50 protein-coding genes and 1 pseudogene are annotated in these 57,671 nt (G+C 59.2%); 30 read left to right on the top strand and 21 right to left on the bottom strand.

Annotated features, from left to right (window positions below; genetic code table 11):
- Positions 1 to 121: 121 nt before the first annotated feature.
- Genes FPT12_RS20295 through FPT12_RS20285 form a run of 3 tightly spaced genes read right to left on the bottom strand, consistent with a single transcriptional unit; the run spans position 122 to position 2,537 of the window.
- Entirely contained in the window at positions 122 to 550 is a 429-nt protein-coding gene (locus FPT12_RS20295; RefSeq protein ID WP_145019141.1) for a DNA polymerase III subunit chi, read from the bottom strand.
- 7 nt (positions 551 to 557) lie between these two features.
- On the bottom strand, positions 558 to 986 hold the full coding sequence (locus tag FPT12_RS20290; RefSeq protein ID WP_123585119.1) for a DNA polymerase III subunit chi: 429 nt from the start codon (positions 984 to 986) through the stop codon (positions 558 to 560).
- A 60-nt stretch (positions 987 to 1,046) separates the two neighbouring features.
- On the bottom strand, positions 1,047 to 2,537 hold the full coding sequence (locus FPT12_RS20285; protein WP_145019138.1) for a leucyl aminopeptidase: 1,491 nt from the start codon (positions 2,535 to 2,537) through the stop codon (positions 1,047 to 1,049).
- A gap of 311 nt (positions 2,538 to 2,848) precedes the next feature.
- Between FPT12_RS20285 and lptF the strand changes: the two genes are divergently transcribed.
- The 8 genes from lptF (at position 2,849) to pdxJ (ending at position 11,273) form a co-directional block, all read left to right on the top strand.
- Entirely contained in the window at positions 2,849 to 3,967 is a 1,119-nt protein-coding gene (lptF, locus tag FPT12_RS20280; protein WP_145019135.1) for an LPS export ABC transporter permease LptF, read from the top strand.
- Positions 3,960 to 5,021, top strand: a complete 1,062-nt coding sequence (gene lptG / locus FPT12_RS20275) for an LPS export ABC transporter permease LptG (protein WP_145019132.1) — start codon at positions 3,960 to 3,962, stop codon at positions 5,019 to 5,021. The genes lptF and lptG overlap by 8 nt, the downstream gene beginning before the upstream one ends.
- A gap of 171 nt (positions 5,022 to 5,192) precedes the next feature.
- Entirely contained in the window at positions 5,193 to 6,992 is a 1,800-nt protein-coding gene (gene lepA, locus FPT12_RS20270) for a translation elongation factor 4 (RefSeq protein ID WP_145019129.1), read from the top strand.
- 5 nt (positions 6,993 to 6,997) lie between these two features.
- Positions 6,998 to 7,852, top strand: a complete 855-nt coding sequence (gene lepB, locus FPT12_RS20265) for a signal peptidase I (RefSeq protein ID WP_145019126.1) — start codon at positions 6,998 to 7,000, stop codon at positions 7,850 to 7,852.
- A gap of 179 nt (positions 7,853 to 8,031) precedes the next feature.
- Positions 8,032 to 8,721: a ribonuclease III gene (gene rnc, locus FPT12_RS20260; protein ID WP_019691997.1), complete on the top strand. Its 690-nt coding sequence runs from the start codon at positions 8,032 to 8,034 to the stop codon at positions 8,719 to 8,721.
- Positions 8,714 to 9,616, top strand: a complete 903-nt coding sequence (gene era, locus FPT12_RS20255) for a GTPase Era (RefSeq protein ID WP_054593873.1) — start codon at positions 8,714 to 8,716, stop codon at positions 9,614 to 9,616. The genes rnc and era overlap by 8 nt, the downstream gene beginning before the upstream one ends.
- Positions 9,617 to 9,791: 175 nt before the next feature.
- Positions 9,792 to 10,478 (top strand): DNA repair protein RecO, encoded by a 687-nt coding sequence (recO, locus tag FPT12_RS20250; RefSeq protein ID WP_145019123.1) that lies wholly within the window; start codon positions 9,792 to 9,794, stop codon positions 10,476 to 10,478.
- 51 nt (positions 10,479 to 10,529) lie between these two features.
- The gene (gene pdxJ / locus FPT12_RS20245) at positions 10,530 to 11,273 is read left to right on the top strand and encodes a pyridoxine 5'-phosphate synthase (RefSeq protein WP_054593871.1); all 744 of its coding nucleotides are present in this window, start codon (positions 10,530 to 10,532) and stop codon (positions 11,271 to 11,273) included.
- A gap of 127 nt (positions 11,274 to 11,400) precedes the next feature.
- Here pdxJ and mltF read toward each other — a convergent pair whose 3' ends face one another.
- Complete coding sequence (gene mltF, locus FPT12_RS20240; RefSeq protein WP_145019119.1) at positions 11,401 to 12,861, bottom strand: membrane-bound lytic murein transglycosylase MltF; 1,461 nt, start codon at positions 12,859 to 12,861, stop codon at positions 11,401 to 11,403.
- Positions 12,862 to 13,147: 286 nt separating this feature from the next.
- On the opposite strand from mltF, the gene purL reads away from it, so the two are divergent.
- Positions 13,148 to 17,044 carry a phosphoribosylformylglycinamidine synthase gene (purL, locus tag FPT12_RS20235; RefSeq protein WP_145019115.1) on the top strand — a complete coding sequence of 1,299 codons (3,897 nt, stop codon included), beginning with the start codon at positions 13,148 to 13,150 and terminating at the stop codon, positions 17,042 to 17,044.
- A gap of 5 nt (positions 17,045 to 17,049) precedes the next feature.
- A complete protein-coding gene (locus FPT12_RS20230; protein WP_145019112.1) occupies positions 17,050 to 17,361 on the top strand; it encodes a YqfO family protein in 312 nt (103 codons plus the stop codon).
- Between the two features lie 264 nt (positions 17,362 to 17,625).
- On the opposite strand, the gene FPT12_RS20225 is transcribed toward FPT12_RS20230, so the two are convergent.
- The 4 genes and pseudogenes from FPT12_RS20225 to FPT12_RS28410 form a co-directional block, all read right to left on the bottom strand.
- Positions 17,626 to 18,279: an RraA family protein gene (locus tag FPT12_RS20225; RefSeq protein ID WP_145019108.1), complete on the bottom strand. Its 654-nt coding sequence runs from the start codon at positions 18,277 to 18,279 to the stop codon at positions 17,626 to 17,628.
- A 25-nt stretch (positions 18,280 to 18,304) separates the two neighbouring features.
- Positions 18,305 to 19,360, bottom strand: coding sequence for a D-isomer specific 2-hydroxyacid dehydrogenase family protein (locus tag FPT12_RS20220; RefSeq protein ID WP_145019105.1), 1,056 nt, complete (start codon positions 19,358 to 19,360; stop codon positions 18,305 to 18,307).
- A gap of 78 nt (positions 19,361 to 19,438) precedes the next feature.
- Entirely contained in the window at positions 19,439 to 22,123 is a 2,685-nt protein-coding gene (locus tag FPT12_RS20215; protein ID WP_145019102.1) for a phosphoenolpyruvate carboxylase, read from the bottom strand.
- A gap of 536 nt (positions 22,124 to 22,659) precedes the next feature.
- Positions 22,660 to 22,796 (bottom strand): annotated as a pseudogene (locus FPT12_RS28410) (transposase); the annotation flags it as partial.
- 718 nt (positions 22,797 to 23,514) lie between these two features.
- Between FPT12_RS28410 and FPT12_RS20205 the strand changes: the two are divergent.
- Both FPT12_RS20205 and FPT12_RS20200 read left to right on the top strand, forming a co-directional pair.
- Positions 23,515 to 23,904 (top strand): DUF6124 family protein, encoded by a 390-nt coding sequence (locus tag FPT12_RS20205; RefSeq protein ID WP_145019095.1) that lies wholly within the window; start codon positions 23,515 to 23,517, stop codon positions 23,902 to 23,904.
- 201 nt (positions 23,905 to 24,105) lie between these two features.
- On the top strand, positions 24,106 to 24,402 hold the full coding sequence (locus FPT12_RS20200) for a hypothetical protein (RefSeq protein ID WP_145019092.1): 297 nt from the start codon (positions 24,106 to 24,108) through the stop codon (positions 24,400 to 24,402).
- A gap of 140 nt (positions 24,403 to 24,542) precedes the next feature.
- On the opposite strand, the gene nagE is transcribed toward FPT12_RS20200, so the two are convergent.
- The 7 genes from nagE to FPT12_RS20160 all read right to left on the bottom strand — a co-directional run bounded on the left by nagE (position 24,543) and on the right by FPT12_RS20160 (position 33,224).
- Positions 24,543 to 26,258: an N-acetylglucosamine-specific PTS transporter subunit IIBC gene (nagE, locus tag FPT12_RS20195; protein WP_145019089.1), complete on the bottom strand. Its 1,716-nt coding sequence runs from the start codon at positions 26,256 to 26,258 to the stop codon at positions 24,543 to 24,545.
- Positions 26,259 to 26,293: 35 nt separating this feature from the next.
- The gene (gene ptsP, locus FPT12_RS20190) at positions 26,294 to 28,810 is read right to left on the bottom strand and encodes a phosphoenolpyruvate--protein phosphotransferase (RefSeq protein ID WP_145019086.1); all 2,517 of its coding nucleotides are present in this window, start codon (positions 28,808 to 28,810) and stop codon (positions 26,294 to 26,296) included.
- 24 nt (positions 28,811 to 28,834) lie between these two features.
- Complete coding sequence (locus FPT12_RS20185; protein WP_371922598.1) at positions 28,835 to 29,845, bottom strand: SIS domain-containing protein; 1,011 nt, start codon at positions 29,843 to 29,845, stop codon at positions 28,835 to 28,837.
- On the bottom strand, positions 29,838 to 30,944 hold the full coding sequence (nagA, locus tag FPT12_RS20180; protein ID WP_145019080.1) for an N-acetylglucosamine-6-phosphate deacetylase: 1,107 nt from the start codon (positions 30,942 to 30,944) through the stop codon (positions 29,838 to 29,840). The genes FPT12_RS20185 and nagA overlap by 8 nt, the downstream gene beginning before the upstream one ends.
- 46 nt (positions 30,945 to 30,990) lie before the next feature.
- Positions 30,991 to 31,722 (bottom strand): GntR family transcriptional regulator, encoded by a 732-nt coding sequence (locus FPT12_RS20175; protein WP_145019077.1) that lies wholly within the window; start codon positions 31,720 to 31,722, stop codon positions 30,991 to 30,993.
- Between the two features lie 407 nt (positions 31,723 to 32,129).
- Positions 32,130 to 32,633 carry a murein L,D-transpeptidase family protein gene (locus FPT12_RS20165; protein WP_145019072.1) on the bottom strand — a complete coding sequence of 168 codons (504 nt, stop codon included), beginning with the start codon at positions 32,631 to 32,633 and terminating at the stop codon, positions 32,130 to 32,132.
- A 39-nt stretch (positions 32,634 to 32,672) separates the two neighbouring features.
- Positions 32,673 to 33,224, bottom strand: a complete 552-nt coding sequence (locus FPT12_RS20160) for an NUDIX hydrolase (protein WP_145019069.1) — start codon at positions 33,222 to 33,224, stop codon at positions 32,673 to 32,675.
- Positions 33,225 to 33,372: 148 nt separating this feature from the next.
- Here FPT12_RS20160 and FPT12_RS20155 point away from each other — a divergent pair, with 148 nt between their 5' ends.
- The 5 genes from FPT12_RS20155 (at position 33,373) to purT (ending at position 36,598) form a co-directional block, all read left to right on the top strand.
- Positions 33,373 to 33,972 (top strand): CoA pyrophosphatase, encoded by a 600-nt coding sequence (locus FPT12_RS20155; RefSeq protein ID WP_054593858.1) that lies wholly within the window; start codon positions 33,373 to 33,375, stop codon positions 33,970 to 33,972.
- 67 nt (positions 33,973 to 34,039) lie between these two features.
- Positions 34,040 to 34,564 (top strand): gamma carbonic anhydrase family protein, encoded by a 525-nt coding sequence (locus tag FPT12_RS20150; RefSeq protein ID WP_145019066.1) that lies wholly within the window; start codon positions 34,040 to 34,042, stop codon positions 34,562 to 34,564.
- Positions 34,561 to 34,776 carry a DUF1289 domain-containing protein gene (locus FPT12_RS20145; protein WP_145019063.1) on the top strand — a complete coding sequence of 72 codons (216 nt, stop codon included), beginning with the start codon at positions 34,561 to 34,563 and terminating at the stop codon, positions 34,774 to 34,776. The genes FPT12_RS20150 and FPT12_RS20145 overlap by 4 nt, the downstream gene beginning before the upstream one ends.
- A gap of 73 nt (positions 34,777 to 34,849) precedes the next feature.
- Entirely contained in the window at positions 34,850 to 35,317 is a 468-nt protein-coding gene (locus FPT12_RS20140) for a VUT family protein (protein ID WP_145019060.1), read from the top strand.
- A gap of 99 nt (positions 35,318 to 35,416) precedes the next feature.
- Positions 35,417 to 36,598 (top strand): formate-dependent phosphoribosylglycinamide formyltransferase, encoded by a 1,182-nt coding sequence (gene purT / locus FPT12_RS20135; protein WP_095146460.1) that lies wholly within the window; start codon positions 35,417 to 35,419, stop codon positions 36,596 to 36,598.
- 40 nt (positions 36,599 to 36,638) lie between these two features.
- Here the strand turns inward: purT and FPT12_RS20130 are convergent, their stop codons facing one another.
- From FPT12_RS20130 to FPT12_RS20120, 3 genes are all read right to left on the bottom strand, one after another.
- Positions 36,639 to 37,955 carry an MFS transporter gene (locus tag FPT12_RS20130; protein WP_145019057.1) on the bottom strand — a complete coding sequence of 439 codons (1,317 nt, stop codon included), beginning with the start codon at positions 37,953 to 37,955 and terminating at the stop codon, positions 36,639 to 36,641.
- 71 nt (positions 37,956 to 38,026) lie between these two features.
- Complete coding sequence (locus FPT12_RS20125; protein ID WP_145019053.1) at positions 38,027 to 39,292, bottom strand: transporter associated domain-containing protein; 1,266 nt, start codon at positions 39,290 to 39,292, stop codon at positions 38,027 to 38,029.
- 12 nt (positions 39,293 to 39,304) lie between these two features.
- Positions 39,305 to 40,117 carry an inner membrane protein YpjD gene (locus tag FPT12_RS20120; RefSeq protein ID WP_145019050.1) on the bottom strand — a complete coding sequence of 271 codons (813 nt, stop codon included), beginning with the start codon at positions 40,115 to 40,117 and terminating at the stop codon, positions 39,305 to 39,307.
- Positions 40,118 to 40,325: 208 nt separating this feature from the next.
- Between FPT12_RS20120 and ffh the strand changes: the two genes are divergently transcribed.
- From ffh to FPT12_RS20070, 10 genes are all read left to right on the top strand, one after another.
- Positions 40,326 to 41,702 carry a signal recognition particle protein gene (gene ffh / locus FPT12_RS20115; RefSeq protein WP_019692014.1) on the top strand — a complete coding sequence of 459 codons (1,377 nt, stop codon included), beginning with the start codon at positions 40,326 to 40,328 and terminating at the stop codon, positions 41,700 to 41,702.
- 249 nt (positions 41,703 to 41,951) lie between these two features.
- Complete coding sequence (gene rpsP / locus FPT12_RS20110) at positions 41,952 to 42,203, top strand: 30S ribosomal protein S16 (RefSeq protein ID WP_145019047.1); 252 nt, start codon at positions 41,952 to 41,954, stop codon at positions 42,201 to 42,203.
- Positions 42,204 to 42,208: 5 nt separating this feature from the next.
- Positions 42,209 to 42,748, top strand: coding sequence for a ribosome maturation factor RimM (gene rimM / locus FPT12_RS20105; protein WP_145019044.1), 540 nt, complete (start codon positions 42,209 to 42,211; stop codon positions 42,746 to 42,748).
- A gap of 2 nt (positions 42,749 to 42,750) precedes the next feature.
- Entirely contained in the window at positions 42,751 to 43,503 is a 753-nt protein-coding gene (trmD, locus tag FPT12_RS20100) for a tRNA (guanosine(37)-N1)-methyltransferase TrmD (RefSeq protein ID WP_019692017.1), read from the top strand.
- A 45-nt stretch (positions 43,504 to 43,548) separates the two neighbouring features.
- Positions 43,549 to 43,899, top strand: a complete 351-nt coding sequence (rplS, locus tag FPT12_RS20095) for a 50S ribosomal protein L19 (protein ID WP_003175895.1) — start codon at positions 43,549 to 43,551, stop codon at positions 43,897 to 43,899.
- Positions 43,900 to 44,056: 157 nt separating this feature from the next.
- Positions 44,057 to 44,953 carry a site-specific tyrosine recombinase XerD gene (gene xerD / locus FPT12_RS20090; protein ID WP_145019039.1) on the top strand — a complete coding sequence of 299 codons (897 nt, stop codon included), beginning with the start codon at positions 44,057 to 44,059 and terminating at the stop codon, positions 44,951 to 44,953.
- 205 nt (positions 44,954 to 45,158) lie between these two features.
- Positions 45,159 to 45,890, top strand: a complete 732-nt coding sequence (locus tag FPT12_RS20085) for a DsbC family protein (protein WP_054593848.1) — start codon at positions 45,159 to 45,161, stop codon at positions 45,888 to 45,890.
- A 136-nt stretch (positions 45,891 to 46,026) separates the two neighbouring features.
- Entirely contained in the window at positions 46,027 to 47,331 is a 1,305-nt protein-coding gene (locus tag FPT12_RS20080; protein ID WP_145019036.1) for a homoserine dehydrogenase, read from the top strand.
- Between the two features lie 66 nt (positions 47,332 to 47,397).
- A complete protein-coding gene (gene thrC, locus FPT12_RS20075) occupies positions 47,398 to 48,807 on the top strand; it encodes a threonine synthase (protein ID WP_145019033.1) in 1,410 nt (469 codons plus the stop codon).
- Between the two features lie 255 nt (positions 48,808 to 49,062).
- A complete protein-coding gene (locus tag FPT12_RS20070) occupies positions 49,063 to 49,350 on the top strand; it encodes a DUF3509 domain-containing protein (RefSeq protein ID WP_145019030.1) in 288 nt (95 codons plus the stop codon).
- Between the two features lie 167 nt (positions 49,351 to 49,517).
- On the opposite strand, the gene FPT12_RS20065 is transcribed toward FPT12_RS20070, so the two are convergent.
- Both FPT12_RS20065 and FPT12_RS20060 read right to left on the bottom strand, forming a co-directional pair.
- Complete coding sequence (locus FPT12_RS20065; RefSeq protein WP_145019027.1) at positions 49,518 to 50,471, bottom strand: TIGR02285 family protein; 954 nt, start codon at positions 50,469 to 50,471, stop codon at positions 49,518 to 49,520.
- Positions 50,425 to 51,624, bottom strand: a complete 1,200-nt coding sequence (locus FPT12_RS20060; protein WP_145019024.1) for a CaiB/BaiF CoA-transferase family protein — start codon at positions 51,622 to 51,624, stop codon at positions 50,425 to 50,427. The genes FPT12_RS20065 and FPT12_RS20060 overlap by 47 nt, the downstream gene beginning before the upstream one ends.
- A 148-nt stretch (positions 51,625 to 51,772) precedes the next feature.
- Between FPT12_RS20060 and FPT12_RS20055 the strand changes: the two genes are divergently transcribed.
- The 3 genes from FPT12_RS20055 (at position 51,773) to FPT12_RS20045 (ending at position 55,447) form a co-directional block, all read left to right on the top strand.
- Complete coding sequence (locus FPT12_RS20055) at positions 51,773 to 52,315, top strand: YaeQ family protein (protein WP_145019021.1); 543 nt, start codon at positions 51,773 to 51,775, stop codon at positions 52,313 to 52,315.
- Positions 52,316 to 52,381: 66 nt separating this feature from the next.
- Positions 52,382 to 54,091, top strand: coding sequence for a single-stranded-DNA-specific exonuclease RecJ (recJ, locus tag FPT12_RS20050; RefSeq protein WP_145019018.1), 1,710 nt, complete (start codon positions 52,382 to 52,384; stop codon positions 54,089 to 54,091).
- A 249-nt stretch (positions 54,092 to 54,340) separates the two neighbouring features.
- A complete protein-coding gene (locus FPT12_RS20045; protein ID WP_145019015.1) occupies positions 54,341 to 55,447 on the top strand; it encodes an NADH:flavin oxidoreductase/NADH oxidase in 1,107 nt (368 codons plus the stop codon).
- Between the two features lie 53 nt (positions 55,448 to 55,500).
- Here FPT12_RS20045 and FPT12_RS20040 read toward each other — a convergent pair whose 3' ends face one another.
- Positions 55,501 to 57,135: a glucan biosynthesis protein D gene (locus FPT12_RS20040; protein WP_145019012.1), complete on the bottom strand. Its 1,635-nt coding sequence runs from the start codon at positions 57,133 to 57,135 to the stop codon at positions 55,501 to 55,503.
- Positions 57,136 to 57,671 lie beyond the last annotated feature (536 nt).

The raw sequence follows: 57,671 nt of genomic DNA, 5'->3' as shown, positions 1-57,671 counted from the left end.
TTTATTCAGGAAAAGCCGGGAAGTATAGCGGGGATGTTCCAATGCGCGTAGAGCGAGGTGATAAGCAGGCGCAGAAATGTGGGGGACAAGCCCCCTTGCCACAGGGAAATGCGCCCAGGTTTCAGGCTTCGTACTGACTCAACAACCGCTCCATTCGCGCATCCAGCCGGCGTTTGATCTCGGTTTCGATGTGCGGCGCGAAGTCGTCGATCACGTCTTGCATGATCATTTGCGCGGCAGCGCGCAGTTCGTCGTTCAAGTGCAGCATGACATCGGCGCCTTGCTGGACTGATGAGGTCGGAGCCGGAGCCGGAGCGGCGACAGGCGCGGGCGCAGGTGTCGGTGGTGGAGCAGGTGGTTCGATGATTTCAGCCTGCGGTTTGCCGCCGACCTGATCGAACAACATCGGAATCTGGCCCTCATCACTGCCTTGCTCGACGGTGTCGGTCAGCAGCGGTGGTTGCAGGTTGTCATCGCCGAGCAACTGGCGGATCGACTCGAGGTCGTCCAGCAGGTGTGCGGACTTTTGCAGCTGGTTTGACGTGTCCATCATGTGCTCAGAGTCGCTGTAAACGGTGATCTTGCAGAGGATAGCCCTGTTCGCGGTAGAAACGGAAACTCTCCCGCGCGGCCTGACGAATAGTCGGGTCTTCAACCACTACTTCGGCCACACGGGCAAAGCGCTGGGCAAAAGACGGGACTTTGAGATCAAGATTGACCAGCAAGTCCTGGTGTTGTCCTGGATCGTCTCCCAGACCGAGCACTACCAAACCGTCCGGTTCGTTTTCGGCGGGGCCGTGAGGCACGAAGCTTTCGCCTTTGAACGCCCACAGGCGTGCATCGAGATCGTCGCGTTGGGCGGCATCGCTGCAATGCAGGTAAATGCGGTGGCCCATGCGCCAGGCTTTTTCGGTGAGCTTGCAGGCAAAATCCAGCCGCGCGGAAGGATCGGCGCTGGGCAGGATATAGAAGTCGACTTTGGTCATTGCGGTTCCTGATGCCTGCGCGGCGTCATCCGTGGATGACGCCGTTCAGGATCTTCAGTTTCAGGCTTTGGCGCGGTCCAGCAGGTATTGGGTCAGCAATGGAACCGGACGGCCAGTGGCGCCCTTGTCCTTGCCGCCGCTGGTCCAGGCCGTGCCGGCGATGTCCAGGTGCGCCCACTTCAGGTTCTTGGTGAAGCGCGACAGGAAGCAGGCCGCCGTGATGGTGCCGGCTTTCGGGCCGCCGATGTTGGCGATGTCGGCGAACGGGCTGTCCAGCTGTTCCTGGTACTCATCGAACAGCGGCAGTTGCCAGGCGCGGTCGTCTGCCTGTTGGCCTGCGCTCAGCAACTGGCCGATCAGTTCGTCGTTGTTGCCCAGCAGACCCGAGGTATGGGCGCCGAGGGCGACGACGCAGGCGCCGGTCAGGGTCGCGATGTCGATCACTGCCTGTGGCTTGAAGCGTTCGGCGTAGGTCAGGGCGTCGCACAGCACCAGACGGCCTTCGGCGTCGGTGTTGAGGATTTCCACGGTCTGGCCGCTCATGGTGGTGACGATATCGCCTGGACGAGTCGCGCCGCCGCTTGGCATGTTTTCGGCACAGGCCAGGATGCACACCAGGTTGATCGGCAGTTTCAATTCGAGCACCGCGTGCAGGGTGCCGAAAACGCTGGCCGAACCGCCCATGTCGTACTTCATTTCATCCATGCCGGCGCCCGGCTTGAGGCTGATGCCGCCGGTGTCGAAGGTGATGCCCTTGCCGACCAGCACGTAAGGCTTCTCGGATTTCTTGCCGCCCTGGTATTGCATGACGATCAGGCGCGGCGGTTGATCGCTGCCCTGGCCCACGGCGTAGAACGCGCCCATGCCCAGTTCCTTGATCTTCTTCTCATCGAGGATCTCGACCTTCAGACCTTTGTTGGCCTTACCCAGGTTCTTGGCCTGTTCGGCGAGGAAGCTAGGGTGGCAGATGTTCGGTGGCAGGTTGCCCAGGTCGCGGGTGAAGGACATGCCGTTGGCGATTGCAGTGGCGTGAGTCACGGCGCGTTCGACTTCAGCCTGTGCAGCCTTGATGGTCAACAGGGTGATTTTCTTCAGAGCACGCGGATCGGACTTCTGGCTCTTGAATTGCTCGAAAGTGTATTTGCCGTCAACCAGGGTTTCGGCCAGCAGACGGGTCTTGCCGTAGCTGTCACGCCCTTTGACCACGACTTCATCCAGCGCCAGTGCGGCATCGCTGCCACCCAGGCCTTTGAGGGTGTTCAGTACGCCGGCGATGATTTTGCGGAACGGACGGTCGCCCAGTTCGGCGTCTTTACCCACGCCAACCAGCAGCACGCGTTCGGCTTTGAGGTTCGGCAGGCTGTGCAGCAACAGGCTCTGACCCACTTTGCCAGCCAGATCGCCACGTTTGAGGACTGCGCTGATCGCGCCGCCACAGAGCTCGTCGAGCTGCTTGGCGACAGTGCCGAGTTTGCGGTCTTCGCCGACGGCGACCACCAGAGTGGCGGTTTTCAACGTTTCTGGGCTAACGCTTTTTACAACCAGTTCCATGTCCGGGTCCCTGAATAAATGGTCAAAGTGCAGCGTGTTACGCAGTGTGCGCACACGTTTGCCTCTCTATAGAAAGACGCTGGTGCAGGCCAGCGACAAAGGCCGCAGTTTGAACCTCGCTCCGTGCGCCTGACAACCCTCGCGCAGGTGATCTTTACGCCATTGCGCGGCTGCTTGAGCGTGCGCAGTGACAGGCGCGTTCAATCACAGGATAATGCGCCATCTTTTTCGGCGGCTCAGCCCTGCGGGCCGCCCGATATGTTTGTTTGCTTGTTTGGCCGCCTTAGCCTGACAGCCCTGGAGTGTCTGGTTTGATCGTCTTCCGTTATCTGTCCCGCGAAGTCCTGTTGACCTTGAGCGCCGTCAGCGCTGTGCTGCTGGTCATCATCATGAGTGGGCGCTTCATCAAGTTCCTGGCCCAGGCCGCCTCGGGCGCCCTGGACCCAGGCTCACTGTTCCTGATCATGGGCTTTCGTCTGCCGGGTTTCCTGCAACTGATTCTGCCCTTGGGGCTGTTTCTCGGGATCCTGCTGGCCTACGGTCGCCTGTACCTTGAAAGCGAAATGACCGTGCTCTCCGCGACCGGCATGAGCCAGGAGCGTCTGCTGGGCATGACCCTGTTTCCGGCTGCGCTGGTTGCCGTGATCGTGGCCTGGCTGAGCCTGAGCCTGGCACCGCAAGGCGCCAATCAGTTCCAGTTGCTGCTGAACAAGCAGGATGCCATGACCGAGTTCGACACGCTGGTGCCGGGCCGTTTTCAGGCGTTGCGCGATGGTTCGCGGGTGACGTACACCGAGCAGCTGTCCGATGACCGGATCAATCTGGGCGGCGTCTTCATCTCGGAAAAGCGTCTTTCCGCCGATCAGAAGGATCGCGGTATTTCCGTACTGGTGGCCGAAAAGGGCCGTCAGGAAATCAAGGAAGACGGCAACCGTTACCTGATTCTCGACAACGGCTACCGTTACGACGGTCAGCCGGGGCTGGCCGACTACCGGGCCATCAAGTACGACACCTATGGCGTGCTGCTGCCTAAACCGGATGTCAGCGACGAGGTGACCGATCGCGATGCGATGCCGACCCGTACCCTGCTGGACAATCCGGATATTAGTGCACGCGCCGAGCTTGAGTGGCGTGTGTCGCTGCCGTTGCTGGTGTTTATCGTGACGTTGATGGCGGTGCCGCTGTCGCGGGTCAATCCGCGTCAGGGACGTTTCCTCAAGTTGCTGCCGGCGATTCTTCTATATATGGCTTATCTGACGATCCTGATCGCCGCACGCGGTGCTCTGGAAAAAGGCAAGATCCCCCCGGCACTGGGCCTGTGGTGGGTTCACGCAATATTCCTGGTCATTGGCCTGGGACTGCTCTACTGGGAGCCGTTGCGCTTGAAAATGGCGAGTCGCCGCAGTGCGCTGGAGGTGGCCCGTGGTTAAGCTCGATCGCTATATTGGTGGCAGTGTTTTCATGGCGATCCTGGCGGTACTGGGGATCATTCTGGGGCTGGCGACCTTGTTTGCCTTCATCGACGAGATGAGTGATGTCACAGATACCTACACCCTCACCGATGTATTGAGCTACGTGGCGCTGACAGCGCCGCGTCGGGTCTATGACATGCTGCCGATGGCGGCACTGATCGGCTGCCTGATCGGCCTGGGCAGCCTGGCCAGCAGCAGTGAGTTGACCATCATGCGCGCCGCTGGCGTGTCCATCGGCCGGATCGTCTGGGCGGTGATGAAGCCGATGCTGGTGTTGATGCTGGCAGGCGTGCTGGTCGGCGAGTACGTTGCGCCTGCGGCGGAAAACGTGGCCCAGGCCAATCGCTCCCTGGCTCAGGGCATTGGTGATGCGCAGAGCGCCAAGCACGGTATGTGGCATCGCCAGGGTGATGAGTTCATTCACATCAACTCGGTGCAGCCGGATGGCATTCTGTACGGCGTGACTCGCTATCGTTTTGACCGCGAGCGTCACATGCTGACCTCGAGCTTCTCCAAGCGTGCGCAGTTCGAAACAGATCATTGGCAGCTCAATGACGTCACCACCACGGTGTTCCATGACGGCAGTACCGAAGTGGTCACGGTCCCGCAAGAACGCTGGGACGTACCGTTGAGCCCGCAACTGCTGAACACCGTGATCATGACGCCGGAGTCGTTGTCGATCAGCGGATTGTGGGGTTATATCCACTATCTGGCGGATCAGGGCCTGAACAATGGCCGTTACTGGCTGGCGTTTTGGGTCAAGGTGTTGCAGCCACTGGTCACTGTTGCCCTGGTGCTGATGGCGATTTCCTTTATTTTCGGCCCGCTGCGCTCGGTGACCCTGGGGCAGCGCGTATTCACCGGTGTACTGGTCGGCTTTACCTTCCGTATCGCTCAGGATTTGCTCGGGCCTTCAAGCCTGGTCTTCGGCTTCTCACCGTTGTTCGCGGTGCTGGTTCCGGCCAGTATCTGCGCGGTAGCCGGTGTCTGGATGCTGCGCCGAGCCGGTTGATCGCAGGTATTTCCTGCCCCGGCTGACACTCAAACGCCCCGTTCGCAAGAGCGGGGCGTTTTTGTATCCAATACCGTTGACCTGTGAACGTGACGCTTGCGTCGTGTATCAGGTACAATTCCCGGCTATTTTTCGGCGGGCTATGCCTGCAGCCTTTTTGAGTGTTGATCCGTGAGTGATTTGAGTCATATCCGCAATTTCTCCATCATCGCCCACATTGACCATGGCAAGTCGACTCTGGCCGATCGCTTCATCCAGATGTGCGGCGGCCTGGCCGAGCGCGAAATGGAGGCCCAGGTACTGGACTCCATGGACCTTGAGCGTGAACGCGGGATCACCATCAAGGCTCACAGCGTTACCCTGTATTACACCGCCCGTGATGGTATCAAGTACCAACTGAACTTCATTGACACCCCCGGTCACGTTGACTTCACCTACGAAGTCAGCCGGTCGCTGGCGGCCTGTGAAGGTGCCTTGTTGGTGGTCGATGCCGGTCAGGGTGTCGAGGCGCAATCTGTTGCCAACTGCTACACGGCAATCGAGCAGGGCCTGGAAGTGATGCCGGTCCTGAACAAGATCGACCTGCCACAGGCTGATCCGGACCGTGTGAAGGAAGAAATCGAAAAAATTATCGGCATCGATGCCACCGATGCGGTCGAGTGCAGTGCCAAGACCGGCCTGGGCGTCGATGAAGTGCTCGAGCGTCTGGTACACACCATTCCTGCGCCGACTGGCAACATCGAAGATCCGCTGCAAGCGTTGATCATCGACTCCTGGTTCGACAATTACCTGGGCGTTGTTTCCCTGGTTCGCGTGCGCCACGGCCGCGTGAAAAAGGGCGACAAGATTCTGGTGAAGTCCACCGGCAAGATCCACCTGGTCGACAGCGTCGGTGTGTTCAATCCGAAGCACACCGCCACCGTTGATCTGAAAGCCGGTGAAGTAGGCTTCATCATCGCCGGCATCAAGGACATTCACGGTGCGCCGGTAGGTGACACCCTGACCTTGAGCTCGACGCCGGACGTCGACGTACTGCCAGGTTTCAAACGCATTCAGCCGCAGGTCTATGCCGGTCTGTTCCCGGTCAGCTCCGACGACTTCGAAGACTTCCGCGAAGCGCTGCAAAAACTCACCCTGAACGACTCGTCGCTGCAATACACCCCGGAAAGCTCCGACGCCCTGGGCTTCGGCTTCCGTTGCGGGTTCCTCGGCATGCTGCACATGGAGATTATCCAGGAGCGCCTGGAGCGCGAGTACGACCTGGATCTGATCACTACGGCGCCGACCGTTATTTTTGAGCTGTTGCTGAAAACCGGTGAAACGATTTACGTCGACAACCCGTCCAAGCTACCGGATCTGTCGTCCATTGAAGACATGCGCGAGCCAATCGTTCGGGCAAACATTCTTGTGCCGCAAGAGCACCTGGGCAACGTCATTACCCTGTGTATCGAGAAGCGTGGCATTCAACACGATATGCTGTTCCTCGGTAGCCAGGTCCAGGTGACCTACGATTTGCCGATGAACGAAGTGGTCCTGGATTTCTTCGATCGTCTGAAATCCACCAGTCGCGGCTATGCTTCGCTGGATTACCATTTCGATCGTTATCAATCAGCTAATCTGGTGAAACTGGATGTGCTGATCAACGGTGACAAGGTCGACGCCTTGGCGCTGATCGTGCACAAGGATAACGCGCACTACAAAGGTCGCCAGTTGACCGAGAAGATGAAAGAACTGATTCCGCGCCAGATGTTCGACGTCGCGATCCAGGCCGCCATTGGCGGGCAGATCATTGCGCGAACCTCCGTCAAGGCACTCAGAAAGAACGTATTGGCCAAATGCTACGGTGGTGACGTTAGCCGTAAGCGCAAGCTGTTGGAAAAGCAGAAGGCCGGTAAAAAACGCATGAAGCAGGTCGGCAACGTGGAAATTCCACAAGAAGCCTTCCTCGCTGTGCTCAGGTTGGATAGTTAGGTCCTATGTCACTAAATTTCCCGCTGTTGCTGGTCATCGCCGTTTTCGTTTGCGGCCTGTTGGGGTTGCTCGATCTGGTTTTCCTGGCGCCGCGTCGGCGTGCCGCCATTGCCTCCTATCAGGGCAGCGTCGGCGAGCCGGATATGATGGTGGTCGAGAAACTGAACAAAGAACCGATGCTGGTTGAATACGGCAAATCGTTCTTTCCGGTGCTGTTCATCGTGCTGGTCTTGCGTTCGTTCCTGGTGGAGCCGTTCCAGATTCCGTCTGGTTCGATGAAGCCGACCCTGGACGTTGGCGACTTCATTCTGGTGAACAAGTTTTCTTACGGGATCCGCTTGCCGGTGCTCGATACGAAAGTCATCCAGGTCGGTGATCCGCAGCGTGGCGATGTGATGGTGTTCCGCTACCCGAGCGACCCGAACGTCAACTACATCAAGCGTGTAGTGGGCCTGCCGGGCGATCAGATTCGTTACACCGCCGACAAGCGCCTGTTCGTCAACGGTGAGTCGATCGCAGAGCAGCTGGTCGGCTCCGAGCCGGGTACGTTGGGCAGTGCCGAGCTCTACAAGGAAAAACTCGGCGCTGCCGAGCACCTGATCCGCAAGGAAATGAGCCGCTACCGCGCAACCCCGGACCATCAATGGACCGTGCCTGCCGGGCACTACTTCATGATGGGCGACAACCGCGACAACTCCAACGACAGTCGCTACTGGGATGATCCAAGTATTCCCAAGGATCTGCTGGGCATGGTTCCCGACAAGAATATCGTCGGCAAGGCCTTCGCAGTCTGGATGAGCTGGCCGGAACCCAAACTCAGTCACCTGCCGAATTTTTCGCGGGTTGGCCTGATCAAGTAATCACCCACGGCGCTGTTGAACACAGCGCCGAATGCATTTCTGGAGCCCGCAGAAGGTTGCCGCAGATGCATGAAGCCAACGATATTCAGGATGTAATTTTTGAACACAGCGTTAATTGTCCAAGAGCCTTGCAGCGTTGCTGTGATGGACGTCGACCACGAACTCAGCGTGGGTAAACCGTGAGCGTCTCTTTAAGCCGTCTCGAGCGTCAGCTCGGTTATACCTTCAAGGACCAGGAACTGATGGTTCTGGCTCTGACGCATCGCAGCTTTGCCGGGCGCAACAACGAACGCCTGGAATTCCTCGGTGATGCCATTCTCAACTTCGTCGCCGGTGAAGCGCTGTTCGACCGCTTTCCGCTGGCTCGCGAAGGCCAGCTGTCGCGTTTGCGCGCACGCCTGGTCAAGGGTGAGACGCTGGCGGTGTTAGCGCGTGGTTTCGACCTGGGCGAGTACCTGCGCCTGGGATCCGGTGAGTTGAAGAGCGGCGGTTTTCGCCGTGAATCGATCCTCGCCGATGCCCTCGAAGCGCTGATCGGTGCGATCTACCTGGATGCAGGCATGGACATGGCGCGCGAACGCGTGCTGGCCTGGCTGACGTCCGAGTTCGACAGCCTGACGCTGGTCGACACCAACAAAGATCCAAAGACCCGCCTGCAAGAGTTCTTGCAGTCGCGTGCCTGTGAACTGCCGCGTTACGAAGTGGTGGATATCCAGGGTGAGCCGCATTGCCGGACGTTCTTCGTCGAATGCGAAATCACCTTACTGAACGAAAAAAGCCGAGGTCAGGGTGTGAGTCGTCGTATTGCCGAACAGGTAGCGGCCGCTGCAGCACTGATTGCCCTGGGCGTGGAGAATGGCCATGACTGATTCAACTGCAACTCGCTGTGGCTATGTCGCCATCGTCGGCCGCCCGAACGTGGGCAAGTCCACGCTGCTGAACCATATTCTGGGTCAGAAGCTGGCAATCACCTCGCGCAAACCGCAAACCACCCGTCACAACATGCTCGGGATCAAGACCGAAGGTGATGTGCAGGCGATCTACGTTGACACCCCCGGCATGCACAAAGGTGGTGAGAAAGCCCTCAATCGCTACATGAACAAGACCGCTTCGGCCGCGTTGAAAGACGTCGACGTGGTGATCTTCGTGGTTGACCGCACCAAGTGGACCGAAGAAGACCAGATGGTTCTCGAACGCGTTCAGTACGTGACCGGCCCGTTGATCGTGGCGCTGAACAAGACCGACCGCATCGAAGACAAAGCCGAGCTGATGCCGCACCTGAGCTGGTTGCAAGAACAGCTGCCGAACGCGCAGATCATTCCGATTTCGGCGCAGCACGGGCACAACCTCGACGCGCTGGAGCGGGTGATCGCCGGTCACCTGCCGGAAAACGATCACTTTTTCCCGGAAGACCAGATTACCGACCGCAGCAGCCGCTTCCTCGCTGCCGAACTGGTGCGCGAGAAAATCATGCGCCAGATGGGCGCCGAGCTGCCGTACCAGATCACCGTGGAAATCGAAGAGTTCAAGCAGCAGGGGAAAACCCTGCACATCCATGCGTTGATCCTCGTCGAACGTGACGGTCAGAAGAAAATCATCATTGGCGACAAAGGCGAGCGGATCAAACGCATCGGCACCGAAGCGCGCAAGGACATGGAGCTGCTGTTCGACTCCAAGATCATGCTCAACCTTTGGGTCAAAGTGAAAGGCGGCTGGTCCGACGATGAACGCGCCCTGCGTTCGCTGGGTTACGGCGACCTGTAATCGCTTAACCCTGGATACACAAAGTTCCAACTGTGGGAGCGAGCTTGCTCGCGATGAGGGCCTGATATTCAACATTGATGTTGACTGACTGGCCGCTATCGCGAGCAAGCTCGCTCCCACAGTGGTTTTGGGTTGTTTGTAAAACTGCGCTCTTTCATTGAGAACCCTGACTTTCATGTCTCAAGCTCCCCTCGGCCAACCCGCCTACGTGCTCCATAGCCGTGCCTACCGCGAAAACAGCGCGTTGGTGGACTTCCTGACGCCGCAAGGTCGGCTGCGGGCGGTGTTGCGCAGTGCGCGGGGCAAGGCCGGAACGCTGGCGCGGCCATTCGTGCCGCTGGAAGTCGAGTTCCGTGGCCGGGGCGAATTGAAGAATGTCGGACGCATGGAAAGCGCCGGCGTCTCCACCTGGCTCAATGGTGAGGCGCTGTTCAGCGGTCTCTACCTCAACGAACTACTGATCCGCCTGCTGCCGTCCGAAGATCCCCATCCTGCGGTATTCGACCATTACGCCGCGACCTTGCTGGCCCTCGCCGAAGGGCGCCCGCTGGAGCCGTTGTTGCGTTCGTTCGAATGGCGGCTGCTCGATGACCTGGGCTACGGCTTTGCGTTGAGCGCGGATATCCATGGCGAACCTATCGCGCCCGACGGCCTGTATCGCTTGCAGGTCGATGCGGGGCTGGAGCGGGTCTACCTGTTGCAACCCGGTCTGTTCAACGGCACCGAACTGTTGGCCATGGCCGACGCCGACTGGAGCGCGCGGGGTGCCTTGTCCGCCGCAAAACGCTTGATGCGCCAGGCGTTGGCCGTTCACCTGGGCGGTCGTCCGCTGGTGAGTCGCGAGTTGTTTCGAAAGCCATAAGCCTGACGTGTATGCTGTGCACCGAACTTTCTCTTCTTCTGGAGCGCTTCCGTGACCACCAGCAATCGCATTCTTCTTGGCGTGAACATCGACCACGTTGCCACCCTGCGTCAGGCCCGGGGTACGCGGTACCCTGATCCTGTGAAAGCAGCGCTGGACGCGGAAGAGGCCGGCGCTGACGGGATCACCGTGCATCTGCGTGAAGACCGCCGGCACATTCAAGAGCGCGACGTGCTGTTGCTCAAGGACGTGCTGCAAACCCGCATGAACTTCGAGATGGGCGTGACCGAAGAGATGATGGCGTTCGCCGAACGTATCCGGCCGGCGCACATTTGCCTGGTCCCGGAAACCCGTCAGGAACTGACCACCGAAGGCGGTCTGGATGTGGCGGGGCAGGAAGCGCGGATCAAGGCGGCGGTGGATCGTCTGGCGAAAATCGGCTGCGAAGTGTCGCTGTTCATCGACGCCGATGAGCGTCAGATCGAAGCCTCGAAACGCGTTGGTGCACCGGCCATCGAATTGCACACCGGCCGGTATGCAGACGCCGAGACGCCGACTGCGGTGGCTGAAGAACTGAAACGGGTGGCGGATGGCGTGGCGTTCGGCCTGACGCAAGGTCTGATCGTCAACGCCGGTCACGGTCTGCACTACCACAACGTCGAAGCCGTCGCGGCGATCAAGGGTATCAACGAACTGAACATCGGCCACGCGCTGGTGGCGCATGCGCTGTTCGTCGGGTTCAAGTCGGCTGTTTCGGAGATGAAAGCGCTGATTCTGGCGGCTGCAAAAGCTTAAAGCCAAACATAAAACACTGTGGGAGCGAGCCTGCTCGCGATGGCGTCTTACCATTCAACGAAAATGTTGGCTGCAAGACTGCTATCGCGAGCAGGCTCGCTCCCACATTTGGTTTGGGGTGGCCCGCTTAGAGCGGTGGGTTTTCTTCGGGCGGTTTGGTTTTGTCGATGCCCGGCACATGCAGGTTGCCTTGGGCGACCTGATCGCCCTCAAGCTGCGGCTGCGTCACCCACGTCAGAATGTCGTAGTAACGCCGGATGTTCGCCACAAAATGCACCGGCTCACCGCCACGGGCGTAGCCATAGCGGGTCTTGCTGTACCACTGTTTCTGCGACAGGCGCGGCAGGATCTTTTTCACGTCCAGCCACTTGTCCGGATTCAGTCCTTCCTTGGCCGCCAGTTTGCGCGCGTCATCCAGGTGACCGCTGCCGACGTTGTAGGCCGCCAGCGCAAACCATGTGCGATCCGGCTCCTGGATCGAGTCGTCCAGTTGATCTTTCATGTAAGCCAGGTACTTCGCACCGCCCATGATGCTTTGCTTGGCGTCCAGGCGATTGGACACGCCCATGGCCTGCGCGGTGTTCTGGGTCAGCATCATCAGGCCGCGAACGCCGGTTTTCGAGGTCACCGCTGGTTGCCACAGCGATTCCTGATAACCGATTGCGGCGAGCAGTCGCCAGTCGACTTTCTCTTCCTTGGCCGAGGCCTTGAAGTGCTTCTCGTATTTGGGTAGTCGTTGCTGCAAGTGCTGGGCGAAGGTATAGGCGCCCATGTAGCCGAGTACATCGACATGCCCGTAATAGCGGTCTTTCAGCCGTTGCAGGGTGCCATTCTTCTCGGCCTTGTCGAGGAAGTCGTTGATTTCGTTGAGCAGGCTGTTGTCATCACCGGCAGCGACCGCCCAGCGCTGGTTGCTGGCGTCGCCCAGGTCGAAGGCAACCCGGGCATTAGTGAAGTAGACCTGGTTCATCGCGACTTCGTTGGAGTCGACCAGTGTCAGATCGATCTGACCTTCATCAACCATGCGCAGCAGGTCAACAACCTCAACCGCGTCGGACTCTTCGTATTCAATGCCAGGGTATTTCTTTTTCAGCGCTGCCAGTTGGTCGGCGTGGGTGCTGCCCTTGAGCACCATGATTGTCTTGCCGACCAGATCCGCCGCATTGGTCGGCCGCGATTGGCCGTTGCGGTAGATGATCTGTGGGGTGACTTCCAGATACGAGTGGGAAAACCGGACTTGCTGCTTGCGTTTGTCGCTGCTGACCAGACCGGCAGCAGCCAGCACCGGGCCACCAGGTTTGCCTAACTGACCGAACAGGTCGTCGAGGTTGTCCGCGGTTTCGATTTTCAGCTTAACGCCCAGATCGTCGGCGAAGCGCTTCACCAGCTCGTATTCGAAGCCGGTTTCACCGTTGCGATCCTGAAAATAGGTGGCGGGGCTGTTGCGGGTAACCACACGCAGCACGCCATCCTCCTTTACGCGCTCCAGTGTGTTGGGTTTATCAACACAGCCACTGAGCATCAGGAAGAGTCCGGTTGCGATGAGCCATTTGGCTAATCGCGGACGCAAAGCCGTTGGGGAAAACATCTGCGCAGTATACGCAAAGGACCACGGCCGCCATATCTCGACAGTAGAGGGCTTGTCTGCTAGAGCGTTCAAAACCCGGCGAAAGCCCGCAAGAACAGGCGCTCGGGCCTGAATGTAACAACAAAAATAACCCCCGGCGCGCACCTTGATGAGCATTGGTTACAGGCTTTGGGCGCCGGGCCGACGTTCGGACAATACCCGGTGTAGCGTTTCGGGTGCTGTCGCGGGCGGTTTAGGCTAGAATGCACGGCCTCAAAGCACACCCCCTTCCGAGGCTGTCCCGAAGATGTTGATCCTGCGCGGCGCTCCTGCCCTTTCTGCCTTTCGCCACAGCAAACTCCTTGAGCAACTGAGCCAGAAGGTTCCGGCTGTCAGTGGCTTATATGCTGAATTCGCTCACTTCGCCGAAGTTACCGGCGTCCTGACCGGCGACGAACAGCAGGTGCTTGCGCGCCTTCTGAAGTACGGTCCTAGCGTTCCGGTACAAGAGCCGACCGGCCGTCTGTTCCTGGTGTTGCCGCGTTTCGGCACCATCTCGCCATGGTCGAGCAAGGCCAGCGATATCGCCCGCAACTGTGGCCTGGCGAAAATCCAGCGCCTGGAGCGCGGTATCGCTTTCTATGTGACCGGTGAATTCACCGACGCACAAGCACAGCTGATCGCCGACGGTCTGCACGACCGCATGACCCAGATCGTGCTGGAAAACCTCGAACAGGCTGCCGGCCTGTTCAGTCATTCCGAACCGAAGCCGCTGACGGCGATCGACGTTCTGGGTGGCGGTCGCGCTGCACTGGAAACCGCTAACGTCGAGCTGGGCCTGGCCCTGGCGGAAGACGAGATCGACTACCTGGTCAACGCCTTTATTGGCTTGAAGCGCAACCCGCACGACATCGAGCTGATGATGTTCGCCCAGGCGAACTCCGAGCACTGCCGTCACAAGATCTTCAACGCCAGTTGGGACATTGACGGCGAGAGCCAGGAAAAAAGCCTGTTCGGCATGATCAAGAACACCTACGTGATGCACAGCGAAGGCGTTCTGTCGGCTTACAAGGACAACGCTTCGGTAATCGTCGGCAGCGTGGCCGGTCGTTTCTTCCCGGACCCTGAGACCCGCCAGTACGGCGCGGTGCAGGAGCCGGTGCACATCCTGATGAAAGTCGAGACCCACAACCACCCGACCGCGATTGCCCCGTTCCCGGGCGCATCCACCGGTTCCGGTGGCGAGATCCGCGACGAAGGCGCTACCGGTCGTGGCGCCAAACCGAAGGCTGGCTTGACCGGTTTCACCGTCTCCAACCTGCAAATCCCGGGCTTCGAACAGCCATGGGAAGTGCCGTACGGCAAACCCGAGCGCATCGTTACCGCGCTGGACATCATGATCGAAGGCCCATTGGGCGGCGCCGCATTCAACAACGAATTCGGCCGTCCGGCGCTGACCGGTTACTTCCGTACCTTCGAACAATCCATCACCACCCCGCGTGGCGATGAAGTGCGCGGTTACCACAAGCCGATCATGTTGGCCGGCGGCATGGGCAACATCCGTGAGGAACACGTCAAGAAAGGCGAAATCCTCGTGGGCTCCAAGCTGATCGTGCTGGGCGGCCCGGCGATGCTGATCGGTCTGGGCGGCGGCGCGGCTTCCTCCATGGCCACCGGCACCAGCTCGGCGGACCTGGACTTTGCTTCCGTACAGCGTGAAAACCCTGAGATGGAGCGTCGTTGCCAGGAAGTCATCGACCGTTGCTGGCAACTGGGCGACAAGAACCCGATCAGCTTCATCCACGACGTGGGTGCAGGCGGTCTGTCCAACGCCTTCCCGGAACTGGTCAACGACGGTGACCGTGGTGGCCGCTTCGAACTGCGCAACATTCCAAACGACGAGCCGGGCATGGCCCCGCACGAAATCTGGAGTAACGAATCCCAGGAACGTTACGTTCTGGCGGTCGGCCCGGCCGACTTCGAACGCTTCAAGGCAATCTGCGAACGTGAGCGTTGCCCGTTCGCCGTTGTCGGCGAAGCCACTGCCGAGCCGCAACTGACTGTCACCGACAGCCATTTCGGCAACAGCCCGGTGGATATGCCACTCGAAGTGCTGCTGGGCAAAGCTCCGCGCATGCACCGTTCGGCGGTTCGTGAAACCGAGCTGGGCGACGATTTCGATCCGTCGACCCTGGCCATTGCCGACTGCGTCGAACGCGTTCTGCATCACCCGGCCGTGGCCAGCAAAAGCTTCCTGATCACCATTGGCGACCGCACCATCACCGGCCTCGTTGCCCGTGATCAGATGGTTGGCCCGTGGCAGGTTCCGGTGGCTGACGTTGCCGTCACCGCTACCAGCTTCGACGTCTACACCGGTGAAGCCATGGCCATGGGCGAGCGTACTCCGCTGGCACTGCTGGACGCTCCGGCGTCGGGCCGCATGGCCATCGGCGAAACCCTGACCAACATCGCGGCCTCGCGCATCGGCAAGATCTCCGACATCAAACTGTCGGCGAACTGGATGTCGGCTGCCGGTCACCCCGGTGAAGACGCGCGTCTGTACGACACCGTCAAAGCGGTCGGCATGGAACTGTGCCCGGAGCTGGGCATTACCATTCCGGTGGGCAAGGACTCGATGTCCATGGCCACGCGCTGGAACGACGAAGGCATCGACAAGACTGTGACTTCGCCGATGTCCCTGATCGTGACCGGTTTCGCGCCAGTGACTGACATCCGTCAGACCCTGACCCCGCAACTGCGCATGGACAAAGGCACCACCGACCTGATCCTGATCGATTTGGGCCGTGGCCAGAACCGTATGGGCGCTTCGATCCTCGCTCAGGTTCACGGCAAGCTCGGCAAGCAGGCACCGGACGTCGATGACGCCGAAGACCTGAAAGCCTTCTTCGCGGTGATCCAGGGCCTCAACGCCGACGGTCACCTGCTGGCTTACCACGACCGTTCCGACGGTGGTCTGCTGACCAGCGTTGTGGAAATGGCCTTTGCCGGCCACTGCGGCCTGAGCCTGAACCTCGACGGTCTGGCAGAAACTTCTGCCGACATCGCCGCGATCCTGTTCAACGAAGAACTGGGTGCGGTGATCCAGGTTCGTCAGGACTCGACGCCGGACATCCTTGCGCAGTTCAGCGCCGCAGGTCTGGGCGACTGCGTGTCGGTGCTCGGTCAGCCGATGAACAACAGCGAAATCAGCATCACTTTCAACGGCGACACCGTGTTCGAAGGTCAGCGTGGTTTGCTGCAACGTCAGTGGGCTGAAACCAGCTACCAGATCCAGCGTCTGCGTGACAACGCCGACTGCGCCGAGCAAGAGTTCGACGTGCTGCTGGAAGAAGACAACCCGGGCCTGAGCGTCAAGCTGAGCTACGACGTGAACCAGGACGTCGCCGCGCCTTACATCAAGAAAGGCATTCGCCCACAGGTTGCCGTACTGCGTGAGCAGGGCGTCAACGGTCAGGTGGAAATGGCCGCAGCGTTCGATCGCGCCGGTTTCAACGCGATCGACGTGCACATGAGCGACATCCTCGCGGGCCGTGTCGACCTGAACGAGTTCAAAGGTCTGGTGGCGTGCGGTGGTTTCTCCTACGGCGACGTGCTGGGTGCCGGTGAAGGCTGGGCGAAATCGGCGCTGTTCAACAGCCGTGCACGCGATGCGTTCCAGGGCTTCTTCGAACGCACCGACAGCTTCACCCTTGGTGTGTGCAACGGTTGCCAGATGATGTCCAACCTGCACGAGCTGATCCCGGGCAGCGAGTTCTGGCCGCACTTCGTGCGTAACCGTTCCGAGCAGTTCGAAGCGCGTGTAGCGATGGTTCAGGTTCAGGAGTCGAACTCGATCTTCCTGCAGGGCATGGCCGGTTCGCGTATGCCAATCGCCATCGCTCACGGTGAGGGTCATGCCGAGTTCGCCAGCGAAGAAGCGTTGCTGCAAGCCGATCTGTCGGGTTGCGTGGCGATGCGCTTCGTCGACAACCACGGCAAGGTTACCGAACGCTACCCGGCCAACCCGAACGGCTCGCCGCGCGGGATCACCGGTTTGACCAGCCGTGACGGTCGCGTGACCATCATGATGCCGCACCCGGAGCGGGTATTCCGCGCCGTGCAGAACTCGTGGCGCTCGGAAGAGTGGAACGAAGACGCGCCGTGGATGCGTATGTTCCGTAACGCTCGTGTGTGGGTGAACTAAGCGCTGTGTACAAGCTCAGTTTTTTTGTTCCGGCCAGTCATGTTGAGGTGGTCAAGGGTGCTGTGTTCGCTGCGGGTGGTGGGCGGATCGGTGCTTATGATCACTGTTCGTGGCAGGTGCTTGGGTTGGGTCAGTTTCGGCCTTTGGACGGCAGTCAGCCGTTTATTGGTGAAGCGGGGCAGGTCGAGCAAGTAGAGGAATGGAAGGTTGAGCTGGTGGTCAGCGATGAGTTGATTGGTTCTGTGGTGGCGGCTCTGAAACAGAGTCATCCCTACGAGACGCCGGCTTACGAGGTGTGGCGGTTGGAGGATTTCTGATCTTCCGCCGCTTTAACAAGAAACCCGCTGAAGCGTTTTCAGCGGGTTTTTTATTGCCCGGGATTTACTTGAAGTACTCGTTCCACTGTGGGAGCGAGCTTGCTCGCGATGGCGGCCTGACAGCCGACCCATCTCTTGCAGGTGTACATATCCATTCCTGCGGTAACGGCCGCTTAGGGTTCCGCCCCTACGGCGTGTCACTTGTGCGCCCAGCGCCGCTTTCAGCCACCGCTGTCCCCCCGGGACAGCGGTGTGATTTTTATCCTAGCTTTGAGGTGTTTGCAGGGCATGGTAGCCATAGTCTGCACGGGCTTGGCGCAAGGGGGTACCCGCCTCGATAGCAGCACGAATGTGCTCTTCGGCACGGTGAATTTCTTCAGCCACCTTCAGCACCTGCTCCAGCTGCTTGGCGGGAACCACCACCAAACCGTCACCATCTCCCCTGAGCCAGTCACCAGCCTCCACCCGTACACCGCCAAGGGTCACCGGCTCCTGAATCGCTTCGACTCGCACCCGGTCTTTGCCGGTGCGCATCCAATTGCCGCGGGAAAAAATCGGATAGCCCAGCTCCAGGGCCCGGTCTACATCGCGACAGACTCCGTCGATCACCGTACCCGCTAGTTTTTTTCGCGCAGCTGTGGACGTCAGCAAGTCGCCCCACACGGTGGTATCCAGACGGCCCTGGTTATCGATCACCACCACCTGCCCTTCTTCAAGGTCATCGATATAGTCACCAACCGTTCCGCCTTCCAGTCCGACGGGGCCGTAGCGGAGTGTCCAAGCCTTACCGACCAGGCTGAAGCACCGGTTAAGGGGCATGATGTTGCAGCACTGTCCATTAATTTTCAGGCGATCCATGGCATCGCTCAGGTCTGTGCAACTCAAGGCTTTCAGTCGTTCATGAAAACTGGTTTGCATGGGGTTATCCTCTTTTGAGTCAGATTCAACGGAGCGTGCTGCTCGTGATGAAGGCATGAAGCTTGCCGATGATTTCGGTGAACGCCGTGCGGATCGCGGCATCGGTATTGCCGGCTATATGAGGTGTCAGCACGGCATTCGCGATGCCTACCAAAGGTGAGTCGAATTGATTTTTCTCCTTGCAGAAGGTGTCGATGGCGACAGCCTTGATGTGCCCGGGTGACTGGGTCATGAAGGTTGCAAGTGCGTGTTCATCGACGATCCCGCCTCGGGCGGTATTGATCAGAATCGACCCCTGCCGCATTCGGGCAAAGCGCTCGTAACCAAACAATCCGCGTGTTTCGGCGCTAAGCGGGGTGTGAATGGACACCACATCAGCATCCTGAAGAAGCTGGTCCAGGGTTTCCCGTCGTTCAAGTTTCAAGGTAAGAGAGGCTTCCTTGTTGAAGCGTGCCGAACCGGTTGCGATTACTTTCATGCCTAATGCCCGGGCTTTGGCGGCCACCACCTGAGCGATTCGACCGGTACCTACCAAGCCCAGGGTGAGTTCGCCGATTTCCCGGCTGGGCGCCAGGCTGCCTTTGGACCAGCGCCCCTGGTGGGTTTCGGCACTGTAGTGATTGAGATCCCGGGATAAAAACAAGGTTTGGGCCAGCACGTACTCCGCCACCGCCACCGAATTGGAGCCGGGCGTATTGAGTACCGTCACCCCACATCGGGCGGCCTCCTGCCCATCAATATGGTTAATTCCGACTCCCGCCTGAGCGATGACCCGCAAAGGGTTGTTCAGGATAGGCGAGGCGCAGGCGTTGAGCACTTCGGCGTCGAGGGAAATATTCAAGCGGGTCTTGAACCCGTTATAACCTCCATCCTTGACCACGGCGGCAATAAACGCCGATTTATCGTGGCAGTCGATGTCAACGTAATGTATCCGTGCGCCGTAGTGATCTTTGATTAAATCCTTTTCGAAGAAGTAGTGGAGGTTGAGGGTTATCGCCAGATCCATTTCAATGAACCGGTCTATTTCCTCAAAGAGCAATGGTGGACCAGGGGCGTCAAGTATTAGGGTGAGAAACGCCATTAGCGTCGTCCTCTATATCAAGTGGCTGCAGGAGAAGACGACCGATACCTCACGTTGCCATGGATATCGGTCGCAGACTTACCAGGTGAAGAGTCGGGCGGACTCAGGGTCTACCAACCCGGTGTCGGTATTGGCAGCCGCCAGAAAGCCACTATAGAAGTCATTTAACGATGTGGACTTTATGAACTCGCAGTTCGTTTTCGAATAGATCAGGAACAGTCGATAAATTCGCAGATTCTTTTCCCGGCGGTATACCTCCGCTTTTAGTCCGGGCCATAAGTTCAGCAGGCTAAGTTCCTCGATTTTCCACGGGTCATCCGGCTCGGAACCCGTTAGCGCCTTATAAGCAAAACGTTTGCCCTCGATGACCTCCACATGCAAGCTGGCCAGCAGTTGCTCGGCGGTACCCACTGTCTCGGTTTTGAGTTCCTCGGCCAGGTTGAGGATGTGTTCTCTGTCGGGCAGGCTGCCGGTCAAGGTCAGCCAAGCGCATTTCAGATCGGTTCGAGCAATGGCATAAGCCATGCCTTTGACATAGTTGTGGAAACGATAGTCATCATTGAAGGCTGTTTGCAGTTCAGTCGCCGAATGCTTGGCGAACTGCCCGACTCCGATCAATTCGCTGTGTAAACCACTTGCCAGCAAGGCGCGTGTCCAGGGGATGGCTCGGATGGCATCCGGCCGCGACTCAAAGACCTTTATGTTGAAAATCCTCGATGGCGGACGGGTGCCCTTGGCTGTTGCCCGGACGACATCGAAACGCGCCATGTCCTGCAGCAAAGCGGGTAGCGCCGGGTGCTCAAAGAAGATCTGCTGATAACGGCGAACGACCAGAGTCCACAGTTCCACTTGTGAGGAGATCAAATCCTGGGACGGACTGATTTCGGGTTCTGCATGCATGAAAAACAACTGGCTGAGGAAATTCACCGCCTGGTTGGTCGTCAGCAAATGGCTACGCATTTCGGCGCAGCCGGCCAGCATGAAGCGGGTCTCCGAGCTCCAAAGGGCACCGAATTCTTTCATCGTTTCGGCGATGACTCCGTTACACCGTGCATGCTCACCGCCCATGATGACGTGGACCACCACATCAATCCCGTAGCGGGCACCGATTTGCCTGTGCTGGTTGGCGATAGCCATATTAAGTTTGTGCATCGCCTTCCCGCCTTGCTTACCGGTATCGCTGGGGCCAAAAGTGATGTACTGCCGATTGCCCCGTGTTTGCAGGTGTTTCCGGTAGACCGGGTTTTCATAGAGTTGGTGTACAAGGCGCAAGGTGGCTTGAGCCCCCTCAATGTCTTCAGGTTGCAAGGCGATATCGATGCCATCTCGCACCTGCGCGGCATGCATCAAAAACATGACTTCCAGGGCGCTGAGTGATGAGGTGTATTCGGCAATACCGTGGATTTTCATACGGTCGCGGTAGGTATCGATCAGCTTAAAACGCTCGATTGCGTTGCGGGCGTCGTACATACGGATGTATTCAGGATCTTGCTCCTGGAGCGCTATATAATCCTGGCCCTTATAGGCCTCGCTCTTCTCCTGATAAATGGCATCTGTACGTTGCAGGTATTCCTGCCAGAGCACAGCTGGCGAGGCGGCCTGTTGTTCCGCAAGTGCCTGGGTGAGTAACTCAGTTTTTGCGCCCTCATCCAGTTCGCGATAGTGCTGGTACTGTCCATTTCCCCTCGCATCCAGCCATGCGTGGTCTATGATCTCATCGACCACGCTGCTGAACATTTCGGCATTTTCCCGGAACTCGATCTCCAGATAATGAAAGCCAAAGGCACGTACTCGAATCAGCAACCGGTCGATGGCCGCTGGATGGGTGAACCGAATCCGGCCCAAGGCCTCAATCAACTGTACGGGATCGGTAAAGGCCTGGGGATGTGCTTCATCCAGCCGAGATCGAATCTCTTCCAGCCGCTGCCTGGCACCGCTGTCTTTAATCAGATGATCGATGTCGGCGATGTAGCGTTTGCGTATCGCTGACTCCAGCGCAATCACCAGCGTTTCCGTGTGCTGATTGGTATCGTATGGGCGACCATCCTTGTCACCGTACAGCCAGGTGTACAAGCTGAGCCATTGGTCGGTAGCCCCCAGCCCCAGTGTTTGCTGGACCTCGGGTAAAACGTCATACACGCTGTCGGCATAGAAAATTTGTGACTCGATGTCGACGCCGTTGCTGTCTGACCACACCGCGTTATACAGGTCCATCAACAAATGCTTGGTTAATGACTGTTTTTTCAGGCCTTGATCTTCAAGGTGCTGAGCAAGCTTCTGCAAGGACTGAACAACGGAGTGCTTGAGTTGATCTGTCTCTTTGCACAGTAGACCCAGGCTGATTCGAGTCGTAAATGCACCGGAGAAACGGGAAGCATCAAGAGGTCGAACTGGGCGAATGAAAGCAGCTTGAGCCGTCAAGGTCGTCGCCACGCTTCTGACCGACAGCTCGAACAACAGCTGCTTGATTAACAGCAACTTCCAGAACGCCTCAACGTCTTTAGTTGAGCGAGACTCAAAAAATGCTTTCCCCAAAGATGCCGCCAATTTTGAGTCGGCTTTGTCCAAGTACGAGAGAGTGTCTACTTCCGCATAGATTCGTAAACATACTTGGGCATGAGGTACTTCGGAATTGTCGGGTATCGCCTTCAGTACCTGCTCCAGCGCACGCCATAAAACATCATGCAATAAGGCTGGATTGGTATAATTGATGGAAGAGTGGGTTGATGAATCTTCAAGTATAGAGTTGATCAAACTGCTCATGGGTTCAAGCCTCAATAATTAGAGTTCATATCCATTGATTGCACGCCGTCCAGAAGCGGCTGAAAAACATCAATTATTTTCAGGCAAAAACCATATCGTCGATCAGAGGGATGTAGTCAGTCCGTCGACAAAGCGCCCCAGCAGCAGTACCGCAATGCGGTAAAAACGTAACAATTTGTTACGATTTCAATTTAATGGAACATGGATCCAATCTGTTCGGCAAATACCTTTTCGGAATAAAAAATAGTTTAAATAGAATAAAATTCTAAATAAATTTTCCGCGTCCGCCACTGAATCTCAGGCAAAAATCCAAGTAATTATTTGATTTTATTTAAGTATCTTTAATATCAACAACCATGGCCTCGCGGAGCTAGAGCTATGGTGCTGAGGATGCGCGTGTGAAAAAACCTTTCAAAAAAAGGCTAATGAATGAGAAAAATTGTTACAGCGACTTTTGACTCATCGCCCGGAAAGTAACGTTCTCCTTATCAAGATAGTTACGGGCTGTTTTCTATCGTGGTCGCTTTTTCCTACCATATCCGTTGTCGAGCGTTAGGTTCCAGTTCGCGGACTTTGCGCTCTATTTCATAAAGTGCGGCGATGTAATGCAGCGCTTTTTCGGCGATCTGCTCTTATTGGTCGCGTGCAAGTCGAAGAACTTACGGCGGGCATGTAGTCGAGCTTTTCGCTGGCATCTTCACCAATGCGTTTGGGGGCGCATCCGCATTGGCAATGGCTGTTGTCCGGTTCGTGGTGGATCAGCGCACGAGGAAACTGCGTTGGCAGCGGGGTATCGCTCAAAGCAATACTGGCGATCGGGGCGTCAGTCTGCGCACATTCGGCAATGACTTGAGCCTTGAAGGATATGGAATAAGAACGGCGTGTTGGCTGCATGGAAGATCTGCTTAAAAAGGTTAGAAGTGGTGTCCACTAAATTTAGTGCACACCATGTCTTGGCTTCGCGGAGCGGGAAAGATGACTTCGCCGGACGGGATACGGCCTGAGTGGTTGGGGCGCGTCACTTCATTGATGGTGGGTGATATCTGAGCTGCCGCAGGCTGCGATCTTTTGATCTTGTTTTTGTTGTTTCGGCCTGTGAATAACCGGTCACTGCCAAAAGATCGTCCGAACGCGGCCCGAACCCTGCGGCAGCTCTTACAGAATGCGCGGCGCGTCAATATGAAGGGCATGCCTGTGTTTATCCGGTGGGTTAGAAGGCAGATCATTCCCACACATCTTTCAGGTTGCCTGTCGGAAGCGCCGTCTCTAGCCTTTGATCGTCGCTGCCAATTCAGCGACCGGGACTGCAAGCCCGAAAAAATTGTTAGGCGCTTACAGGCGCCGCATCTACAAATGATGTCGGTCGCTCCAATTTTCTCAGGAGCTCCACAATGATCAAAGACAACTCCAACCCCCCCGAACACGACGACGTTTCCCCCTACGAATCCCTCGATTCAAAAAAGCTCCACGACGCCGCGCACCGCGCCCTGGATCACTACCTGAAACCCACCCTCGCCAAACTGCGTTTCAGCGATCTGCGCTCTGACCGCTTGTTCAGCGTTGCACCCGATGTGGGCCTCGAAAGTCTGTTGGCCAATGCCTCGGAGGATCTGGCCTCAGTCAAGGTGATGGCCGCCGACCTGGCATTCGAAATCGAGGGCTCGCGACGCAGCGTGGCGTTGGCGATTTGCCGGATGGTCGATGGCGCTCTGCTGTTGGTGGACAAGGCGCTGGATGACTACAACCCGTCGGAGTTGGACCAGTTTTACGTCAAGGAATAGCGGCGCTGCAGTTCATTCATGCGCCGCAAAACGAGAAAGCCGCTGAATCGGAAACGATCAGCGGTTTTTTGTATTCGGGAAAAGTCAGGCTCTGCCGTTGGTCTGAAACGCGTGCCTACCTGTCAACTATGACAGTAGTCACACGTGGAGGACTCAGGTTTGATAAGGCTTCAATCCGAGTCATCCACAAGGAGCATCACCATGACTTCAGCAGTGAAAGTGGCACCCGTCATCACCGAGGTTACCGATTCAAAGGGAAATCCAATCCCGAACGGCGGTGTCACGAAAGACACCACGGTGGATGTGAAAGGTAGGTCTGAGCCTGGCAAGAAAGTGGACGTGGTTGACAATAACACCCAGCATTTCTCAGTCATTGCGGACGCCACTGGCCAATGGGCTGCCCACCTGACCAAATTGCAGGTAGGGTCGCATGCCATTCACGCTCTCAGCGAGGGACATGTCTCCCCAACCCGGACGTTTACTGTGGAGCCTAAATAAAGGTGAATAAAAAACCGCTGAACCGGAAACAGTCAGCGGTTTTGAATTGCATCGAAAGGCTACACAGCCTGCGGTAGCTCCTGCATTGACCACACTCCCCCTAATGTAGGAGTTGCCGCAGGCTGCGATCTTTTAAGGTGCTAAACCTTCGCACTGACCTCGCTGCGATTCACCAGCGATTCGAGCGCCTCACTCAAACTCAACGCCTTGTCGCCAATCAACAGGTGCCACACGCCACCGTCCAGCGCGCTCACGCCCTGGCAACCCAAGTCCTTGAGCTGACATTCCGACAGCGCTTTACCGTCCGCCAGTTGCAGGCGAATCCGGGTCATGGCCACGCAATCCAGTTGCAGCACGTTATCGCTGCCGCCCACGGCGTTCAGCCATTTCTGTGCTTCCGGTGTGGCCACGGGCGCCGCTTTCGGTGCTTCTTCAACCACCACAACAACGGCCGTAGCCACTGAAACTGCCGTCGGCATCGCCTGGCGAATTTCATCGGCGATGCTGTCGGCCAGCGGCCCGACCACTACCTGCAAGCTGCCGCCCTTGCCAGGGCGGACCACAGCCATGGCGCCGAGGGCTTTCAACTCGCTGTCGGAGGCTTTGTTGCGATCGACCATTTCCAGGCGCAAGCGCGTGGTGCAAGCGCCGACGGTGATCAGGTTGTCAGCGCCGCCCAAGGCTTGAATGTACGCCCTGGCCCGCTGGTTTTCGCTCAGCACCACCTTTTCACCGACGACGACACCTTCACGCCCCGGCGTCTTCAGGTTGAAGCGGCGGATGCAGAAATCAAACACCCCGTAGTAGATCACCGCGTACGCCAGGCCTACCGGGAACACCCGCCAGCCGTTGATGGACTTGCCCCAGCCCAGCGCCATGTCGATGGCGCCGCCGGAGAAGGTGAAGCCCAAATGGATGTTCAGCGCGTTGGTGATCGCCATCGCCATGCCGGTCAGCAGGGCGTGCAGCAAATACAGCAGCGGTGCGAGGAACATGAAGGCGAACTCGATCGGCTCGGTGACGCCCGTCAGGAACGAGGTCAGGGCCATCGACAGGAAGATCCCGCCCATGACTTTGCGGCGTTCCGGCAGGGCGTTGCGGTACATCGCCAGGCACGCGGCCGGCAGGCCGAAAATCATCATCGGGAACATCCCGGTCATGAACTGGCCGCCCTTCGGGTCGCCCGCAAAGTAGCGCGCCAGGTCGCCGGTGACGATGGCGCCGGTGGTCGGGTCGGTGAAGCTGCCGAAGATGAACCACGCCATGTTGTTGAGGATGTGGTGCAGGCCGGTGACGATCAGCAAGCGGTTGAACACGCCGAAGACCAACGCGCCGAGGCTGCCGCTTTCCAGCAACAACACGCCGAAGCTGTTGATGCCGTGCTGGATCGGCGGCCAGATCAAACCGAAGACCACGCCCAGGCCGACCGCGCTGAACCCGGTGGCAATCGGCACGAAGCGCCGGCCACCGAAGAACGCCAGGTAATCCGGCAGCTTGATGTCCTTGAAGCGGTTGTACAGCGCGCCGGCCATCAGGCCGCTGATGATCCCGGCGAGCATGCCCATGTTGATGCTCGCGTCGAGCACCTTGAGCGTGGAGACCATCACCAGATAACCAATTGCTCCGGCCAGTCCGGCGGTGCCGTTGTTGTCCTTGGCGAAACCGACCGCGATGCCGATGGCGAAGATCAGCGCCAGGTTGGCGAAAATCACCTGCCCGGCGTCGTGGATGATCGCGATGTTCAAAAGGTCGGTGTCACCCAGACGCAGCAACAGGCCGGCAATCGGCAGGATCGCGATGGGCAGCATCAGCGCCCGTCCAAGGCGCTGCAAGCCCTCGATGAAGAGTTGGTACATGGCGTTTCTCCCTGGGTTCTTGTTCTTGTTGTTGTTCAGCTCAGAGGCCAATGTTGATGACAGGCGTGACGCACCGCCGTGGCGCTGCTCAGGTTGAGCAGGGTGGCGCTGAAGCGTCGGCAGTCGGCGGCGTCCAGTTGGCGGACGCGTTCCTTGATTTCACCGACTTGCGGCGGGCTGACGGACAGCTCGCGGATACCCAGGCCAATCAGCACCGGGGTCGCCAGCGGATCGGAGGCCAGAGCGCCGCAAACGCCGACCCAACGCTGATGCTTGGCGGCACCGATGCAGGTCTGGGCGATCAGCCGCAGCAGCGCCGGGTGCAAGGCATCGACCCGTGCGGCGAGTCCGGCGTGGTCACGGTCCATGGCCAGGGTGTATTGGGACAGGTCGTTGGTGCCGATGGACAGGAAGTCCGCGTGTTCCGCCAATTGCTCGGCGAGCAGCGCCGCGGCCGGGACTTCGATCATCACGCCCAGTTCCGGGCGGTGGGTCAGTTCCAGCTCGGCGCACAAGGCATCGAGGCGTTGACGGATGTGCAGCAATTCATCGAGCTCGCTGACCATCGGCAGCAAAATCCGGCAGCGCTGCAACGGGCTGACCTGCAGCAGTGCGCGCAATTGTTGGTCGAGCAGTTCCGGGCGTACCTGGGCCATGCGGATACCGCGCAGGCCGAGCACCGGGTTGGCTTCGGCCGGCAGGGGCAGGTAGTCGAGCTGTTTGTCGCCGCCGACGTCGATGGTGCGGATGATCACTGACTTGTCGCCCATAGCATCCAGCACCGCTTGATAGGCCTGGCGTTGTTCCTGTTCATCTGGCGCAGTCTGGCGATCGACGAACAGAAACTCGGTGCGCAGCAGGCCAACGCCATCGGCGCCGCCTTTCAACGCATCAGCCGCCTCATTGCTGGAGGCCACGTTGGCCGCGACTTCGATCCGCAGACCATCGCGGGTGTGTGCCGGGTTGTGGGCTTGCGCTTGTTGGCGTTCGCGGCGTTGCAGGTGTTCACGCTGGGCCTGGGCGACGTGCTCCAGGCGTTGGCTGTTGGGTGTCAGCTCCAGGCGTCCGCCGTCGGCATCCAGCACCACCGACTGGCCTTGCGGTAGATGGAGCAGTGAGAAGCCGAGGGCAACCAGGCACGGCAGGCCTTTGCCACGGGCGAGAATCGCCACATGGGAGGTCGCGCCACCTTCGGCCATGCACAGCCCGGCGACGCCTTGCTGGCTCAATTGCAGCAAATCCGAAGGAGTCAGTTCATGCGCGGCGACGATCGCGCCGGCCGGCACGTCGTAGTGCCAATCCTGACCGAGCAACGCGCGCAGTACCCGTTGCTTGAGGTCGCGCAGGTCGTTGGCGCGTTCGGCCAGCAGCGGGTTGCCAAGCTGTTGCAACACCTCGCATTGCACCTCGATCGACTGGCTCCAGGCGTGGGTGGCGGCGCTGCCCTGATCGATCGACTGGATGGCCGCTTCAATCAGCGCCGGGTCTTCGAGTAGCGCCAGGTGGGCGGCGAAAATCTGTTCTTCTGCGGTGTGCTGGTGCTTTTGGGCGTGGGACAGCGTTTCGCGGATTTCGCTGCGAACCTGTTCCAGCGCACGGTCGAGGGCTTGCAGTTGTTCTTCGGCGTTATGCTTGCCGGTGTCGTCCGGCAGGTGGATGGCCGCCAATTGGAACAGCGGGCCGCCGACCAGTCCCGGCGCTGCACAGACACCATTCAGCACGCCGGCTTCGGCGGTGCGGGTACGCTGGGCAATCGGTGTCGGTGCGGCCGCGTGGCTGTCGTCGTTGACCGCGGTGGACAAGGCGTTCAACAAGGCTTGCAGCGCCGCCTTGGCGTCCGCGCCCTTGCAACTGACCTGAACCTCGTCCTGCTCGCCAATCCCCAGGCCCATCAGTCCGATCAGGCTGTCGCACGACGCCGATTTACCGGCGAAATGCAGCTGTGATTTGCTGTTGAACAGGTGCGCGGTCTGGCGGATCAGCGCCGCTGGCCGTGCATGCAGACCGCCGCGATGGATGATGCGAATGTGCCCGTGAACCTCAGCACCTGAGCTGTCCGCCTCGACCTGTGCGCTGTGGGTGGTTCTTGGCACGATGTGCAGCAACGGCTCGCCGACCTTGACCGACTTGAGGGTGATCGGCAGCACTTGAAAGTCTTCGCTGTTGGTCAGGATCAACAGGCTGACCAGGCTTTTACAGCCTTGCGCGACCTGGTCCAGATCAAAGCGCAGCAGCGCCTGGCCATTGCTGACGCGGCTGCCTTCCTTGACCAGCATCGAGAACCCTTCGCCTTGCAGTTCGACGGTGTCCAGGCCCAGGTGCAGCAGCAATTCGGCGCCATTGTCGGCGCGCAAGGTCACGGCATGGCCGGTACGGGCAACGTGCACCACGACCCCGGCACACGGCGCGTGCAGGGTGTTGTTCAGCGGGTCGATGGCGATCCCGTCACCCATGGCGCCGCTGGCGAACACCGGGTCCGGAACCTTGGCAAGCGTGAGCACCGGGCCGCTGAGCGGGGCACTGAGGGTCAGGTCTTTATTGTTGTTATGCATGGCTCGGCACTCGATTCGGGCGTGTTAATGGGTGCGGGTCACTTTGCTCAAGTGACGCGGCTGGTCCGGGTCCATGCCGCGAGCGACCGCGAGGCCGGCCGCCATGACGTAGAAGCTCTGGATGGCGAGAATCGGGTCCAGTGCCGGGTGCTCGGCGCGGCTCAGCGTCAGGTCGCGTTCGCTGACGTCATCCGGGGCGGCCAGCAACACGCGGGCACCGCGTTGACGCATCTCGGCGGCGAGGCTCAGCAAGCCAGCCTGTTCGGCGCCGCGCGGGGCGAACACCAGCAGGGGGTAGTTGTCGTCGATGAGTGCCATTGGCCCGTGTTTGACTTCGGCACTGCTGAAGGCTTCGGCCTGGATCGCCGAGGTTTCCTTGAGTTTCAGCGCCGCTTCCTGAGCAATCGCGAACCCGGCACCACGGCCGATGACCATCAAGCGTTGGCAGTCACGCAGTACGTCGACCGCCAGGCTCCAGTCCTGCGTCGCGGCGTCGCGCAATCCTTCTGGCAGCGCGAGGCCGGCTTGCAGCAACTCGGGATCCTGTTTCCAGTGGGCGATCAGCCGCGCGCTGGCGCTGAGGGTGGCGATAAAGCTTTTGGTCGCGGCGACGCTGCGCTCAAGACCTGCACACAGCGGCAGACTGAATTCACAGGCGGCTTCCAGTGGCGAGTTCTCGGCATTGACCATCGAAATACTCAGAGCGCCACGCTTGCGCAGCAGACGCAGGCTGTTGACCAGATCCGGACTTTGCCCGGACTGCGAAAACGCAAATACCGCCTGACCGCTGACCTTCAGCGGCGCTTGCTGCATGGTCACCACCGACATCGGCAGCGATGCCACCGGAATACCGACGTGCTGCATGGTCAGGTAGGCGAAGTAGCTCGCGGCGTGATCGGAGCTGCCGCGTGCAACCGTCATTGCCACTTGCGGCGGCTGACGGTTCAAGCGTCCGGCGATCTCGATCATCAGCGGATCCAGTTGCCGCAACTGAGCGTCGACGGCCTTGTACGAGGACAGCGCCTCTTCAAGCATTTTTGAAGTCAATGTCTTCTCCTTCGACCGTTACGGCGGTCAGTGTGAGTGAGCGATCCAGACGCACGCAGTCAGCCCAGGCGCCGGGTTGCAGGCGACCGCGCTCCTGAATGCCGAGATAATCGGCGGGGAATTGCGACAGGCGTTGCGAGGCTTCGGCCAGTGGCAGGCCGATCTTCACCAGGTTGCGCAGCGCCTGATCCATGGTCAGGGTGCTGCCGGCCAGCGTGCCGTCGGGCAGGCGCACGCCGCCCAGGCATTTGGTCACGGTGTGGCTGCCGAGCTTGTATTCGCCGTCCGGCATGCCGGCGGCAGCGGTGGAATCGGTGACGCAATACAGGCACGGGATCGAGCGCAGGGCCACGCGGATTGCGCCGGGATGGACGTGCAGCAGGTCGGGAATCAGTTCCGCGTACTTGGCGTGAGCCAGTGCCGCGCCGACGATTCCCGGTTCGCGGTGATGCAGCGGGCTCATGGCGTTATAAAGGTGGGTGAAGCTGCTGGCGCCGGCCTTAAGTGCTGCGACGCCTTCTTCGTAGCTGCCCAGGGTGTGGCCAATCTGCATGCGAATACCGCGGTCGCTGAGGGCGCGGATCAGTTTGTCGTGACCGGCAATTTCCGGGGCGATGGTGATCACCCGGATCGGCGCCAGCGCCAGGTAGGCTTCGACTTCGGCCATCAGCGCGGTGTGGGCAAAGTTCGGTTGTGCACCGAGTTTTCCAGGGTTGATGTAGGGTCCTTCGAGGTGCACGCCGAGTACCCGGGCGCAGCCTTTCGGGCGCTGTTCGCAGAACTCGCCGACCTCGGCCAGCACCCGGGAAATTTCTTCCGGCGGCGCGGTCATGGTGGTAGCCAACAGTGAGGTGGTGCCGAAACGCACGTGGGTTTTGGTGATGGTGTCGAAGGCCGGCGTGCCTTCCATGATGTCCTTGCCGCCACCGCCGTGGACGTGCAGGTCGATGAAACCCGGCAGCAGGTAAGGCAGGTCGTTGTCTGCCGGGTCGCACAGCTGACCCTCGATGCGGACGATCTTGCCGTGTTCATGGATCAACCGGCCGCGGATCCAGCCTTGGGCGGTGAGGATGTTGTCTTCGGACATCAGTGGTTCTCCGGCTTCAGTGACGCAGGGCTTAGCATCGAAGCTATTAGCGACGAAGCTCTGCGACAAAGTCGTAGTAGTCGTTGCGGCAATAGGTGTCGGTGACTTCGATCGGGGTGTTGTCTTCGAGGTAACCGACCCGGGTCATCAGCAGCATGGCGGTGCCGGGGGCGATGCCGACCAGCGCGGCGAATTCGTCCGAGGCGTTGATCGCCTGAATATGTTGCAGGGCGCGCACCACCGGTTTGCCGATGGCGTCGAGGTATTCGTAAAGCGAATCCCCGACCGCTTGCGGCTGGGCGATGATCGAGGCGGGCAGGGTGCTCATCTCGATGGCCATCACGGTGTCGTCGGCTTTACGCAGGCGCTTGAGGCGCGCGACCTTGTCGTAGGGCGAGAGCGCGAGGCGGATCAGTTCTTCGTGGGTCGGCTGGGTGATTTCCCGCTCCAGCCATTGCGAGCTCGGCACGAAGCCTTTGAGGCGAAGCATTTCGCTGAACCCGGACAGCCGGGACAGTGGTTGTTCGAGGCGCGGGGTAATGAACGTGCCGGAGCCTTGGCTGCGACGGATCAGGCCTTGTTCGAACAGCACTTCCAGTGCCTTGCGGGCGGTCACGCGGGAGATGTTCAGCATTTCGCTGAGGTTGCGTTCCGACGGCAATGCCTGCTCGGCTTTCCACTGGCCGGCATGGATCGCCGCTTCCAGATTACGCGCCAGTTGCAGGTACAACGGCGTTGGCTGGGTGTCGTCAGGGCGCAGGGCCAGGATGTGGTTCATTGGGTTGGGTTCCGATGCGGGTATTGGAGTGTTGTCGCCCCGGTCATGGCGCAAAACTAATACCACTTAAATACCATGTCAACGCCAGTGGTTTGCTCGGGCCGAGCCAGTGCGCGCTGCGCTGGAGGGTGCCACGGTATTGGGTTTTAAGTGGTATTAGCGGTGGCGGTGGTAGTGGGTCAGATCACTGTCTGCGCCGGTGCTTCAGGAGGGAAGTGGTATTGCAGGTGGAGGCGTGGTTCGGGAGGAATATTTTTTTAATTTTTTGATGATTCTGGTGCAATACCCTTGTGGGAGCGAGCCTGCTCGCGATAGCGGCGTAACAGTCAACATAGATGTTGGATGTAATACCGCTATCGCGAGCAGGCTCGCTCCCACAGGTTTTGGTCCCTTCGCCGCAGGTCAAATCAGGGGCGGATTTCGATCATCGTGCCGTCTTTGACCAGGCCCCAGACTTCGCGCATGTCGACGTTGCGCATGCCAATACAGCCGTCGGTCCAGTCCAGGGTGTGGAACAGTTCTTCAGGGTTTTCTTCAGTGTCCGGGGTGCCATGGATCATGATCATGCCACCGGGCTGCACACCTTCGCGGCGCGAACGGACGGAATCGCTGATGTTCGGGTAGGAAATGTGCATGGCCAGGTTGAAGCGCTCGCTGACCTTGCGCCAGTCCAGCCAATACAAGCCTTCTGGTGTGCGTCGATCACCCTCCATCAGTTTCGGGCCCTTGGGGTTTTTGCCCAGCGAGATGCGATAGGTTCGCAGTGGCTTGCCATCATTGATCAGTTGTAACTGATGGGCAGATTTGAGCACCAACACTTTTTCGATGATTTTGCCGTCCAGGGTCTCCGTGGTGGCAGCGTGGGAAACCATGACAAACGACAGGCAGAAAACGGCAAGCAACCAGCGCATTAAAACGATATCCCTGAGAGTACGGCGTACTTTTGTTGTTTAAGTGATCGCAGGCTGAGCAAGCGGAGGAATGGATTCGGAGCGTACCGGGAAATTCTCTACCCGACGGTCTGCATAGAAACATTCTAGGGTACGGCCGACCGTGCGGAAAGCCAGCTCCGACCACGGGATGTCAGCTTCTTCGAAAAGTTTCACTTCCAGGCTTTCTTCGCCCGCGGCAAAGTCCAGGTCCGTCAGTTCAGCGCGAAAGAACACGTGCACCTGGCTGATGTGCGGCACATCGATCAGCGTATAGATGTTCAGGTTGCGCACCCGTGCACAGGCTTCTTCGGCGGTTTCGCGAATGGCCGCCTGTTCGATGGTCTCACCGTTTTCCATGAAGCCGGCCGGCAAGGTCCAATAACCGCGGCGCGGCTCGATGGCGCGCCGGCATAACAACACCTGAGTCCCCCAGATTGGCAGGCAGCCGGCGACAATATTCGGGTTCTGATAATGGATGGTCTGGCACTGGTCGCAGACGTACCGCAGGCGCGAGTCGCCTTTGGGAATGCGTTGGGTGACCGGGTTACCGCACTGGCTGCAGAATTTCATGCTGGGCTTCCGAAAATGCTGCGCCTATCTTGGCGTGCGGTGGTATCTGTCGGCAAGTTGTCGTTTAGCGACATGCCACGGTTCAGGGGGTTGGGCGGCCGATGTGTTTGGTGCATGATGCAAGATAGTGAATAGATCGAGATCACTCATGCTGGATGAGCTACTGCATCGGGTAAGCAACCACACGCCGCGCACACTGGAAACTGACCTGCGTTTTCCGGAGGCCGCGGTCCTGGTGCCTATCACCCGCAGTGACGAGCCGGAGCTGGTCCTGACCCTGCGTGCCAGCGGGCTCTCGACCCACGGCGGTGAAGTGGCTTTCCCCGGCGGGCGACGCGATCCGGAAGACCCGGACCTGATTTTCACCGCATTGCGTGAAGCCGAAGAAGAAATTGGCCTGCCACCGGGTCTGGTGGAAGTCATCGGCCCGCTGAGTCCGTTGATTTCCCTGCATGGGATCAAGGTCACGCCTTATGTCGGGGTGATTCCGGATTTCGTCGAGTACCGGGCCAACGACGCCGAAATTGCCGCCGTGTTCAGCGTACCGCTGGAGTTCTTCCGCAAGGACCCGCGTGAACACACGCACCGCATCGATTATCAGGGCCGCAGTTGGTATGTGCCAAGCTACCGTTTCGGCGAATACAAGATCTGGGGCCTGACCGCGATCATGATCGTCGAGTTGATCAACCTGCTCTATGACGCGCAGATCAGCCTGCATCAACCGCCGAAAAACTTTATCAATATTTGAAGCCATCGCGCGTATGGCTGAACCCTGCTTTTTGCCAGTGAGCCTGCCTGGCCTTGAGGACAACAAGATGAAATACCGCCTGGGCGGCGCCCGCGTCGAAACCCACCCGCAGAGCTGGGTCGCACCTAACGCCGTGCTGGTGGGCAAGGTCAAGCTGGAAGAGGGCGCCAACGTCTGGTTCAACGCGGTGTTGCGCGGTGACAACGAGCTGATCCTGATCGGCAAGAACAGTAATGTGCAGGACGGCACGGTGATGCACACCGACATGGGCTACCCGCTGACCATCGGCACCGGCGTGACCATCGGTCATAACGCCATGTTGCACGGCTGCACGGTGGGCGATTACAGCCTGATCGGCATCAACGCGGTGATCCTTAACGGCGCGAAAATCGGCAAGAACTGCATCATCGGCGCCAATTCGCTGATCGGTGAAGGCAAGGAAATCCCTGACGGTTCGCTGGTCATGGGTTCGCCGGGCAAAGTGGTGCGTGAACTGACCGAACCACAGAAGAAAATGCTCGAAGCCAGCGCCGCCCACTATGTGCATAACTCGCAGCGCTATGCCCGCGATCTGGTTGAGCAGGAAGAATGAACGACAACGAAAGACCCGTTCGCTCACCGTGCGTGAATATTTGCGCGCTGGATGAGGATGATATCTGCACCGGCTGCCAACGCACGGTGGAGGAGATCACCCGCTGGAGCCGCATGGACAACGACGAACGCCGCAAGGTGCTGGGGTTGTGCCATGAAAGGGCCAAATCCAGTGGGCTTCTCTGGATGTTGGGTAAAGCTCCGAACTCGTAGCAGCATTTGGGTTTGGCGGCTTTGTATGGCTGAAGTACCCTGTGCATAAAATTGACAGGTATCCCCGCGCGCCATGTTCTTCCTGATCGCTTACATCAGCAGCGTCGTGCTGATCAATTACGCCTTTTCCACTGCCCCGCACCTGGACATCATCTGGTCAGCCTGGAGTGGTTTGGTGTTCGTGCTGCGCGACATGGTGCAAACCCGTTTCGGTCACGGCGCGCTGGCCGCGATGCTGGCGGCGCTGGTGTTGTCCTACCTCACCTCCGATCCGTCCATCGCCCTGGCCAGCGCCATTGCCTTCGCGGTTTCGGAGTGTATTGACTGGCTGGTATTCAGCATTACCAAGCGTCCGTTGCACGACCGTCTGTGGATAAGTTCGGTGCTGAGTATTCCGCTGGATACCTTCATCTTCTTCGGCATGATCGATGCTCTGACGCCGGGCGTGATCCTTACCGCCCTGGGCTCGAAATTCGCCGGTGTGACCATTGTCTGGCTGGCCATGGCCTGGCGTTTGCGCAAGAACGCGCTGGCAAGCTGAGCCAAACCTTCAGGTTCATGTAAAATGCCGCGCTTTCTCCCTGAGGGAAGTGCGCCTGGCGTAGCGACCCTCGATGATCCGCTCCTTTGAGGACCTGAGATGACCCGTATCGGAACTCCATTGTCGCCAACCGCGACCCGCGTTTTGCTGTGTGGCTGTGGTGAGTTGGGCAAGGAAGTGGTGATCGAGCTGCAACGCCTGGGCGTTGAAGTGATTGCCGTGGATCGTTACGCCAACGCGCCGGCGATGCAAGTGGCGCATCGCAGCCACGTGATCAACATGCTTGACGGCGCGGCCCTGCGTGCCGTGATCGAAGCCGAGAAGCCGCACTTCATCGTGCCGGAAATCGAAGCCATCGCCACCGCCACGCTGGTTGAACTGGAAGCCGAAGGCTTCACCGTGATCCCGACCGCTCGCGCCGCGCAGCTGACCATGAATCGTGAAGGCATCCGTCGTCTGGCCGCTGAAGAGCTGGACCTGCCGACCTCGCCGTACCACTTCGCCGATACCTTCGAAGACTACCGCAAGGCGGTCGACGACCTGGGCTTCCCGTGCGTGGTCAAGCCGGTCATGAGCTCCTCGGGCAAAGGCCAGAGCCTGCTGCGTAGCGTCGATGACGTGCAGAAAGCCTGGGATTACGCGCAGGAAGGTGGTCGTGCCGGTAAAGGCCGGGTGATCATCGAAGGCTTCATCGACTTCGACTACGAAATCACCTTGCTCACCGTTCGTCACGTTGGCGGCACCACGTTCTGTGCGCCAGTCGGTCATCGTCAGGAGAAGGGTGACTACCAGGAATCCTGGCAGCCACAAGCCATGAGTCCGATTGCGCTGGCGGAATCCGAGCGCGTGGCCAAAGCCGTGACCGAAGCTCTGGGTGGCCGTGGTCTGTTCGGCGTTGAGCTGTTCATCAAGGGTGATCAGGTGTGGTTCAGCGAAGTCTCGCCGCGCCCGCACGACACCGGTCTGGTGACCCTGATTTCTCAGGACCTGTCGCAGTTCGCCTTGCATGCGCGGGCGATTCTCGGCTTGCCGATCCCGTTGATCCGTCAGTTCGGCCCATCGGCGTCGGCAGTAATTCTGGTGGAAGGGCAGTCGACCCAGACCGCTTTCGCCAACCTGGGTGCTGCACTGGCCGAGCCGGATACGGCACTGCGCCTGTTTGGCAAGCCGGAAGTCAACGGTCAGCGCCGCATGGGCGTTGCCCTGGCTCGTGACGAGTCGATCGAGGCCGCCCGCGCCAAAGCGACCCGCGCCTCGCAAGCAGTCGTTGTAGAGCTGTAAGGTTCGATGATCGTTCCCACGCGGGAGCGTGGGAACGATCTTATGAGACCTGATTCAGGTCGTTATGCCGCGTCTCTTTCAGGCACAGCACCGCGATCAAGCTGATCACCGCTGCTGCTGACACATACCCGCCGACCCAACTCAAGCCGCCCATCGCCACCAGTTTCTGCGCGAAGAATGGTGCAGCCGAAGCGCCAACAATGCCGCCCAGGTTGTAAGCCGCCGACGCGCCGGTATAACGCACGCGGGTGGGGAACAGCTCTGGCAGCAGCGCGCCCATCGGGGCGAACGTCACGCCCATCAAGAACAGCTCGATGCACAGGAACAGCGCCACGCCCCAGGTCGTACCGTGGGTCAGCAGCGGTTCCATGGTGAAGCCCGAGAGAATCGCCAGCACACTACCGATGATCAGCACCGGTTTGCGCCCGAAACGGTCACTGGCCCAGGCCGACAACGGGGTGGCTGCGGCCATGAACAGCACGGCGAAGCACAGCAGGCCGAGGAAGGTTTCGCGGCTGTAACCCAGGGTCGAAACACCGTAACTCAGGGAAAACACCGTCGAGATGTAAAACAGCGCGTAGCAGACCACCATCGCCGCCGCACCCAATAGCATCGGCGCCCAGTATTGGCTGAATAGCTCGACCAGCGGAATCTTCACCCGTTCCTGACGTGCCATCGCGTTGGCGAAGACCGGCGTTTCATGCAGTTTCAGCCGCACGTACAGGCCGACCATCACCAGCACGGCGCTGAGCAGGAACGGAATCCGCCAGCCCCAGGCGCGAAACTGCTCGTCGTTCAGGGTCATCGCCAGGGTCAGGAACAGCCCGTTCGCCGCGAGAAAACCGATAGAAGGGCCGAGTTGCGGGAACATGCCGAACCAGGCGCGTTTGCCCTTTGGTGCGTTTTCGGTGGCGAGCAATGCTGCACCGCCCCATTCACCGCCCAGTCCAAGGCCTTGGCCGAAGCGCAACACGCAAAGCAGGATCGGTGCCCAGGCGCCAATGCTTTCGTAACCCGGCAGCACGCCGATCAGCGTGGTGCACACGCCCATCAGCAACAAGGATGCGACCAGGGTCGATTTGCGCCCGATACGGTCGCCGAAGTGACCGAACAGCGCCGAGCCCAAGGGGCGGGCCAGGAACGCGATACCGAAGGTCAGGAAGGCCGAGAGCATCTGGGCGGTGCCGGAGGTCTGCGGAAAGAACACCGGGCCGATCACCAGCGCGGCGGCGGTGGCGTAGACGTAGAAGTCGTAGAACTCGATGGCGGTGCCAATGAAACTGGCCGTCGCGACCCGCGTGGTGGAGTTCGTCGGTTGGGCAGGCACAGCGTCGCTGTAAGTGGTGCTGGTCGTCATGCGGTAATCCCTGACAGTCATGTGCTCCGGTGGAGCGAATTATTATGGTCGAACACCCAGGGATGTGGGTTTTACAGCGGTTTTGCCATCGAGCGCAGGCTTGTGGCCTCGCCAGCGGCTACGTGCCAGATCAATACCCGGCTGACGCGGTTGTCTTCGGTTTCGAGGATTTCCAGGCGATAACGCCCGATTTTCAGGCACACCGCGCTGTCGGGAATGGTTTCCAGCGCTTCGGTAACTAGCCCGTTGAGGGTTTTCGGGCCGTCGCTCGGCAGGTGCCAGCCAAGACTCTTGTTCAGCTCACGAATCGAGGCCGCGCCCTCGATCACCAACCGGCCGTCGGCCTGCGGGTGAATATGCGGGTTGTCGAGGCTGTGCTGGCTTTCGAATTCGCCGACGATTTCTTCGAGAATGTCTTCCAGGGTGACGATGCCTTCTACTTCACCGTATTCGTCGACCACCATGCCCAGGCGGCGCTGCTGTTTGTGGAAGTTCAGCAGCTGCAGTTGCAGCGGGGTGCTTTCCGGGACGAAGTAAGGTTCGTGGCACGCCGCCAGCAAGGCTTCTTTGGTCAGGCTGGCGTCGGGCAGCAAATGGCGGATCTGCCGGGTATTGAGCACCGCTTCGACCTGATTGATATCACTGTGAAACACCGGCAGGCGCGTGCGTTTGTTAGCGCGCAGCTGTTCGATGATTTCCTCGATCGAGTCGTCCAGATTGATCCCGTCGACTTCGCTGCGCGGCACCAGAATGTCGTTGACGGTAATGTTGTCCAGCGCATGAATGCCCGACAGCGCGTGTGGGCGGCAGGCCGGGTGTTCGTGGTCGGTGCCGTCGCTCTGCGGGGCCGGTGGTTCGTCTTCGCTTTGCTGGACGACCTTGACCTTGCGTGCGAACGGCTTGAGCAGCAATTGGCTGATGCCGCCGAGCAGCCAGGCGGCCGGGTAAATTATTTTCAGCGGCACGCCGAGCAGGGTGTTGCCCAGCGCCAGAATGGCGTCCGGATAACGGCTGGCGAGGGTGCGTGGCAGATAATCGGCAAATACCAGTAGCACAGCAGTGGCGCTGAGGCAGGCCAGCCATGGGCCTTTTTCAGCCCAGCCGAAAATCGCCAGCAGCGTGCTGATGACCACCACCAGCGCGCGGCACAGGGTATTGCAGAAGATCAGGCTGTTGAGCGGGAAGCCGAGTTTCGCCACCGGCTTGTCGCCGGAGCGCGAGGCGGTGCGCTGGGTCAACAGGTGTTGCTGTGCGGCTTCGATGGCAGTGAACAGCCCTGACCACAAGATCAGCAGGGCCAGCACGGCGAGCAACGGCCCTATGGGCAGGTTATCCATAACGAGTGCCCGTCAGATGTGCAGGATGAATTCGCGGACCAGCTTGCTGCCGAAATAGGCCAGCATCAGCAGGCAGAAACCGGCGAGGGTCCAGCGAATGGCCTTGTGGCCGCGCCAGCCAAGACGATTGCGGCCCCACAGCAACACGCTGAACACGATCCAGGCCAGGCATGCCAGCAGGGTTTTGTGTACCAGATGCTGGGCGAACAGGTTTTCGACGAACAGCCACCCAGAGATCAGCGACAGCGACAGCAGGGTCCAGCCGGCCCAGAGGAAACCGAATAGCAGGCTTTCCATGGTTTGCAGCGGCGGGAAGTTCTTGATCAGCCCGGACGGGTGCTTGTGCTTGAGCTGGTGGTCCTGGACCAACAGCAGCAAGGCCTGGAACACCGCGATGGTGAACATGCCGTAGGCGAGGATCGACAGCAGGATATGCGCAAGAATCCCCGGTTCTTCGTCGATCACCTGCACCGTGCCCGAAGGCGCGAACTGCGCCAGCAGCACCGTGGTCATCCCCAGCGGGAACAACAACACCAGCAGGTTTTCCACCGGGATCCGTGAGCAGGCCAGCAGCGTCAGCGCGATAACGGCCGCGGCGATCAGGCTGGCGGCACTGAAAAAGTCCAGGCCCAGGCCAGTCGGCGTCATCAGGTGGGTGAGGAGGCTTACGCTGTGGGCCAGCAGGGCAAGGATGCCGAGCGAGACCAGCAGGCGTTTGTTCGCCTTGGCGCCTTGGGCCAGACGAGTGCCTTGATAGAGAGTCGCAGCGGCGTATAAGCAGGCGGCGGCGAGGGTACTGAGCAAACTGGGTGACAAAGGGAGCATAAATCCTGTTAGGCAAGCCCGAAAGAGGCTGAGTTTGGCATACAACCGACATGACACGAAAGACCACTCAACCAGACGGCGGGTGTGCGCCAGACGCAGTCTTCGCTATAATCCGCGTCCTGCCCACGCCGCAGGCTCGCCGAGCACATGTTTTTCACGGTCTGGGCCGCCATTACCTCGGTCTCCATAGGGCCTGAAAGGATCGCGCATGTTTGAAAACTTAACCGACCGTCTCTCGCAGACGCTGCGCCATGTCACCGGCAAGGCCAAGCTGACCGAGGACAATATCAAAGACACGCTGCGCGAAGTGCGCATGGCGTTGCTCGAAGCCGACGTCGCCTTGCCGGTGGTCAAAGACTTTGTCAATTCGGTCAAGGAGCGCGCTGTCGGCACCGAGGTGTCGCGCAGCCTGACGCCGGGCCAGGCCTTCGTGAAGATCGTCCAGGCCGAACTCGAAAGCCTGATGGGCGCGGCCAACGAAGATTTGAACCTGAGTGCCGTGCCGCCTGCCGTCATTTTGATGGCCGGTCTGCAAGGTGCCGGTAAAACCACCACCGCTGGCAAACTGGCGCGCTTCCTTAAAGAGCGCAAGAAGAAGTCGGTCATGGTGGTGTCGGCGGACGTTTACCGCCCGGCCGCGATCAAGCAGCTGGAAACCCTGGCCAACGACATCGGCGTGACGTTCTTCCCGTCCGACCTGAGCCAGAAGCCGGTCGACATCGCTGAAGCGGCTATTAAAGAAGCCAGACTGAAATTCATCGACGTGGTCATCGTCGATACCGCCGGTCGCCTGCACATCGACGAAGAGATGATGGGCGAGATCAAGGCCCTGCACGCGGCGATCAAACCGGTCGAAACGCTGTTCGTGGTCGACGCCATGACCGGCCAGGACGCCGCCATCACGGCCAAGGCCTTTGGCGACGCGCTGCCGCTGACCGGTGTGATCCTGACCAAGGTCGACGGTGACGCCCGTGGCGGTGCCGCGCTGTCGGTGCGTGCGATCACTGGCAAGCCGATCAAGTTCATCGGTATGGGCGAGAAGACCGAAGCCCTCGAACCGTTCCATCCTGAGCGTATTGCGTCGCGTATCCTTGGCATGGGCGACGTGCTCAGCCTGATCGAGCAGGCCGAGGCGACGCTCGACAAAGACAAGGCCGACAAACTGGCCAAAAAGCTGAAGAAGGGCAAGGGCTTCGACCTCGAAGACTTCCGCGATCAGCTGCAACAGATGAAGAACATGGGCGGCCTCGGCGGGCTCATGGACAAACTGCCAAACATCGGCGGGGTGAATCTGGCGCAAATGGGCAATGCCCAGGGTGCGGCAGAGAAGCAGTTCAAGCAGATGGAAGCCATCATCAATTCCATGACCCCGGCCGAGCGCCGCGACCCTGAGCTGATCAGCGGTTCGCGCAAGCGTCGGATCGCCATGGGTTCTGGCACTCAGGTGCAGGACATCGGTCGCTTGATCAAGCAACACAAGCAGATGCAGAAGATGATGAAGAAGTTCTCCGCCAAAGGCGGAATGGCCAAAATGATGCGCGGCATGGGCGGTATGTTGCCCGGCGGCGGCATGCCGAAAATGTAAAGAACTCGCGTCGGCAGTCATGTCGGCGCGGCCCCACACGGACGTGGGACCCACAGCAAGCCCGCATTGGCGGGAGCTGACTCGCCGTTGTTCGCAACGGCTCTATAGCAAATCTGGATGGCACACTGACAGGTGCCGGAAAAAGACATTTGCAAAAGTCCGGATATTCCTTAGAATATGCGGCCTTTCGGGCACCTATGCCCGCTGTGCATTTAGATTTGCAGCACCGACTACAGGAACTATGTTCACATGCTAACAATCCGTCTTGCCCTTGGCGGCTCCAAAAAGCGCCCGTTTTACCACTTGAACGTGACCGACAGCCGCAACCCACGCGACGGTTCGCACAAAGAACAAGTTGGTTTCTTCAACCCGATCGCTCGTGGTCAAGAAGTCCGCCTGTCCGTGAACCAAGAGCGCGTAGCCTACTGGCTGAGCGTTGGTGCACAACCTTCTGAGCGTGTTGCTCAGTTGCTGAAGGACGCTGCTAAGGCTGCGGCCTGAGCAATATGAACGCGACGCCGGCAAATGCTGATGATTTGATCGTTATCGGCAAGATTTATTCTATTCATGGCGTTCGCGGCGAAGTGAAGGTCTTTTCCTTTACTGATCCGATTGGAAACCTGTTGGACTACAAAACCTGGACGCTAAAGCGCGAAGGCGATGTACGGCAGGTAGAGCTGGTCAGCGGCCGCGTACAAGGCGGCAAGTTTCTGGTCACAAAGCTCAAAGGTCTCGATGACCGTGAAGAAGCTCGTCTTCTGGCCGGTTTTGAAATCTGCGTGCCGCGTAACCTGTTTCCTGATCTGACCGACGGCGAGTACTACTGGTACCAGCTGGAAGGTCTGAAGGTTATCGACCACCTCGGGCAATTGCTCGGGAAGATCGATCACCTGCTGGAGACCGGCTCGAACGATGTCATGGTGGTCAAGCCTTGCGCTGGCAGCCTGGATGATCGCGAACGCCTGTTGCCCTATACGGAGCAATGCGTGTTGGCCGTCGACCTGGCAGCAGGCGAGATGAAGGTGGATTGGGACGCGGACTTCTAAACGTGGCTAACTTGCGCGTCGAAGTGATCAGTTTGTTTCCCGAGATGTTTTCCGCCATCAGCGACTACGGCATCACCAGTCGTGCGGTGAAACAGGGGCTCTTGCAGCTGACCTGTTGGAATCCGCGAGACTACACAACGGATCGACATCACACTGTGGATGATCGCCCATTTGGCGGTGGTCCGGGCATGGTGATGAAGATCAAGCCCCTGGAAGATGCTCTGGTTCAGGCCAAGGCAGCAGCCGGGGAGGCGGCGAAGGTAATTTATCTGTCGCCCCAAGGCCGTCAACTGACTCAGTCGGCGGTACGCGAGTTGGCGAATGAGGAAGCATTAATCCTGATTGCCGGCCGCTATGAAGGCATTGACGAGCGTTTTATTGACGCTCATGTCGATGAAGAGTGGTCGATTGGCGACTATGTACTGTCTGGCGGCGAGCTGCCGGCGATGGTCCTGATCGATGCGGTTACACGACTGCTGCCTGGAGCTTTAGGGCATGCGGACTCCGCCGAGGAAGATTCCTTTACGGATGGTCTGCTGGATTGCCCGCACTACACCCGACCTGAGGTGTATGCGGATCAGCGTGTTCCCGACGTGTTGCTGAGTGGCAATCACGCGCATATCCGGCGTTGGCGTTTACAGCAGTCCCTTGGTAGGACCTTTGAACGACGCGCCGATCTTCTGGAAAGCCGCTCGCTTTCTGGAGAAGAGAAGAAGCTGCTCGAGGAATACATCCGCGAGCGGGACGATAGTTAACAACGTATCGATGGTAGATCCGACGATTTACCTTAGGAGCACAGCATGACTAACAAAATCATCCTTGCACTCGAAGCAGAGCAGATGACCAAAGAGATCCCTACCTTTGCCCCGGGCGACACCATTGTCGTTCAGGTGAAAGTGAAGGAAGGCGACCGTTCGCGTCTGCAAGCGTTCGAAGGCGTAGTAATCGCCAAGCGTAACCGTGGTGTGAACAGTGCTTTCACTGTTCGTAAAATCTCCAACGGTGTTGGCGTAGAGCGTACTTTCCAGACCTACAGCCCGCAAATCGACAGCATGGCTGTTAAACGTCGCGGTGACGTACGTAAAGCCAAGCTGTACTACCTGCGTGACCTGTCGGGTAAAGCAGCTCGCATCAAGGAAAAACTGGCTTAAGTCCAGCTTCCGATGCAGAAAAAAGCAGCCTACGGGCTGCTTTTTTGTTGCCCGTCATTTATTCCTCTCCCTGTAAAGTGCCATGGTTTCGCGAGCGGCCATGCTATGAAAGACTGTTCGCCACCTTCCCGTTGTTGCCTGTCTTGCTTGAGCCTTTATGCCTGCCATCGACCATCCATTGATAGACCAGTTTCTTGACGCCCTGTGGTTGGAGAAAGGCCTGTCCGATAACACCCGTGACGCCTATCGCAGCGACCTGACCCTGTTCAACGGCTGGTTGCTGGAGAAGGGCCTGGAGCTGGTCAACGCCGGACGCGAGCTGATCCTCGATCATCTGGCCTGGCGCCTCGAACAAAACTACAAACCCCGCTCGACTGCGCGGTTTCTCTCGGGGGTGCGTGGGTTCTATCGCTATTTACTGCGTGAAAAGCTGATTGCCGTCGACCCGACGTTGCGTGTCGACATGCCGCAACTCGGCAGGCCATTGCCCAAGTCGTTGTCGGAAGCGGACGTGGAAGCCTTGCTCGCCGCGCCGGATCTGAGTGAAGCGATCGGCCAGCGCGATCGCGCCATGCTGGAAGTGCTGTATGCCTGCGGTTTGCGGGTCACCGAACTGATCAGCCTGACGCTGGAACAGATCAACCTGCGCCAGGGCGTGCTGCGGGTCATGGGCAAGGGCAGCAAGGAACGGCTGGTGCCGATGGGCGAAGAGGCGATTGTCTGGGTCGAGCGCTACCTGCGCGATGCGCGCAGCGAGTTGCTCGGCGGGCGGCCCAGCGATGTGCTGTTTCCGAGCCTGCGTGGCGAGCAGATGACCCGTCAGACCTTCTGGCATCGCATCAAGCACCAGGCCAAAGTCGCCGGGATCGGCAAGTCCCTGTCGCCGCACACCTTGCGCCACGCCTTCGCCACCCATCTGCTCAACCACGGCGCCGATTTGCGGGTGGTGCAAATGCTGCTTGGCCATAGCGACCTGTCGACCACACAAATCTACACCCACGTCGCCCGCGCCCGTTTGCAGGACCTGCACGCCAAACACCATCCGCGCGGCTGAATATATCCCCTGTAGCAGCCTGCGTTCGGCAGCTGCTACAAGAGCGGTTCTGCGCTGATTGGCAAATGTCAGTCTTGCGTCAGGCGCATTCGGCCACGCGGGCCTTATGTGGTAGGCTTTGCGGGTTTGCACGATGGGCGGTTATGACCCGGTGTTTCAGTACCGGCGTTCTAGCCGATCCATTTGCCCGCCTTCAGGAGTTCTCATGCGTCTGACCCAGATTTTCGCCGCCGCAGCCATTGCGTTGGTCAGCACCTTTGCCATCGCCGATGATGCGGCTGATAAAGCCATTCGTAAAAGTCTGGAAACCCTCCAGCTCGACACCCCGATCGAGTCCATCAGTGCCAGCCCGCTGGCCGGTCTCTACGAAGTCAAACTCAAGGGCAGCCGTGTGCTGTACGCGAGCGCCGACGGCCAGTACATCGTTCAGGGCTATGTGTTCCAGCTCAAGGACGGCAAACCGGTCAACCTGACCGAGAAGGCCGAGCGTCTGGGGATCTCCAAACTGATCAACGGCATTCCGGTTGCTGAAACCGTGGTTTACCCGGCGATTGGCGAAACCAAGACCCACATCACCGTATTCACCGACACCACCTGCCCGTACTGCCACAAATTGCACGCTGAAGTGCCTGCATTGAACAAAATGGGCATCGAAGTGCGTTATGTTGCTTTCCCACGCCAGGGCCTCGGCTCGCCGGGTGACGAGCAACTGCAAGCGGTCTGGTGTTCTGCTGACAAAAAAGCGGCGATGGACAAAATGGTCGACGGCAAGGAAATCAAGGCTGCCAAGTGCGCCAACCCGGTTTCCAAGCAGTTCGCCCTGGGCCAGTCGATCGGCGTGAACGGTACACCGGCTATCGTTTTGGCCGATGGCCAAGTGATTCCGGGCTACCAGCCAGCACCACAAGTCGCCAAACTGGCACTAAGTGCGAAATAATCCTGCGTCGTCACGGTAAGCCTTTGACGATCATGGAGCGGCGACAGCAGTCGGCGTTCCATTAATAGAGAGCCGCACGCTGTGCGGCTGTTTTCCACGGCCGACCTTGAGTCGGCCGTTTTATGGGGAGTTCACAGTGAAACCGGTCAAAGTAGGCATCTGTGGGTTAGGGACCGTCGGTGGCGGTACCTTCAACGTACTTCAGCGCAACGCCGAGGAAATTGCTCGTCGTGCCGGGCGTGGAATCGAAGTGGCACAAATTGCCATGCGCACGCCAAAGCCTCAGTTCCAGACGACCGGTATTGCGATTACCAACGATGTCTTCGAAGTGGCCACGAACCCTGAGATCGACATCGTTATAGAGCTGATGGGCGGCTACACCGTTGCCCGCGAGCTGGTACTCAAAGCCATCGAGAATGGCAAGCATGTGGTCACCGCGAACAAGGCACTGATTGCCGTTCACGGTAATGAAATTTTCGCCAAGGCCCGCGAGAAAGGCGTGATCGTCGCGTTCGAAGCCGCGGTAGCCGGTGGCATTCCGGTGATCAAGGCGATCCGTGAAGGCCTGTCGGCCAACCGCATCAACTGGGTCGCCGGGATCATCAACGGCACTGGTAACTTCATCCTCACCGAAATGCGTGAGAAGGGCCGGACCTTTGAAGACGTGCTCGCCGAGGCGCAAGCGCTGGGTTACGCCGAAGCCGATCCAACCTTCGACGTTGAAGGCATCGACGCGGCGCACAAGCTGACGATCCTGGCATCGATCGCTTTCGGTATCCCGCTGCAATTCGACAAGGCCTATACCGAAGGCATCACCAAGCTGACCACCGCTGACGTGAATTACGCCGAAGCGCTGGGCTATCGCATCAAGCACCTGGGCGTGGCGCGTAGCACCGCTGCCGGCATCGAACTGCGTGTGCACCCGACGCTGATCCCGGCCGATCGCCTGATTGCCAACGTCAACGGCGTGATGAACGCAGTGATGGTCAATGGTGATGCTGCCGGTTCGACGCTGTTCTACGGTGCGGGCGCCGGTATGGAACCGACCGCTTCGTCGGTCATCGCCGACCTGGTGGATGTGGTTCGCGCCATGACCTGCGACCCGGAAAACCGCGTACCACACCTGGCCTTCCAGCCGGATTCGCTGTCGGCCCACCCGATCCTGCCGATCGAAGCCTGTGAAAGCGCCTACTACCTGCGCATCCAGGCCAAGGATCATCCGGGCGTGCTGGCTCAGGTCGCGAGCATTCTGTCGGAGCGCGGTATCAACATCGAATCGATCATGCAAAAGGAAGTCGAAGAACACGACGGCCTGGTGCCGATGATCCTGCTGACCCACAGTGTGCTGGAGCAGCACATGAACGATGCGATCGCCGCCCTCGAAGCCCTGGCGGACGTGGTCGGTCCGGTGGTGCGGATCCGCGTCGAGCACCTGAACTAAGTCGTTATTGTTCACCGGGCTCGTGCGCGAGCCCGGGTTTGCGAACTCTGAATAGTGGAGCCAGTCATGCGTTATATCAGTACCCGCGGCCAGGCACCGGCCCTGAATTTCGAAGACGTCCTGCTGGCCGGTCTGGCCACTGACGGCGGTCTGTACGTCCCCGAAAACCTGCCACGTTTCACCCAGGAAGAAATCGCTTCCTGGGCCGGCCTGCCGTACCACGAGCTGGCTTTCCGGGTGATGCGCCCGTTTGTCACCGGCAGCATCCCGGATGCCGACTTCAAGAAAATCCTCGAAGAAACTTACGGCGTGTTCTCCCACAACGCCGTGGCGCCGTTGCGTCAGTTGAACGGCAACGAGTGGGTGCTGGAGCTGTTCCACGGCCCGACCCTGGCGTTCAAGGACTTCGCCCTGCAATTGCTCGGTCGCCTGCTCGACTACGTGCTGGAGAAACGCGGTGAGCGCGTGGTCATCGTTGGCGCCACCTCGGGCGATACCGGTTCGGCCGCCATCGAAGGCTGCAAGCACTGCGAAAACGTCGACATCTTCATCCTGCACCCACACAACCGCGTGTCGGAAGTGCAGCGTCGCCAGATGACCACCATCTTCGGCGAGAACATCCACAACATCGCCATCGAAGGCAACTTCGATGACTGCCAGGAAATGGTCAAGGCCAGCTTCGCCGACCAGAGCTTCCTCAAAGGCACGCGTCTGGTAGCGGTGAACTCGATCAACTGGGCGCGGATCATGGCCCAGATCGTCTACTACTTCCACGCAGCCCTGCAGTTGGGCGGCCCGGTGCGCTCGGTGTCGTTCTCGGTGCCAACCGGCAACTTCGGCGACATCTTCGCCGGCTACCTGGCACGCAACATGGGATTGCCGATCAACCAGTTGATCGTCGCCACCAACCGCAACGACATCCTGCACCGCTTCATGAGCGGCAATCAGTACGTCAAGGAAACCCTGCACGCCACACTGTCGCCGTCGATGGACATCATGGTCTCGTCGAACTTCGAGCGACTGCTGTTCGACCTGCACGGTCGTAACGGTGCCGCGATTGCCGGCCTGATGGACACCTTCAAGCACGGTGGCGGTTTCAGCGTAGAGCAAGAGCGCTGGACCGAAGCGCGCAAACTCTTCGACTCGCTGGCCGTGGATGACGCGCAAACCTGCGAGACGATCGCTGAAGTCTTCGCTCAAACCGGTGAACTGCTCGATCCGCACACTGCCATCGGCGTCAAGGCTGCGCGTGAGTGCCGTCGTAGCCTGGATATTCCGATGGTGATTCTGGGAACGGCCCATCCGGTCAAATTCCCTGAAGCCGTCGAAAAAGCCGGTGTAGGAAAAGCGCTTGAACTGCCTGCCCATCTTTCTGATTTGTTCGAGCGAGATGAGCGCTGCACCGTTTTGCCAAATGACCTGAAAGCTGTGCAGGCTTTTGTCAGCCAGCATGGCAACCGCGGCAAGCCACTCTGACAGGGTTTCCTGTCGCATGTTGAAGCCCGTCTCCTGACGGGCTTCTTCGTTTCTGCATGGCGCACTTGTCGTGGTTCCGCTCCTCCAGCACCCGTTTAACCTGCTGTTTTTTTCTTGTCATCTTTCCCATGCATGCTCTGACGACTCAGGGTAAAGCGACATACCGTCAGTCGAGTGCAGAACTTTCTTCTCGGGCCATTGGTCATTTACCACGCCCTTGGCACTTTGTTTTCGGACTATTGAATGGTGATCGAGATGGAAAGTATCAGCCTATTGCTGGGTGAGGCATTGAGCCCGTATCAGGTAACACTGACCCCGTCGGGTGCCCATGGCGAATGCCTGGTGACATTGAAGAGTGTCACTGGCGCCATCGTGGTCGAACGGGAGTTCAATCAGACGCAGTTCACGGACAAACGACTGCTGACGGACGTTGTCGACGGTTTGCATCGCGATGTGCTGATTGCTGAGGGACGGCTGGAACCCAGCGTGATTGCGGCACTGCGCAATGTTGCGCAAGACAAACGTCTGGTTGGCAGAAGCTGATTTGTCTTTTGCGGGAACCTTCCTGCAATCAGGTTAGTCAGACCCTGTATCAACAAGAGCAGGCATTGTGCTCCGGTGCTTGTCGCTTGTTGGGCGGGTCTTTGTAGGCCACGTTTAACCCCGAGTCGTCTCCCCACTTCTCGGGGTTTCTTTTGCCTGGCGTTTGGTCAGGGTGTTTCATTCTGGAAAAACCGCTTGGCGTCTTCCAGATACTCGCTGCGCATTTTCGGGTCGAACCACTGGGCGTAAAACTCGACCAGCCTGATCTGCCCCGGTCCGCGTAATATTTTGTTGATGTGAGTGATGGCCTGGCGGCCCTGCTCGGTATCCGAGCAAGCAATGTGAATCGACTGGTACTTTTCCGTGCCGCGAATCGGGAAAAACTCCAGTTCGTCGGGCGAGATTCCTTGCTGTTGCGCCTGATAACGAATTTCCGACCAGTACCCCAGCAGGGCGGTCAAACGACCCAGGCGCTGCATTTGCAGCAGACTGCCAAGAGCATCGTTACCGTAATGGGTTGCCAGGCTGTTGCTCGGTGCCTGTTGCAGCAGGCGGTCGACGACCTGGCCGTAACTGCGTTCGGCGACCACTCCCAGTTTTTTGTCCTGATGCGCCAGCAACCGCTCCAGATCGACACTGTCGCCAATGATGAAGGGTGCAAGCGCTTTGCGGTCCGCATGGCGTATCACAATGCCGTTGCCAGGGACTCGATAGGCCGCGATGGAATAGACAATCCGTTTCGCCCGTTCCGCGCTCCACAGCAGCGAAGGATCGCAGGTGAAGCTGGGTTCCAGGAGCATTTGCATGCCGCGTGCGCGGTTGACCCGAAATGTCGTGTGTTGGTACTCGGGCATGCTGGCGATCAACGCCGGTAAAAACTGGTCGATCACGCCCTGGTTTTTTTGCGGCCCGTCGAAAATCGTCAGCGGCGGTAAATCGCGCAGTAACCAGATCAGCGTGTCCTTGGCTTGAGCGGTCGAGGGGATTGCCAGCAGGCACGATAGCGTTGTGCCGAAACCCAGCACACGCAGGTACTGCACCGCGCATCTGCGAATGGCTGACAACCCTTGCAGTTTAGATAGCCCCATCTGCACGCAGTTGCGCGATCTGTTCCACGTCATAGCCAAGCTCGCTCAACACCTGCACGTTATGTTCACCGAGCTGCGCGCCAACCCATTCGCAAGCGCCCGGTGTTTCCGAGAGTTTCGGCACGATGCCCGGCATCTTGAAGTCTTTTCCATCGGGCAGCTTGGCTTGCAGGAACATTTCCCGTGCGAGAAATTGCGGGTCGCTGAACATGTCTTCGGCGCTGAAGATCCGGCTGGCCGGTACTTCAGCCAGGTTCAACTGCTCTATCACCGCATCCAGCGACAACGAACTGACCCAGCGATCAATGACCCCATAAAGTTCATCACGACGGCTGTCACGGCCATCGTTGCTGGCAAGCTGAGGATCGTTGGCCAGGTCGTCGCGGCCGATGGTCTGCATGAAGCGCTTGAAGATCGCATCGCCGTTGGCGCCGATCTGCACGTGTTTGCCGTCGGCGCTGGTGTGGATGGAGGAGGGCGTAATGCCGGGCATGATGTTGCCGGTGCGTTCGCGGATAAACCCGAACACATCGAATTCCGGGACCATGCTTTCCATCATGGCAAAGATCGCTTCGTACAACGCCACGTCTACCACTTGGCCCTGACCGCCGTTGACCTCCCGGTGACGCAGGGCCATCAGCGCGCCGATCACACCCCAGAGCGCGGCAATCGAGTCACCGATGGAGATCCCCGTGCGCACCGGCGGTCGATCCTCGAAACCGGTGATGTAACGCAAACCGCCCATGGACTCGCCCACCGCGCCGAAGCCCGGTTGATCTTTCATCGGCCCCGTTTGTCCAAAACCCGACAGACGGACCATCACCAGTTTCGGGTTCAGCGCATGCAGCACGTCCCAGCCCAGACCAAGTTTCTCCAGCACGCCGGGGCGGAAGTTTTCGATGAGGATGTCGGCTTCGCTAAGCAGTTGTTTGAGAATCGCCAGGCCGTCGGGGTGCTTGAGGTTCAGCGTCAGGGACTTCTTGTTGCGCGCTTGGACGAACCACCACAGCGAGGTGCCCTCGTAGAGTTTGCGCCACTTGCGCAATGGGTCACCGCCATCGGGAGATTCGATCTTGATCACTTCGGCGCCGAACTCGGCACAAATACGTGAGGCGAAAGGCCCGGCGATCAAGGTGCCGAGTTCGATGACTTTCAGGCCGGCAAGGGGTTTGGCGGTGAGCGGCATGGGCAATCCTGTAGGACAAAGACTGAATCAATAGAGCGTTTTAGCATAGCCCGAGCCTCATCGCCCACGCTTGATAGCCGTCATGATTCGTTGATTGACCCGGCATCGGTTAGACTTGCCGCCTTTTCTCGTATCAAGAAGCCCGTTCATGGCCCAGCCGTCCACGACCTACAAGTTTGAACTGAACCTTACCGACCTCGATCGCAGCGTATACGAGAGCGTCAAGCAGACCATCGCCCGTCATCCTTCGGAAACCGAAGAGCGCATGACCGTGCGGCTGTTGGCCTACGCCTTCTGGTACAACGAGCAGTTGTCCTTTGGTCGCGGCCTGTCGGACGTGGACGAACCCGCCCTGTGGGAAAAGAGCCTGGATGACCGCGTCCTGCACTGGATCGAAGTCGGCCAGCCAGACGCCGACCGTCTGACCTGGTGCTCGCGTCGTACCGAGCGCACCAGCCTGTTGGCCTACGGCAGCTTGCGCGTCTGGGAAGGCAAAGTGGTCCCTGCGGTAAAAAACCTGAAAAACGTCAACATCGCAGCGGTTCCTCAGGAAGTCCTGGAAACCCTGGCCAAGGACATGCCCCGCGTTATCAAGTGGGACGTGATGATCAGCGAAGGGACAATCTTCGTCACCGACGACCGTGGTCAACACGAAGTCCAGTTGCAATGGTTGGCCGGCGAGCGCGGCTGATTTTTTGCCGCAGGATCGCATCACCCGGTTTTATCCTACGTATTCAAGAGAAGCACCTGTCACCCCATGCGCATCGAACCTCGCCTATTGCCCGACACCCTGCCATTCCTCGGCGACATTCCACCCCTGCTGACCCGTTTATACGCGGCGCGGGGCGTGCAGTCGGAGGCGGAACTGGACAAGAGCCTGGCGCGCTTGATCCCGTATCAACAGCTCAAGGGCATCGAGGCGGCGGTGGACTTGCTGGTGGTGGCGCTGGAGCAGCGTCAGCGGATTCTGATCGTTGGCGACTTCGATGCCGATGGCGCCACTGCGAGCACCGTCGGTCTGTTGGGACTGCGTCTGCTGGGCGCGGCCCACGTCGATTATCTGGTGCCCAACCGCTTCGAGTACGGCTACGGCCTGACCCCGGAAATCGTCGCGGTGGCGCTGGAGCGCCAGCCGCAGTTGCTGATCACCGTGGACAACGGCATTTCCAGCGTCGAGGGCGTGACGGCGGCGAAAAAGGCCGGGCTCAAGGTTTTGGTTACCGATCACCACTTACCGGGTGACGAACTGCCGTTGGCCGATGCCATCGTCAATCCGAATCAGCCAGGGTGTGAGTTTCCGAGCAAGGCGCTGGCCGGTGTCGGGGTGATTTTCTATGTGCTGATGGCGTTGCGCGCACGCTTGCGTAGCTTGGGTTGGTACGAGAGCAAGCCGCAGCCCAATATAGGTGAATTGCTTGATCTGGTGGCGCTGGGCAGCGTCGCCGACGTGGTGCCACTGGATGCCAACAACCGGATTCTGGTGCATCAGGGGCTGGAGCGGATTCGCGCCGGCCGGGCTCGGCCGGGCATCAAGGCGATTCTCGAAGTGGCCAAGCGCGATCACTCGCGCATCACCTCCACCGACCTGGGGTTCATCCTCGGCCCGCGCCTGAATGCGGCGGGGCGCCTGGACGACATGAGCCTGGGTATCGAATGCCTGCTCACCGAAGACGTGGCGATGGCCCGTGAAATGGCGGCGCAACTGGACGGTATGAACCAGGACCGCAAATCCATCGAGCAGGGCATGCAGCGCGAAGCGTTGGCCCAGCTCAAGGACTTGCCGCTGGAGTCGATGCCGTTTGGCTTGTGCCTGTTCGATCCCGAGTGGCACCAGGGCGTCATCGGGATCCTTGCTTCGCGTATGAAAGAGCGTTATTTCCGTCCGACTATCGCCTTTGCCGATGCAGGCGACGGCATGCTCAAGGGCTCGGGACGTTCAGTGCAGGGCTTTCATATTCGTGACGCCTTGAGTGTGGTGGCGGCGCAGCATCCGACGCTGATCAGCAAGTACGGTGGCCACGCCATGGCGGCGGGCCTGACGCTGCCGGAAGCGAACTTTCCGCTGTTCGCCGAGGCCTTCGATGCAGAAGTGCGTCGGCAATTGCGCGACGAAGACCTGACCGGGCGGTTGCTGTCGGACGGCACCCTGGCGGTCGAAGAGTTTCACCTGGAACTGGCCCGCGCCCTGCGCCATGCCGGTCCTTGGGGTCAACACTTCCCGGAGCCGCTGTTTCACGGGGTGTTCCAGTTGGTCGAGCAGCGCGTGGTCGGTGAGCGCCACCTCAAAGTGGTGCTCAAAAGCGAATGTGGCTCGGTGAAACTCGACGGTATTGCCTTTGGCATCGACCGCGACGTCTGGCCGAACCCGACCATTCGCTGGGTCGAGCTGGCCTACAAGCTCGACGTCAACGAATTTCGCGGCCAGGAAACCGTCCAGCTGATGATTGCCCACATCGAACCGCGCTGAAAGATCGCAGCCTGCGGCAGCTCCTACGGTGGATGGCGAAAACCGTGTAGTAGCTGCCGCAGGCTGCGATCTTTTCTTCAACCCCCCCTCATCCGCCGATGTCGACTAGGCTCTAATCACTGCTTGATTGGCCTTGTGACGTTTTGTCGTTTTTATTACCCGCGGGGGCGGGTGCCGCATCCTTTCCTGTCACTCGTCGACTTTTCAAACAGAACCCTGGAGCCTGCCCACTGATTTGAGAGGTGCCCCATGAGTCTGCTGCTTGAACCCTACACTATTCGTCAATTGACCCTGCTCAACCGCATCGCGGTGTCGCCGATGTGCCAATACTCCAGCGTCGATGGACTGGCCAATGACTGGCACCTGGTCCACCTCGGTAGCCGTGCCGTGGGTGGGGCCGGCCTGGTATTTACCGAAGCCACGGCAGTCACCGCCGAGGGAAGGATCACCGCTCAGGACCTGGGCCTGTGGAACGATGAACAGATCGAACCACTGCAACGCATCACCCGATTTATCACCGCTCAAGGCGCCGTTGCCGGTATTCAACTGGCCCATGCCGGACGCAAGGCCAGCACTCACCGGCCGTGGCTGGGCAAACACGGCAGTGTCAAAGCGGAGGATGGCGGCTGGACTCCGGTCGGCCCCTCGCCGATCGCCTTCGACCCTCAGCACACGCCCCCCACACCACTGACCGAGGTGCAGATCACCGAGGTGATTCAGGCGTTCGTCGAGTCGGCCAAGCGTGCGCTGACCGCAGGTTTCAAAGTGGTTGAAGTGCACGCGGCTCACGGCTACCTGCTGCATCAGTTTTTGTCACCGTTGAGCAATCAGCGCCGTGATCAGTATGGCGGGTCTTTCGAAAACCGCATTCGTCTGGTGCTGCAAGTGACCGAAGCAGTGCGCGCGGTATGGCCTGAGGAGCTGCCATTGTTCGTTCGCGTATCGGCCACCGATTGGGTCGAAGATGGCTGGAACCCGGATGAGACCGTGGAGTTGGCGCGGCGTTTGAAAGCGTTGGGGGTCGATCTGATCGACGTGTCATCCGGCGGTACTGCGGCGAATGCGGAGATCCCGACCGGGCCGGGTTATCAGACGCGGTTTGCCGAGCGTGTGCGCAAGGAGTCAGGGATTGCCACTGGCACCGTCGGATTGATTACCGAACCTGCGCAAGCCGAACACATTCTGCGCACCTGTCAGGCCGACATCATCCTGCTCGCTCGTGAGCTACTGCGTGACCCGTACTGGCCACTGCATGCCGACGATGACCTGGGGGGGCGCAAAGCTATCTGGCCGGCGCAGTATCAACGGGCAACAAGCCGCGATCAGCCGATCCATGAGTCGGATTTGCGGGACTGAGTGAAGAGGGGGTTTTGATCGTTCCCACGCGGGAGCGTGGGAACGTTTGTCCTTTAAGCTGCCGGCCAATCCGGGTACTTGCGCTGGTCCGGCGCTGGCGGGAAATACTGATACAGCCAGGTTTCGCTCAACGTCCGGTCATGGGTGCGGATGAACAAGCGCAGTTCAACCGGCGCCACGCTGTCGTCGGTCGGGAACCAGTCAAAGGTAATCCGATAGCCTTTGATGTCATCCAGCGCCAGCACGTTGAAATCCTTGACCTGACCGTTCGACGCCGTGACCACCGGTTCGATCCCGGTGCCTTCAGGCAAGCGATCCAGCCCACCGCCAGTAAAGTCGATCGCAAAACGCCGCGCCCAGACGTTCGGATAGTGCTCACCGGGTGCCCAGCCTTCGACGAAACCGCCCATGCCTGAACGCGTGGCATTGACCCGCGCCAACGGCGTGCCTACCGGCGGCAGGGCACTCCAGTAGAGCTTGTAGCCGTAGCTCAGCGAGTCGCCTGCGGCCACCGGTTTTTTCGGGGTCCAGAAGGCCACGATGTTATCCAGGGTTTCGCCTGTGGTCGGGATTTCCAACAGATCGACAGAGCCTTCGCCCCAGGCGGTGGTCGGCTCGACCCACAGGCTCGGACGCCTGCTGTACCAATCGACGGTGTCCTGATAGCTGTCGAATTCATGGTCGGTCTGCACCAGACCAAAACCTTTCGGGTCGGTGTCGGCGAAGGCGTTGAATTGCAGGGTCGCCGGGTTGTTCAGCGGACGGCAGATCCACTCGCCATTGCCACGCCACATGGCCAGCCGATCCGAATCGTGGATCTGCGGGTGAAGGGTGTCGCACATGCGCCGCTCGTGAGTGCCGCAGCTGAACATGCTGGTCATCGGCGCGATGCCGAGTTGCTCGATGGCCGTGCGCGCGTTGACGTGCGCGTCGATGGCCATCACCACCTGATTGGCCTGACAGTCAATGTCAAAGCGGTAGGCACCGGTGGCACTCGGTGAGTCGAGCAGGGCATAGACCACGAAACGGGTGCTGTCCTTGTCCGGGGTTTCAAACCAGAACTTGGTGAAGTCCGGAAACTCTTCACGTTTTTTGGCATAGGTATCGATCGCCAGGCCACGAGCCGACAAACCGTACTGGCCGGTGTTATCCACAGCACGGAAGTAGCTGGCGCCGAGGAACGACACCACGTCGTGTTTATCCAGCTCCGGGGCCTTGAACAGCTTGAACCCGGCAAAACCCAGGTCACCCTTGAGCTGCGCAGTATCAACGTTGGAGTTCTGGTAATTGAACAGCGAAGGGTGGAAATGCACTTCCCGCGCCTGACGGCTCTTGGGGTCGACGCTGTACATGCGTACCGGTTGCTTGAAGCCCATGCCGACGTGGAAGAACTGCACGTCGAGTTGCCCGTTCAGGTCATTCCACAGCGAATGTCTGGCGTCGTACTGAATCGCGTTGAACTGCTGCGGCGTCATGTTCGCCAGCGTCGGCGGCAACACCTGCTTGGTGTCGGCATAACCACTGCTGGCCAGTTGCTTGGCTTGTGCCTGCAACGCCTCGAAGTCGAAGGTCTGGGCCTCGCCATCGGCCGTCCCGGCCCAGGCCCGTGCGGCCAGCAATCCAGTGGCCGAAAGGCCGGTGTAGGCAGCGATGGCCATGGAGGCTTTGAGCAAATTCCTGCGGTGCATAGGACAACCTGTGGTGGACGATCCCGCGGCGTTCCTGGCTGCGTTTTGGATCAAAATGTGAGGTTCGGACAAGCCTTCGGCCAAACACGTCGGATTTTAAACAGATGCCCAATAAGATAAAGCGTTCGAAATAACTCGAAAATGATGAGTGTGCGCTTCATGGAAAATTCCCACAGGCCGTGCCAGGGCTGCGTGTTACTCGCAACGCCAGGCGTGCAACTGAATGAGCGGGTCCCCCGAGATATTCAGCTGTCATTCAAGCCGACATAGCGTTTCAAATAAGTGTTTTCATTTATTTGACTAATTACTCTAAAAACAGCTCGCAAACGTTTTTTTGTTCCTATTCTTAGGTTCATGACCGGTCTTTGCCCTTGAGGCCGGTGAACGTTCAGCCGGACTCACGCAAGTGCCAGAGATGGTTGAAGCAGGAGCAGGGCGATGAGGTATCTGAAGTTTCAGTTCACGTGCAGAGGGACATCGTCTGGACTTGCCCCTTCAAAACCGGACACCAACTCCCCGTTAAATTGATGCCACTG

Source organism: Pseudomonas sp. H3(2019), from assembly GCF_007713465.1.
GTDB lineage: Bacteria > Pseudomonadota > Gammaproteobacteria > Pseudomonadales > Pseudomonadaceae > Aquipseudomonas.
This window is presented reverse-complemented; position numbering and strand designations above follow the sequence as displayed.

Excerpts from the sequence above, each read along its gene's own strand:
- FPT12_RS20295 (WP_145019141.1), bottom strand. The coding sequence starts at position 550 with ATGGACACGTCAAACCAGCTGCAAAAGTCCGCACACCTGCTGGACGAC.
- FPT12_RS20290 (WP_123585119.1), bottom strand. The coding sequence starts at position 986 with ATGACCAAAGTCGACTTCTATATCCTGCCCAGCGCCGATCCTTCCGCG.
- FPT12_RS20285 (WP_145019138.1), bottom strand. The coding sequence starts at position 2,537 with ATGGAACTGGTTGTAAAAAGCGTTAGCCCAGAAACGTTGAAAACCGCC.
- lepB (WP_145019126.1), top strand. The coding sequence starts at position 6,998 with ATGTCACTAAATTTCCCGCTGTTGCTGGTCATCGCCGTTTTCGTTTGC.
- era (WP_054593873.1), top strand. The coding sequence starts at position 8,714 with ATGACTGATTCAACTGCAACTCGCTGTGGCTATGTCGCCATCGTCGGC.
- recO (WP_145019123.1), top strand. The coding sequence starts at position 9,792 with ATGTCTCAAGCTCCCCTCGGCCAACCCGCCTACGTGCTCCATAGCCGT.
- mltF (WP_145019119.1), bottom strand. The coding sequence starts at position 12,861 with ATGTTTTCCCCAACGGCTTTGCGTCCGCGATTAGCCAAATGGCTCATC.
- purL (WP_145019115.1), top strand. The coding sequence starts at position 13,148 with ATGTTGATCCTGCGCGGCGCTCCTGCCCTTTCTGCCTTTCGCCACAGC.
- FPT12_RS20225 (WP_145019108.1), bottom strand. The coding sequence starts at position 18,279 with ATGCAAACCAGTTTTCATGAACGACTGAAAGCCTTGAGTTGCACAGAC.
- FPT12_RS20220 (WP_145019105.1), bottom strand. The coding sequence starts at position 19,360 with ATGGCGTTTCTCACCCTAATACTTGACGCCCCTGGTCCACCATTGCTC.
- FPT12_RS20215 (WP_145019102.1), bottom strand. The coding sequence starts at position 22,123 with ATGAGCAGTTTGATCAACTCTATACTTGAAGATTCATCAACCCACTCT.
- FPT12_RS20205 (WP_145019095.1), top strand. The coding sequence starts at position 23,515 with ATGATCAAAGACAACTCCAACCCCCCCGAACACGACGACGTTTCCCCC.
- FPT12_RS20200 (WP_145019092.1), top strand. The coding sequence starts at position 24,106 with ATGACTTCAGCAGTGAAAGTGGCACCCGTCATCACCGAGGTTACCGAT.
- nagE (WP_145019089.1), bottom strand. The coding sequence starts at position 26,258 with ATGTACCAACTCTTCATCGAGGGCTTGCAGCGCCTTGGACGGGCGCTG.
- ptsP (WP_145019086.1), bottom strand. The coding sequence starts at position 28,810 with ATGCATAACAACAATAAAGACCTGACCCTCAGTGCCCCGCTCAGCGGC.
- FPT12_RS20185 (WP_371922598.1), bottom strand. The coding sequence starts at position 29,845 with ATGCTTGAAGAGGCGCTGTCCTCGTACAAGGCCGTCGACGCTCAGTTG.
- nagA (WP_145019080.1), bottom strand. The coding sequence starts at position 30,944 with ATGTCCGAAGACAACATCCTCACCGCCCAAGGCTGGATCCGCGGCCGG.
- FPT12_RS20175 (WP_145019077.1), bottom strand. The coding sequence starts at position 31,722 with ATGAACCACATCCTGGCCCTGCGCCCTGACGACACCCAGCCAACGCCG.
- FPT12_RS20165 (WP_145019072.1), bottom strand. The coding sequence starts at position 32,633 with ATGCGCTGGTTGCTTGCCGTTTTCTGCCTGTCGTTTGTCATGGTTTCC.
- FPT12_RS20160 (WP_145019069.1), bottom strand. The coding sequence starts at position 33,224 with ATGAAATTCTGCAGCCAGTGCGGTAACCCGGTCACCCAACGCATTCCC.
- FPT12_RS20155 (WP_054593858.1), top strand. The coding sequence starts at position 33,373 with ATGCTGGATGAGCTACTGCATCGGGTAAGCAACCACACGCCGCGCACA.
- FPT12_RS20150 (WP_145019066.1), top strand. The coding sequence starts at position 34,040 with ATGAAATACCGCCTGGGCGGCGCCCGCGTCGAAACCCACCCGCAGAGC.
- FPT12_RS20145 (WP_145019063.1), top strand. The coding sequence starts at position 34,561 with ATGAACGACAACGAAAGACCCGTTCGCTCACCGTGCGTGAATATTTGC.
- FPT12_RS20140 (WP_145019060.1), top strand. The coding sequence starts at position 34,850 with ATGTTCTTCCTGATCGCTTACATCAGCAGCGTCGTGCTGATCAATTAC.
- purT (WP_095146460.1), top strand. The coding sequence starts at position 35,417 with ATGACCCGTATCGGAACTCCATTGTCGCCAACCGCGACCCGCGTTTTG.
- FPT12_RS20130 (WP_145019057.1), bottom strand. The coding sequence starts at position 37,955 with ATGACGACCAGCACCACTTACAGCGACGCTGTGCCTGCCCAACCGACG.
- FPT12_RS20125 (WP_145019053.1), bottom strand. The coding sequence starts at position 39,292 with ATGGATAACCTGCCCATAGGGCCGTTGCTCGCCGTGCTGGCCCTGCTG.
- FPT12_RS20120 (WP_145019050.1), bottom strand. The coding sequence starts at position 40,117 with ATGCTCCCTTTGTCACCCAGTTTGCTCAGTACCCTCGCCGCCGCCTGC.
- ffh (WP_019692014.1), top strand. The coding sequence starts at position 40,326 with ATGTTTGAAAACTTAACCGACCGTCTCTCGCAGACGCTGCGCCATGTC.
- rpsP (WP_145019047.1), top strand. The coding sequence starts at position 41,952 with ATGCTAACAATCCGTCTTGCCCTTGGCGGCTCCAAAAAGCGCCCGTTT.
- rimM (WP_145019044.1), top strand. The coding sequence starts at position 42,209 with ATGAACGCGACGCCGGCAAATGCTGATGATTTGATCGTTATCGGCAAG.
- rplS (WP_003175895.1), top strand. The coding sequence starts at position 43,549 with ATGACTAACAAAATCATCCTTGCACTCGAAGCAGAGCAGATGACCAAA.
- xerD (WP_145019039.1), top strand. The coding sequence starts at position 44,057 with ATGCCTGCCATCGACCATCCATTGATAGACCAGTTTCTTGACGCCCTG.
- FPT12_RS20085 (WP_054593848.1), top strand. The coding sequence starts at position 45,159 with ATGCGTCTGACCCAGATTTTCGCCGCCGCAGCCATTGCGTTGGTCAGC.
- thrC (WP_145019033.1), top strand. The coding sequence starts at position 47,398 with ATGCGTTATATCAGTACCCGCGGCCAGGCACCGGCCCTGAATTTCGAA.
- FPT12_RS20070 (WP_145019030.1), top strand. The coding sequence starts at position 49,063 with ATGGAAAGTATCAGCCTATTGCTGGGTGAGGCATTGAGCCCGTATCAG.
- FPT12_RS20065 (WP_145019027.1), bottom strand. The coding sequence starts at position 50,471 with ATGACGTGGAACAGATCGCGCAACTGCGTGCAGATGGGGCTATCTAAA.
- FPT12_RS20060 (WP_145019024.1), bottom strand. The coding sequence starts at position 51,624 with ATGCCGCTCACCGCCAAACCCCTTGCCGGCCTGAAAGTCATCGAACTC.
- FPT12_RS20055 (WP_145019021.1), top strand. The coding sequence starts at position 51,773 with ATGGCCCAGCCGTCCACGACCTACAAGTTTGAACTGAACCTTACCGAC.
- recJ (WP_145019018.1), top strand. The coding sequence starts at position 52,382 with ATGCGCATCGAACCTCGCCTATTGCCCGACACCCTGCCATTCCTCGGC.
- FPT12_RS20045 (WP_145019015.1), top strand. The coding sequence starts at position 54,341 with ATGAGTCTGCTGCTTGAACCCTACACTATTCGTCAATTGACCCTGCTC.
- FPT12_RS20040 (WP_145019012.1), bottom strand. The coding sequence starts at position 57,135 with ATGCACCGCAGGAATTTGCTCAAAGCCTCCATGGCCATCGCTGCCTAC.